Origin of the sequence: Pseudomonas koreensis (assembly GCF_025447595.1) — a bacterium.
GTDB lineage: Bacteria > Pseudomonadota > Gammaproteobacteria > Pseudomonadales > Pseudomonadaceae > Aquipseudomonas > Aquipseudomonas koreensis_H.
Genome location: NZ_JAOEJU010000020.1, coordinates 1 through 56577, shown reverse-complemented (window position 1 = coordinate 56577; position 56577 = coordinate 1). Strand labels below are relative to the sequence as shown.

53 protein-coding genes and 1 pseudogene (1 of these 54 only partly in view) are annotated in these 56577 nt (G+C 61.7%); 23 read left to right on the top strand and 31 right to left on the bottom strand.

What is annotated here, in order from left to right; all coding sequences use genetic code 11:
* The 5 genes from N8H71_RS21585 to N8H71_RS21565 form a co-directional block, all read left to right on the top strand.
* Window positions 1-136, top strand: partial view of a coniferyl aldehyde dehydrogenase gene (locus N8H71_RS21585; protein WP_262195608.1) — the end only. 1295 nt of this gene lie to the left of the window's left edge; the window shows 136 of its 1431 coding nt (coding positions 1296-1431); the start codon falls outside the window, past its left edge; the stop codon is at window positions 134-136.
* 24 nt (window positions 137-160) lie between these two features.
* Window positions 161-706, top strand: coding sequence for a twin-arginine translocation pathway signal protein (locus tag N8H71_RS21580; RefSeq protein ID WP_262195607.1), 546 nt, complete (start codon window positions 161-163; stop codon window positions 704-706).
* A 42-nt stretch (window positions 707-748) separates the two neighbouring features.
* On the top strand, window positions 749-2344 hold the full coding sequence (locus N8H71_RS21575) for a GMC family oxidoreductase (RefSeq protein ID WP_262195606.1): 1596 nt from the start codon (window positions 749-751) through the stop codon (window positions 2342-2344).
* 115 nt (window positions 2345-2459) lie between these two features.
* Complete coding sequence (gene coaD / locus N8H71_RS21570; RefSeq protein WP_262195605.1) at window positions 2460-2939, top strand: pantetheine-phosphate adenylyltransferase; 480 nt, start codon at window positions 2460-2462, stop codon at window positions 2937-2939.
* 102 nt (window positions 2940-3041) lie between these two features.
* Entirely contained in the window at window positions 3042-3293 is a 252-nt protein-coding gene (locus N8H71_RS21565; RefSeq protein ID WP_003195146.1) for a YfhL family 4Fe-4S dicluster ferredoxin, read from the top strand.
* 128 nt (window positions 3294-3421) lie between these two features.
* Here the strand turns inward: N8H71_RS21565 and N8H71_RS21560 are convergent, their stop codons facing one another.
* From N8H71_RS21560 to N8H71_RS21550, 3 genes are all read right to left on the bottom strand, one after another.
* Window positions 3422-3745, bottom strand: a complete 324-nt coding sequence (locus N8H71_RS21560) for a multidrug transporter (protein ID WP_262195604.1) — start codon at window positions 3743-3745, stop codon at window positions 3422-3424.
* Between the two features lie 69 nt (window positions 3746-3814).
* Complete coding sequence (mutM, locus tag N8H71_RS21555; RefSeq protein WP_007953423.1) at window positions 3815-4627, bottom strand: bifunctional DNA-formamidopyrimidine glycosylase/DNA-(apurinic or apyrimidinic site) lyase; 813 nt, start codon at window positions 4625-4627, stop codon at window positions 3815-3817.
* Window positions 4628-4654: 27 nt separating this feature from the next.
* Window positions 4655-5467, bottom strand: coding sequence for an HDOD domain-containing protein (locus N8H71_RS21550; RefSeq protein WP_262195640.1), 813 nt, complete (start codon window positions 5465-5467; stop codon window positions 4655-4657).
* A 266-nt stretch (window positions 5468-5733) separates the two neighbouring features.
* Here N8H71_RS21550 and N8H71_RS21545 point away from each other — a divergent pair, with 266 nt between their 5' ends.
* The 5 genes and pseudogenes from N8H71_RS21545 to ilvD all read left to right on the top strand — a co-directional run bounded on the left by N8H71_RS21545 (window position 5734) and on the right by ilvD (window position 12705).
* On the top strand, window positions 5734-6930 hold the full coding sequence (locus N8H71_RS21545) for a class I SAM-dependent rRNA methyltransferase (RefSeq protein WP_085605910.1): 1197 nt from the start codon (window positions 5734-5736) through the stop codon (window positions 6928-6930).
* 442 nt (window positions 6931-7372) lie between these two features.
* Window positions 7373-8446: a SagB family peptide dehydrogenase gene (locus N8H71_RS21540; RefSeq protein ID WP_262195603.1), complete on the top strand. Its 1074-nt coding sequence runs from the start codon at window positions 7373-7375 to the stop codon at window positions 8444-8446.
* Window positions 8443-9398, top strand: a pseudogene (locus N8H71_RS21535) (diiron oxygenase). Before N8H71_RS21540 ends, N8H71_RS21535 begins: the two are co-directional and overlap by 4 nt.
* Window positions 9391-10608, top strand: coding sequence for a multidrug effflux MFS transporter (locus N8H71_RS21530; protein ID WP_262195602.1), 1218 nt, complete (start codon window positions 9391-9393; stop codon window positions 10606-10608). The pseudogene N8H71_RS21535 and the gene N8H71_RS21530 overlap by 8 nt, the downstream one beginning before the upstream one ends.
* Window positions 10609-10863: 255 nt before the next feature.
* The gene (gene ilvD / locus N8H71_RS21525; RefSeq protein WP_011336405.1) at window positions 10864-12705 is read left to right on the top strand and encodes a dihydroxy-acid dehydratase; all 1842 of its coding nucleotides are present in this window, start codon (window positions 10864-10866) and stop codon (window positions 12703-12705) included.
* A 127-nt stretch (window positions 12706-12832) separates the two neighbouring features.
* On the opposite strand, the gene N8H71_RS21520 is transcribed toward ilvD, so the two are convergent.
* The gene (locus N8H71_RS21520; protein WP_115079532.1) at window positions 12833-13894 is read right to left on the bottom strand and encodes a haloacid dehalogenase-like hydrolase; all 1062 of its coding nucleotides are present in this window, start codon (window positions 13892-13894) and stop codon (window positions 12833-12835) included.
* 240 nt (window positions 13895-14134) lie between these two features.
* On the opposite strand from N8H71_RS21520, the gene N8H71_RS21515 reads away from it, so the two are divergent.
* Entirely contained in the window at window positions 14135-15526 is a 1392-nt protein-coding gene (locus tag N8H71_RS21515; RefSeq protein WP_262195601.1) for an L-cystine transporter, read from the top strand.
* An 88-nt stretch (window positions 15527-15614) separates the two neighbouring features.
* On the opposite strand, the gene N8H71_RS21510 is transcribed toward N8H71_RS21515, so the two are convergent.
* Entirely contained in the window at window positions 15615-16127 is a 513-nt protein-coding gene (locus tag N8H71_RS21510; RefSeq protein WP_262195600.1) for a dihydrofolate reductase, read from the bottom strand.
* Between the two features lie 85 nt (window positions 16128-16212).
* Here N8H71_RS21510 and N8H71_RS21505 point away from each other — a divergent pair, with 85 nt between their 5' ends.
* Together N8H71_RS21505 and N8H71_RS21500 are read left to right on the top strand one after the other, a co-directional pair.
* Window positions 16213-17586 (top strand): DUF2868 domain-containing protein, encoded by a 1374-nt coding sequence (locus tag N8H71_RS21505; protein ID WP_262195599.1) that lies wholly within the window; start codon window positions 16213-16215, stop codon window positions 17584-17586.
* A complete protein-coding gene (locus N8H71_RS21500) occupies window positions 17579-18964 on the top strand; it encodes a GTPase/DUF3482 domain-containing protein (protein WP_074690123.1) in 1386 nt (461 codons plus the stop codon). The genes N8H71_RS21505 and N8H71_RS21500 overlap by 8 nt, the downstream gene beginning before the upstream one ends.
* Here N8H71_RS21500 and N8H71_RS21495 read toward each other — a convergent pair.
* From N8H71_RS21495 to N8H71_RS21460, 8 genes are all read right to left on the bottom strand, one after another.
* The gene (locus N8H71_RS21495) at window positions 18961-19386 is read right to left on the bottom strand and encodes a hypothetical protein (protein WP_262195598.1); all 426 of its coding nucleotides are present in this window, start codon (window positions 19384-19386) and stop codon (window positions 18961-18963) included. The two genes, N8H71_RS21500 and N8H71_RS21495, sit on opposite strands and share 4 nt — an antisense overlap.
* 86 nt (window positions 19387-19472) lie before the next feature.
* Entirely contained in the window at window positions 19473-20039 is a 567-nt protein-coding gene (locus tag N8H71_RS21490; RefSeq protein WP_262195597.1) for a phosphonate degradation HD-domain oxygenase, read from the bottom strand.
* The gene (locus N8H71_RS21485; RefSeq protein ID WP_262195596.1) at window positions 20039-21172 is read right to left on the bottom strand and encodes a TIGR03364 family FAD-dependent oxidoreductase; all 1134 of its coding nucleotides are present in this window, start codon (window positions 21170-21172) and stop codon (window positions 20039-20041) included. Before N8H71_RS21485 ends, N8H71_RS21490 begins: the two co-directional genes overlap by 1 nt.
* A gap of 128 nt (window positions 21173-21300) precedes the next feature.
* On the bottom strand, window positions 21301-22326 hold the full coding sequence (locus N8H71_RS21480) for a putative 2-aminoethylphosphonate ABC transporter substrate-binding protein (protein WP_064600170.1): 1026 nt from the start codon (window positions 22324-22326) through the stop codon (window positions 21301-21303).
* A 47-nt stretch (window positions 22327-22373) separates the two neighbouring features.
* Window positions 22374-24098 carry a putative 2-aminoethylphosphonate ABC transporter permease subunit gene (locus tag N8H71_RS21475; protein ID WP_262195595.1) on the bottom strand — a complete coding sequence of 575 codons (1725 nt, stop codon included), beginning with the start codon at window positions 24096-24098 and terminating at the stop codon, window positions 22374-22376.
* Window positions 24098-25174 (bottom strand): putative 2-aminoethylphosphonate ABC transporter ATP-binding protein, encoded by a 1077-nt coding sequence (locus N8H71_RS21470; protein WP_007953451.1) that lies wholly within the window; start codon window positions 25172-25174, stop codon window positions 24098-24100. Before N8H71_RS21470 ends, N8H71_RS21475 begins: the two co-directional genes overlap by 1 nt.
* A 241-nt stretch (window positions 25175-25415) precedes the next feature.
* Window positions 25416-26279 carry a LysR family transcriptional regulator gene (locus tag N8H71_RS21465; protein WP_262195594.1) on the bottom strand — a complete coding sequence of 288 codons (864 nt, stop codon included), beginning with the start codon at window positions 26277-26279 and terminating at the stop codon, window positions 25416-25418.
* 16 nt (window positions 26280-26295) lie between these two features.
* Entirely contained in the window at window positions 26296-28605 is a 2310-nt protein-coding gene (locus N8H71_RS21460) for a heavy metal translocating P-type ATPase (RefSeq protein WP_262195593.1), read from the bottom strand.
* Window positions 28606-28689: 84 nt separating this feature from the next.
* On the opposite strand from N8H71_RS21460, the gene cadR reads away from it, so the two are divergent.
* Entirely contained in the window at window positions 28690-29139 is a 450-nt protein-coding gene (gene cadR, locus N8H71_RS21455; protein ID WP_262195592.1) for a Cd(II)/Pb(II)-responsive transcriptional regulator, read from the top strand.
* Window positions 29140-29262: 123 nt separating this feature from the next.
* Here cadR and N8H71_RS21450 read toward each other — a convergent pair whose 3' ends face one another.
* The 3 genes from N8H71_RS21450 to N8H71_RS21440 form a co-directional block, all read right to left on the bottom strand.
* The gene (locus tag N8H71_RS21450) at window positions 29263-30234 is read right to left on the bottom strand and encodes a thymidylate synthase (protein WP_262195591.1); all 972 of its coding nucleotides are present in this window, start codon (window positions 30232-30234) and stop codon (window positions 29263-29265) included.
* A gap of 50 nt (window positions 30235-30284) precedes the next feature.
* On the bottom strand, window positions 30285-31100 hold the full coding sequence (lgt, locus tag N8H71_RS21445) for a prolipoprotein diacylglyceryl transferase (RefSeq protein ID WP_007953463.1): 816 nt from the start codon (window positions 31098-31100) through the stop codon (window positions 30285-30287).
* A 96-nt stretch (window positions 31101-31196) separates the two neighbouring features.
* On the bottom strand, window positions 31197-31979 hold the full coding sequence (locus tag N8H71_RS21440; protein ID WP_127800477.1) for a sulfite exporter TauE/SafE family protein: 783 nt from the start codon (window positions 31977-31979) through the stop codon (window positions 31197-31199).
* Window positions 31980-32110: 131 nt separating this feature from the next.
* On the opposite strand from N8H71_RS21440, the gene N8H71_RS21435 reads away from it, so the two are divergent.
* Window positions 32111-32857, top strand: coding sequence for an NRDE family protein (locus N8H71_RS21435; protein WP_262195590.1), 747 nt, complete (start codon window positions 32111-32113; stop codon window positions 32855-32857).
* A gap of 97 nt (window positions 32858-32954) precedes the next feature.
* Here N8H71_RS21435 and ptsP read toward each other — a convergent pair whose 3' ends face one another.
* Together ptsP and N8H71_RS21425 are read right to left on the bottom strand one after the other, a co-directional pair.
* A complete protein-coding gene (gene ptsP / locus N8H71_RS21430) occupies window positions 32955-35234 on the bottom strand; it encodes a phosphoenolpyruvate--protein phosphotransferase (protein ID WP_262195589.1) in 2280 nt (759 codons plus the stop codon).
* Between the two features lie 22 nt (window positions 35235-35256).
* Window positions 35257-35736, bottom strand: a complete 480-nt coding sequence (locus N8H71_RS21425; protein WP_003229203.1) for an RNA pyrophosphohydrolase — start codon at window positions 35734-35736, stop codon at window positions 35257-35259.
* A 143-nt stretch (window positions 35737-35879) separates the two neighbouring features.
* On the opposite strand from N8H71_RS21425, the gene N8H71_RS21420 reads away from it, so the two are divergent.
* The gene (locus tag N8H71_RS21420) at window positions 35880-36536 is read left to right on the top strand and encodes an HAD family hydrolase (protein WP_262195588.1); all 657 of its coding nucleotides are present in this window, start codon (window positions 35880-35882) and stop codon (window positions 36534-36536) included.
* A 105-nt stretch (window positions 36537-36641) separates the two neighbouring features.
* Here N8H71_RS21420 and N8H71_RS21415 read toward each other — a convergent pair whose 3' ends face one another.
* Both N8H71_RS21415 and ilvA read right to left on the bottom strand, forming a co-directional pair.
* Entirely contained in the window at window positions 36642-37055 is a 414-nt protein-coding gene (locus N8H71_RS21415; protein WP_262195587.1) for a DUF2269 domain-containing protein, read from the bottom strand.
* Between the two features lie 41 nt (window positions 37056-37096).
* The gene (ilvA, locus tag N8H71_RS21410; protein ID WP_085605949.1) at window positions 37097-38611 is read right to left on the bottom strand and encodes a threonine ammonia-lyase, biosynthetic; all 1515 of its coding nucleotides are present in this window, start codon (window positions 38609-38611) and stop codon (window positions 37097-37099) included.
* A gap of 148 nt (window positions 38612-38759) precedes the next feature.
* Between ilvA and rpiA the strand changes: the two genes are divergently transcribed.
* Complete coding sequence (rpiA, locus tag N8H71_RS21405) at window positions 38760-39434, top strand: ribose-5-phosphate isomerase RpiA (RefSeq protein ID WP_007953476.1); 675 nt, start codon at window positions 38760-38762, stop codon at window positions 39432-39434.
* A 145-nt stretch (window positions 39435-39579) separates the two neighbouring features.
* Here the strand turns inward: rpiA and N8H71_RS21400 are convergent, their stop codons facing one another.
* The 4 genes from N8H71_RS21400 to N8H71_RS21385 all read right to left on the bottom strand — a co-directional run bounded on the left by N8H71_RS21400 (window position 39580) and on the right by N8H71_RS21385 (window position 43902).
* Window positions 39580-40497, bottom strand: a complete 918-nt coding sequence (locus N8H71_RS21400; RefSeq protein ID WP_262195586.1) for an SdiA-regulated domain-containing protein — start codon at window positions 40495-40497, stop codon at window positions 39580-39582.
* Window positions 40498-40614: 117 nt separating this feature from the next.
* The gene (locus N8H71_RS21395; protein WP_262195585.1) at window positions 40615-41538 is read right to left on the bottom strand and encodes an SdiA-regulated domain-containing protein; all 924 of its coding nucleotides are present in this window, start codon (window positions 41536-41538) and stop codon (window positions 40615-40617) included.
* Window positions 41539-41801: 263 nt separating this feature from the next.
* Window positions 41802-42467, bottom strand: a complete 666-nt coding sequence (locus N8H71_RS21390; protein ID WP_007953483.1) for a fumarylacetoacetate hydrolase family protein — start codon at window positions 42465-42467, stop codon at window positions 41802-41804.
* A gap of 40 nt (window positions 42468-42507) precedes the next feature.
* Window positions 42508-43902, bottom strand: a complete 1395-nt coding sequence (locus N8H71_RS21385) for an FAD-binding oxidoreductase (RefSeq protein WP_262195584.1) — start codon at window positions 43900-43902, stop codon at window positions 42508-42510.
* Between the two features lie 204 nt (window positions 43903-44106).
* Here N8H71_RS21385 and serA point away from each other — a divergent pair, with 204 nt between their 5' ends.
* Window positions 44107-45336 (top strand): phosphoglycerate dehydrogenase, encoded by a 1230-nt coding sequence (gene serA, locus N8H71_RS21380; protein WP_007953487.1) that lies wholly within the window; start codon window positions 44107-44109, stop codon window positions 45334-45336.
* A gap of 61 nt (window positions 45337-45397) precedes the next feature.
* Here serA and N8H71_RS21375 read toward each other — a convergent pair whose 3' ends face one another.
* Window positions 45398-45823, bottom strand: coding sequence for a DUF4399 domain-containing protein (locus N8H71_RS21375; RefSeq protein WP_007953489.1), 426 nt, complete (start codon window positions 45821-45823; stop codon window positions 45398-45400).
* Window positions 45824-45955: 132 nt separating this feature from the next.
* Between N8H71_RS21375 and N8H71_RS21370 the strand changes: the two genes are divergently transcribed.
* Window positions 45956-46540, top strand: a complete 585-nt coding sequence (locus N8H71_RS21370; RefSeq protein ID WP_262195583.1) for a transporter substrate-binding domain-containing protein — start codon at window positions 45956-45958, stop codon at window positions 46538-46540.
* Window positions 46541-46658: 118 nt separating this feature from the next.
* On the opposite strand, the gene N8H71_RS21365 is transcribed toward N8H71_RS21370, so the two are convergent.
* Both N8H71_RS21365 and N8H71_RS21360 read right to left on the bottom strand, forming a co-directional pair.
* On the bottom strand, window positions 46659-47144 hold the full coding sequence (locus N8H71_RS21365) for a DUF523 domain-containing protein (protein ID WP_262195582.1): 486 nt from the start codon (window positions 47142-47144) through the stop codon (window positions 46659-46661).
* A 1-nt stretch (window position 47145) separates the two neighbouring features.
* On the bottom strand, window positions 47146-47778 hold the full coding sequence (locus tag N8H71_RS21360) for a 2OG-Fe(II) oxygenase (RefSeq protein ID WP_262195581.1): 633 nt from the start codon (window positions 47776-47778) through the stop codon (window positions 47146-47148).
* A gap of 108 nt (window positions 47779-47886) precedes the next feature.
* On the opposite strand from N8H71_RS21360, the gene N8H71_RS21355 reads away from it, so the two are divergent.
* Window positions 47887-48639 (top strand): DUF2059 domain-containing protein, encoded by a 753-nt coding sequence (locus N8H71_RS21355; protein ID WP_007953496.1) that lies wholly within the window; start codon window positions 47887-47889, stop codon window positions 48637-48639.
* A gap of 101 nt (window positions 48640-48740) precedes the next feature.
* Here N8H71_RS21355 and N8H71_RS21350 read toward each other — a convergent pair whose 3' ends face one another.
* Window positions 48741-49694 carry an alpha/beta hydrolase gene (locus N8H71_RS21350; RefSeq protein ID WP_262195580.1) on the bottom strand — a complete coding sequence of 318 codons (954 nt, stop codon included), beginning with the start codon at window positions 49692-49694 and terminating at the stop codon, window positions 48741-48743.
* 97 nt (window positions 49695-49791) lie between these two features.
* Here N8H71_RS21350 and N8H71_RS21345 point away from each other — a divergent pair, with 97 nt between their 5' ends.
* Window positions 49792-50370, top strand: a complete 579-nt coding sequence (locus N8H71_RS21345) for a DUF6436 domain-containing protein (RefSeq protein ID WP_262158920.1) — start codon at window positions 49792-49794, stop codon at window positions 50368-50370.
* Window positions 50371-50473: 103 nt separating this feature from the next.
* Entirely contained in the window at window positions 50474-52885 is a 2412-nt protein-coding gene (locus N8H71_RS21340; protein WP_262195579.1) for a penicillin acylase family protein, read from the top strand.
* Window positions 52886-52998: 113 nt separating this feature from the next.
* Here the strand turns inward: N8H71_RS21340 and N8H71_RS21335 are convergent, their stop codons facing one another.
* Window positions 52999-53964 (bottom strand): GlxA family transcriptional regulator, encoded by a 966-nt coding sequence (locus N8H71_RS21335; protein WP_262195578.1) that lies wholly within the window; start codon window positions 53962-53964, stop codon window positions 52999-53001.
* A gap of 190 nt (window positions 53965-54154) precedes the next feature.
* Here N8H71_RS21335 and N8H71_RS21330 point away from each other — a divergent pair, with 190 nt between their 5' ends.
* The gene (locus tag N8H71_RS21330; RefSeq protein ID WP_262195577.1) at window positions 54155-54796 is read left to right on the top strand and encodes an HD domain-containing protein; all 642 of its coding nucleotides are present in this window, start codon (window positions 54155-54157) and stop codon (window positions 54794-54796) included.
* A 143-nt stretch (window positions 54797-54939) separates the two neighbouring features.
* Here N8H71_RS21330 and N8H71_RS21320 read toward each other — a convergent pair whose 3' ends face one another.
* A complete protein-coding gene (locus N8H71_RS21320) occupies window positions 54940-55830 on the bottom strand; it encodes an ABC transporter permease subunit (RefSeq protein ID WP_262195576.1) in 891 nt (296 codons plus the stop codon).
* Window positions 55827-56577: ABC transporter permease subunit (locus tag N8H71_RS21315; protein ID WP_262195575.1), on the bottom strand; the 751-nt coding region annotated here is incomplete at its 5' end. The genes N8H71_RS21320 and N8H71_RS21315, both read right to left, overlap by 4 nt.

Here is a 56577-nt window from a genome sequence, read left to right as displayed (position 1 = left end):
CGGACACGAAGGCTTCCTGACGTTCAGCAAGGCCAAAGGCGTGCTGGTCAAACAGCGCTTCAACGCGGCGAAGCTGATCTACCCGCCCTACGGCAAATCCATTCAGAAACTGATCCAGAAACTGTTCATTCGCTAACGTCGCCGCCGGGTAATAACAACAATGCACCCAAGCCTGACCGAAACACCTGCCCTGTCGCGCCGTGGCCTGCTGAAATTCAGCCTGGGCGCCACGGCTTTCCTCGCTACCGCCGGGCTCGGCGCCAGTCTCAGCGGCTGTTCGTCGAGCGTATCGGCCAACGGATTCGCCACGTTGCGCAGCGGCGATCTGCTGTTTCTGCGCGCGCTGATTCCAGTGATGCTGGAGGGCGCCGTTGCTGCGGAAAAGATGCCCGCCGCTGTCGATGGAACCCTGAAGTCGCTGGATTACAGCCTCGATCACCTGTCGCCGGAAATGCTCAAGCTCACCCGGCAACTGTTCGATGTGCTGGGCATGGCCGTGACGCGCGGGCCATTGACCGGAATCTGGGGCAGTTGGGAAAACGCCAGCCCCGAGGCGATCCGCCACTTCCTCGAACGCTGGGAAAACAGCTCGCTGAGCCTGCTGCGCATGGGCCACAGCTCATTGCTGCAAATGGTGATGATGGCCTGGTACACCCGCGCCGAATCCTGGGCCCATTGCGGTTACCCCGGCCCGCCCGCCGTTTGAGCCTGGCGACCCACGCAAAACAATAATAAGAGAACCTGATCGATGCCCGTACCCGACCCGTTTCGCGAAGGCCTTGCCCGTGGCTGGAAAACCTACAACGGCGCACAACTGACCGATGACCTGACCCTGGAAGCCGACGTCGCCATCATCGGCAGCGGCGCCGGTGGCGGCACCACGGCGGAAATCCTCAGCGCCGCCGGCTATAAAGTGCTGCTGATCGAAGAAGGCCCGCTCAAGACCAGCAGCGATTTCAAACTGCTGGAAGATCAGGCATACAGCAGCCTCTACCAGGAAGGCATCGGTCGCATGAGCAAGGACGGCGCGATCACCATCCTTCAGGGCCGCGCAGTCGGCGGCACCACCCTGATCAACTGGACATCGAGCTTTCGCACGCCCGAGCCGACCCTCGAACACTGGGCCAAAGAACACAACGTCAAAGGCCACAGCCCCGCCGACATGGCCCCGTGGTTCGAAAAAATGGAGCAACGCCTCGGCGTCGCCCCATGGATGGTGCCGCCCAACGCCAACAACGACGTGATCCGCAAAGGCTGCGAACAACTTGGTTACAGCTGGCACGTGATCCCGCGCAACGTGCGCGGCTGCTGGAACCTGGGCTACTGCGGCATGGGCTGCCCGACCAATGCCAAGCAATCGATGATGGTCACGACCATTCCGGCGACCCTGGAAAAGGGTGGCGAGCTGCTCTATCTGGCCCGGGCTGAAAAACTGTTGATCAGCGGCGACAAGGTCACCGGGCTGCAGTGTGTGGCGATGGACGAACGCTGCGTCGAACCGACTGGCCGCACGATCACCGTCAAGGCGCGGCATTACGTGCTGGCCGGCGGCGGAATCAACACCCCGGCGCTGCTGATGCGTTCGGACTCACCGGATCCGCACAAACGGCTGGGCAAGCGCACCTTCCTGCATCTGGTGAACATGTCCGCCGGGCGTTTCGACGAGGTCATCAACCCGTTTTACGGCGCGCCGCAGTCGATCTATTCGGATCATTTCCAGTGGAAGGACGGCACCACCGGCCCGATGGCCTACAAACTCGAAGTGCCGCCGCTACATCCGGCGCTGGCCGCCACGTTGCTCGGCGGGTTCGGTCAGGAAAGCGCGCAACACATGGCGGACTTGCCGCACACCCACGCGATGCTGGCCCTGCTGCGCGACGGTTTTCACCCGGACAGTCAGGGCGGCAGTGTCGAATTGCGCGGTGACGGCTCGCCGGTGCTCGACTATCAGGTGTCGCCTTACACCTGGGAGGGCTTGCGCCGCTCATTCCACAGCATGGCCGAAATCCAGTTCGCCGGCGGCGCCAAAGCAGTGATGCCGATGCACGCGGATGCACGCTACGTGAACAGCCTGGCCGAGGCCCGCAAATTGATCGACAGCTTGAGTCTGGAGCTGTATCGCACACGCCTGGGCAGCGCCCACGTCATGGGCGGCTGCGCGATGGGCGAAGACCCGAAAACCGCCGTCACCGACAGCCTCGGCCGCCATCATCAGCTGCGCAATCTGTCGATCCACGACGGCTCTTTGTTCCCCACCAGCATCGGCGCCAACCCGCAGTTGTCGGTGTATGGTCTGACGGCGCAACTGGCGACATCCCTCGGCGAACGGTTGAGAAACCCGTGAAAAAGACGAAAATTCCGATCGTCTATAGTGCTTTCTTACCCAACAGGCGACTTTCCCGACCGGGACGGCTGCGATACCATCCGACTCCCCAACGGATTCCCGCCAGGACGACGCGATGAACCGAGTGTTGTACCCAGGTACCTTCGACCCTATTACCAAGGGCCATGGCGATCTGGTCGAACGCGCCTCGCGCCTGTTCGACCACGTGATCATCGCCGTCGCCGCCAGCCCCAAGAAGAATCCGCTGTTCCCGCTGGAACAACGGGTCGAGCTGGCCCGCGAGGTCACCAAACACCTGCCGAACGTGGAAGTGGTCGGCTTCTCGACGCTGCTGGCGCACTTTGCCAAAGAGCAGAACGCCAACGTGTTCCTGCGTGGTTTGCGCGCGGTGTCGGATTTCGAGTACGAATTCCAGCTGGCCAACATGAACCGCCAGTTGGCACCGGATGTAGAGAGCCTGTTTCTCACCCCGTCCGAGCGCTACTCGTTCATTTCCTCGACCCTGGTGCGGGAAATCGCGGCACTGGGAGGTGATATCAGCAAGTTCGTCCACCCCGTGGTGGCCGAGGCCCTGACCCTGCGATTCAAGAAGTAACGACCGTTCAAACGGCGCCCGCGTGCACTGCGGGCGCCAATGCGGCACAATTGCGCGCATTGATTCATAGCGCCCGGGCTCCCCGCCCCGGCTGGAGTTAGCATGTCCCTGATCATCACCGACGATTGCATCAACTGCGACGTCTGCGAACCCGAGTGCCCGAACGCCGCCATTTCCCAGGGCGAAGAGATCTACGTGATCGACCCGAACCTGTGCACCCAGTGCGTGGGCCACTACGACGAGCCGCAGTGCCAGCAGGTCTGCCCGGTGGATTGCATTCCACTGGACGAAGCCCATCCGGAGACTGAAGAACAGTTGATGGAGAAGTACCGCAAGATCACCGGCAAGGCTTGAGTCCTTCGGCGCCCCCTTCGCGAGCAAGCTCGCTCCCACATTTGAAATGCACTCCTCTGTGGGAGCGACGGTGCGACGACTCGACTTGCTCGCGAAGGGTATCGGCAACACCGAAAAACCGGATCAGCTCACTCGCGCTGCTCAAACCCCTCCCCGGTACAGCCCAGGCAACGCACGAACGCCGCTTTCGCCGGCGCCACCACCAGCGCCTCTCCCGCATCGCCAATCCCGCCACCCAGCGCGGTGAAGGGCAACGACACAACGAACGCCCCGGCACCGATCACCGTCGCCACCACCAGCAATGGTCGGGCAATCAGCAGATCGCCGAGCATGGCGTAGGCCGGTGGATTCTGGATGGCGTAACGCGGGTCACCGCTGCCGCCTTCCGTGGCCTGAACGGCCAGGCTGAAGCACAGCAGCAGGGCGACGATGAGGGTTTGCAAGGACTTCATGGCACGATCCTTCGGGCTGAACAGTGAGACAACTCACTATAGACCGTAGGACTTTTTCGGACGCCCTGCTCAGCTTTGACAGCGCGGACACCAGACGCTGGCGCGCTGGCCGAGCTTCATTTCTCGCAGACCCGTGCCGCAGACCTTGCAGTGCTCGCCACCGCGACCATAGACAAACAGTTCCTGCTGGAAATACCCCGGCTGCCCGTCGCCGCCGATGAAATCGCGCAAAGTGGTACCGCCGCGCTCGATGGCGGCGGCGAGGATGCGTTTGATCTCGATTGCCAGCTTCAAATACCGCGCCCGGGAAATGCCTTTGGCTTCACGGCGTGGATCGATGCCGGCGGCGAACAGCGCTTCGGTCGCGTAAATATTGCCGACCCCCACCACCACCGCGTTGTCCATGATGAACGGCTTGACCGCCATCGAACGCCCGCGTGACAGCTGATACAACCGCTCGCCATCGAACAGATCGGTCAACGGCTCCGGGCCCAGGCGGATCAGCAATTCGTGATTGAGCGGGTCGGTGCTCCAGAGCATCGCCCCGAAGCGCCGTGGATCGGTGTAGCGCAGGGCCAGGCCCGACTCCAGCTCGATATCGACATGCTCATGCTTGGCCGCCGGCATCCCGACCTCAACCAGTCGCAAATTTCCCGACATGCCCAAGTGGCTGATCAGTGTGCCGACTTCGGCGTTGATCAACAGGTACTTGGCGCGCCGCTCGACCAGCACGATGCGCTGCCCGGACAGGCGCACATCAAGGTCTTCGGGAATCGGCCAGCGCAGCCGCCGGTCACGCACGATCACCCGGCTGACGCGCTGGCCTTCCAGGTGCGGGGCGATGCCGCGGCGGGTGGTTTCGACTTCCGGCAGTTCAGGCATGGGTTCCTCGAATCATTAGCTTTTGAATCAGTGTGCGCCAAGTTCGCGGATCGTCTGCTTCAAGGTGTCGAAGTCGTAATCCGAAAGGCCGATGTATTCGAGTACCAACGGTCCGACTGCCTGCCATTCGAAGTCTTCGGTCTGATTGCCCAGCACCCGGTACGACGCGCAGATGTGCTCGGCCATTTTCAGGATCGCCAGCAGGTTTTTCATCTGAGTGTTGCGCGAAGTGTCGTCGCTGAAAATGGCCATGGCGTTGTGATGGTTGGCGATGGCCGCGCTGACGTGCTCCGGCAGGCGCCAGGACTTCGCGGTGTAGTAACCGACCACCGAGTGATTGGTGTTGTAGACATCGTTCTCGGTGTCCACCACCCGACGCTCGGCACCCGCATTGGCATAGGCTTTTTCGAGCGTCGTCATGTAATCCGGGAAACGCTGGAGCATCAGCGGCACGCCGCAGTCATGGAACAAGCCCAAAGCGTAAGCCTCGTCGCTCGCCTCGGTGCCGACGCGCTTGGCCAGGGTCAGACAGGTCATGGCCACATCCTGGGCGGTATCCCAGAAACGATTGAGGGTGACGATGGTGTCGTCATTCATCTCGCCCTTGATCGACATGGCGTTGATCAGATTGACGATCGAACGGCTGCCCAGCAGGTTCACCGCCCGCTTGATCGAGGTGATCTTGTTGCTCAGGCCGTAATACGGCGAATTGACGATTTTCAGCAGCGAGCCGGACAGGCCGGGATCCTGGGAGATCAGCTTGGCGATCGTCTCCAGGTCCGGGTCGGGCATGTATTGCTCCATTTGCAGATCCACCATGATCTGCGGCTGCGCGGGCACGCTGATGCCTTGCAGGGACTGTTGAATCTGTTCGGTGGTCAGCTCTTGGGACATAAGTACACACTCTGGGACAGGCGGCGATTCTAACCTCTAAAAACCGACGGACGACACATCGGGGGCAGATCGGCGGAAACTTTCATTCAAGACCATCTGGCAAATTCTGCCTTCATTCATCTGCAGGCCCGACCGACGCGCCGCGTGTCCAGCGTCGAACCCGCATGCAGCGCAACACGGTATACTCCCGCTCTTTTTTCCGGAGCGACGTCATGTCCCTGCCTAGCTTGCGCCTCAAAGCCAACGCCGACCGTCGCCTGCGCGCCGGTCACCTGTGGGTCTACAGTAACGAAATCGACGTGGCCGCGACCCCGTTGCACGGCTTCAAGGCCGGCGACCAGGCGATCCTCGAAGCCGCCGGCGGCAAGCCACTGGGCATCGTCGCCATGAGCCCGAACAACCTGATCTGCGCACGTCTGCTGTCGCGCGACATCAAGCTGCCGCTGGACAAGTCGCTGCTGGTGCATCGCCTGAACGTGGCCCTGTCGCTGCGCGAGCGCCTGTTCGACAAGCCGTTCTATCGTCTGGTCTACGGCGATTCCGACCTGCTGCCGGGTCTGGTGGTCGACCGTTTCGGCGACATCCTCGTGGTCCAGCTCGCCTCGGCGACCATGGAAGCCCACAAAGATGACGTGATCGCGGCGCTGACCCAAGTGCTCAAGCCAAGCGGCATCCTGTTCAAGAATGACTCCGCCGCGCGCGATGCCGAAGGCCTCGAGCGTTACACCGAAACCGTGTTCGGCGTGGTGCCGGAGTGGGTGGCGCTGGAAGAGAACGGCGTGAAATTCGAAGCACCGGTGGTTCAAGGTCAGAAAACCGGCTGGTTCTACGACCACCGCATGAACCGCGCGCGCCTGGCTCCTTACGCCAAGGGCAAACGCGTGCTGGACCTGTACAGCTACATCGGTGGCTGGGGCGTGCAAGCCGCCGCATTCGGCGCCAGCGAAGTGTTCTGCGTCGACGCATCGGGCTTCGCCCTCGACGGCGTTGAGCGTAACGCCGCACTCAACGGCTTCGCCGACAAGATGACCTGCATCGAAGGCGACGTCTTCGAAGCCCTGAAGGAACTCAAGGCCAGCGAAGAGCGCTTCGACGTGATCGTTGCCGACCCGCCTGCGTTCATCAAGCGCAAGAAAGACCTGAAGAACGGTGAAGGCGCCTACCGCCGCCTGAACGAGCAAGCCATGCGCCTGCTCACCAAGGACGGCATCCTGTTCAGCGCTTCGTGCTCGATGCACCTGCCGGAAGACGATCTGCAGAACATCCTGCTGACCAGCGCCCGTCACCTGGACCGCAACATCCAGCTGCTGGAGCGCGGCGGTCAGGGTCCGGATCACCCGGTACACCCGGCCATCCCGGAAACCCGCTACATCAAGAGCATTACCTGCCGCCTGCTGCCGAACAGCTAACGGGATCGATGCGTATAAAGAAGGGGAGCCCACGGGTTCCCCTTCTTTTTTGCCTTTAACTTTGCTTTCCTACATTTATTGTCCTGCCGACGTGCAGGATATTTCCGCGAATACTTTATTTACTGAAATTTAACTTACACACTCACTTCCAACCAAAGATCACTCCGACAAAATTACTGGATTATTCCTACTTAATATTTGCTTGCGATTAATCCATTACAAACTATTATTAAGTCGTCACCACGAAGGTGACACCAACTAACCACGAAGCAACAATGAACAAGGAGTTCAATCATGAAAGCAATTACTCTGGAATCCCGCACCCTCGCAAACCTGGCTTTTCTGGTCGCACCTAAAGCCCGTTAAGTAAGGTTGGCGCTGGGTATAGCCGGCTACCCAGCGCCTCTGATAAAGCATCTATCCAGAGCAGCGCGCCCCCAACATGCATATAAACCCTTATTTATTCATACTGCCACGAACGCCCGGCCAGATAGTCTGGAACTACAAAAACCATACTCAACATGAACTTGATCTTGAATATTCTTCCCGACTGGCGCAACTTGTCCACGACCCTGATTCATATGACAACAGCAACATCATAGACACACAGCTATTGAATGCCGGAATACTGACTTCTTCAAAAATCTCAGCGCCTGTCTGGGGCTGGGATGAACTGTCCAGGATCTACCATATAGGGACTCGGGATATTCCTTGCGAACACACTCCCCGAAACATACAGGAATGGTCCAGGCAATACCTCGAACACTGCAACACAGTGCTTGCCACTCCACCGCCTGGCGAAATCCCTGCGGATACTCGTCGGAACCCACTCATCGCCCTGCCCGAGCCGCTGGCACTGAACGAAGACAGCCTGTCGGGTTCACTGACCCGGCGAAAGACCTGCCGATCCTTCACCGGCGCCGTCGTGTCGCTGGACGATGTCGGCACCTTGCTTTATCTGTCACTCGGTTACCTGCGAGAACGCGAAGCCGATTGCGACGACAGCATCGCCGATGGACTGAGCGCACGACGCAGCAGCCCTTCCGGCGGCGGTCTCAATGCCTGTGCCGGGTTCGTGTTTGTACAGAACGTCGACGGACTGGCGCCCGGCGTGTATGACTATCACCCTGCCGAACACGCCCTGAGCTTCATCAACCCCTTGCCCGACACCGCGCTTGGCAACCTGTTGGGCGGCCAGCACTTCATCAACAACCTGCCATTGGGTCTGTTCATCACCGCCCGCTTCGACCGGCTCTGGTGGAAATACCCGCACTCGCGCGCCTATCGAATGGCGTTCGTCGAAGCCGGGCACCTTTCGCAGACGTTCCAACTGGTGGCTACAGCGCTGGGCATGAACACGTGGCTGACGGGCGCGTTTTCCGACGATCAGGTCGAAACGTTGCTGAAGCTCGAAAAAAGTGCAGAACAACCCTTGTTCTTCGTCGGTTGCGGGGAAAGCGACGGTCAGGCGATGTGTCAGGAAATGCGCGACCTGCTGCGTGAGGCAAAACCATGAGCGCCCTCGCCCCGGCACCGGTCTTTCAGTTCACCCTGAGTGACTGGAACAGCCGCGCCTCGGTTCGCACCAGTCCTCACGATTACCGTTTGCCGGACAACGTGCAGGAACAACTGGAGACCCGGCACTGGTTTCCGCCGGCGTTCCTGCCCTACCTGGCCCACCCGGCCATTGAAGCAGCGGGCCGTTCGATGCTGCATCGGCTTACGGCCCGGCATCTGGTGCATTTTCTCGACTACACCACACTGCTCGAACACCGGATCGTCAATCGCGCCGTCGAAACCATCGTCCACGGGGAACTGCCGGTCGCGGTGCCGGCACCGATGAAAACCGCTGCACTCCAGCTCTACACCGACGAGGGCTATCACGCCCTGTTTTCCAGTCAGGTGGCGGAGCAGATCGCCAGCCTCTACGCCATCAACGGGCGCCCGGTCATGCCCAGACGGATCACCCGGATGAACCTGCTGATTGCCCGCACCGGGCAGGAGCAACGGGCGCTGGCGTGCTTTCTTATGGGCTTCGTTTCGGAAACCATCATTGCCCGCGAACTGCTGGATGTCTGCCGCGACAGTCTCGTCTCCGGCGTCAACGACATGTTGCGCGATCACCTCACCGACGAAGCGCGCCACAGCCGCTATTTCACCGAAGTGTTCCACTACCTCTGGTTGCACTTGAGCCCGCGACAACGAACGTTCACCGCGACGACCTTGCTCGACATTCTGGAAATCTTCTTCGAAGTGGATGAGCACTGGCTGCAGGAAAGTCTCTGTGGCGCGGGCATTGCAAATACGACGGTGACGGACATCCTCGGCACGATGACAACAACCCAGGCCAGTCGACGGCGGGCACGCGTCGGCAGCCTCGCCACATTGAATGCACTGAAGAAAGCCGGATTTTTCAATGAGCCCCAAAACCAGACACTTTTGCCAAGGCAGGACTGATCGATGGATGACGGACAATCTGTGGTGACCCGACGACAGCGACGCGGGGCTGTCAGCCTGTTACTGGCAATGGTATTGCTCGGCGTCTTTCCGCTGGATGTCCTGCTTCCTTCATTCCCCGCACTGGCCGAGCACTTTCGCCGCACCCCGGCGGACATCGCCCTGTCGATCAGTCTGTTCGCCGTCGGGATCGCCTTCGCCCAGTTGCTGATCGGGCCGCTGTCGGATGTGATCGGGCGCAAAGGCCTGCTGCTCGCCGGCATGAGCGTTTCGATGCTCGGCGCCCTCGGGTGCGTGATGACCTCGGACTATTCGCTGTTTCTGATGTTCCGGGTGGTGCAGGCGCTGGGGTGCGGTTGTTTCGTGCTGTCACAGGCGCTGGTGCAGGACCTGTTCGAAGGCGAGGAACGTGATCGCCTGCGGATCCTGATGGTGACCGCCGGCGGGATTTTCATCTCGGTTTCGCCGCTGGCAGGCACCTTTCTTCAGGCGACATTGGGCTGGCGCGGCAGCTTCTGGGTGTTCATCGCATTATCAGCCGCAGTGCTGCTCAAGGCCTGGCTGTTTCTGGAGAACACCCGACCGACCGCCAGTGGCACGCGTACTAACGTCCTCACGGCCTATCGACGGGTTCTGGGAGATTTCGATTTCGTCAGTTACTGGTTGATTTCAGCGTTTGCATTCGCCTGCCACTTTTCATTCATCGTGATCTCGCCGCTGATCTTCATGGATCGGCTGCAACTGTCCGCTTACGAATTTTCGTTGATCCTGCTAATCTACGGTGCGGCTTACGTCACCGGGGGCATCCTCGCCAGCGTGTTGAGCAGGCGCATCAACAGCGGCCAGCAGATGGTCGTCGGCCTGAGCCTGATCCTGTTCGCCGGCGTGACCATGCTGTACCTGTCATCAAGCTTTGCACTCACTCCGGCGACAGTGCTGATCCCGATGCTGATCTGCACCGCCGGCACCACCATTGCCCGGCCGGCCGCCACCTCCCGGGCCATGAGCCTGTTTCCGGAAAACGCCGGCACCTCGGCCTCGGCCGGCAGCACGATTATCTTCATCTGCGGCGGCTTGATCAGTGCCTTGATCAGCCTGAGCCCGACCAATCTGCAATCCACGCTGGGCTACAGCTTCGTGATACTCAGCGGAGTGGCACTGGCATTGAACGCGCGGATCAGTCGTTGCAACGATCTGGTGGGGCAACCGGACAGCGATTAAACCTGCCGGTCGTCATCCCGCACGCTTCGTCAGCACTGGAACAACGCTTTGCGCCATTCCCTCCTGACGCCAGCGGTGTAGAATCGCGAGATTCATCGCCATTCATCCCCGGCGGGTTTATGAGCTCAGGCTGAGACCAGCGGCGATCCCGCAACGTCATCGGCAACATCAGGACACACGGCCATTTCTGAGTGTTCCAGACGTCAATAGAAGCTCACTCCCTTTTGATACCTGATTAGCCGCCCGGAGTGCTCCATGCCAGATTACCGCTCGAAAACATCCACCCACGGCCGCAACATGGCCGGCGCCCGCGCACTGTGGCGCGCCACCGGGATGAAAGATGACGACTTCAAGAAGCCGATCATCGCCATTGCCAACTCCTTCACCCAGTTCGTACCGGGCCACGTTCACCTGAAGGACCTGGGCCAGTTGGTTGCCCGTGAGATCGAACGCGCTGGCGGCGTTGCGAAAGAATTCAACACCATCGCCGTGGATGACGGTATCGCCATGGGCCACGACGGCATGCTCTATTCGCTGCCAAGCCGGGAGATCATCGCCGACTCCGTCGAGTACATGGTCAACGCCCACTGCGCCGATGCCATCGTCTGCATCTCGAACTGCGACAAGATCACCCCCGGCATGCTGATGGCCGCCCTGCGCCTGAACATCCCGGTGATCTTCGTTTCCGGCGGCCCGATGGAAGCCGGCAAGACCAAACTGGCCAGCCACGGTCTCGACCTCGTCGACGCCATGGTGATCGCCGCCGACTCCAGCGCTTCTGACGAGAAGGTTGCCGAGTACGAGCGCAGCGCCTGCCCGACGTGCGGTTCGTGCTCCGGCATGTTCACCGCCAACTCGATGAACTGCCTGACCGAAGCCCTGGGCCTCGCACTGCCAGGCAACGGTTCGACCCTGGCCACCCACAGCGACCGCGAACAGCTGTTCCTGCAGGCCGGCCGCACCATCGTCGAACTGTGCAAACGCTACTACGGCGAGAACGACGAGTCGGTACTGCCGCGCAATATCGCCAACTTCAAGGCGTTCGAGAACGCGATGATGCTCGACATCGCCATGGGCGGTTCGACCAACACCATCCTGCACTTGCTGGCCGCCGCCCAGGAAGCAGAGATCGACTTCGACCTGCGCGACATCGATCGTCTGTCGCGCAAGGTGCCGCAACTGTGCAAGGTCGCGCCGAACATCCAGAAGTACCACATGGAAGACGTGCACCGTGCCGGCGGCATCTTCAGCATCCTCGGTTCGCTGGCCCGTGGCGGCCTGCTGCACACCGACCTGCCGACCGTGCACAGCCGCAGCATGGAAGAAGCCATCGCCAAGTGGGACATCACCCAGACCGACGATGAAGCCGTGCATCATTTCTTCAAGGCAGGCCCGGCCGGCATTCCGACGCAAACCGCGTTCAGCCAGTCGACCCGCTGGGAAACCCTGGACGACGACCGTGAAAACGGCTGCATCCGCAGCTTCGAACACGCCTATTCGAAAGAAGGCGGCCTGGCCGTGTTGTACGGCAACATCGCCCTGGACGGCTGCGTGGTGAAAACCGCCGGTGTCGACGAGTCGATTCACGTCTTCGAAGGCAACGCCAAAATCTTCGAAAGCCAGGACAGCGCCGTACGCGGCATCCTCGCCGACGAAGTGAAGGAAGGCGATATCGTCATCATTCGCTACGAAGGCCCGAAAGGCGGCCCGGGCATGCAGGAAATGCTCTACCCGACCTCGTACCTGAAATCCAAAGGCCTGGGCAAAGCCTGCGCCCTGCTGACCGACGGCCGTTTCTCCGGCGGTACTTCCGGTCTGTCCATCGGCCACGCTTCGCCAGAGGCTGCGGCCGGCGGCGCAATCGGTCTGGTACAGGACGGCGACAAGGTGCTGATCGACATCCCGAACCGCTCGATCAACCTGTTGATCAGCGACGAAGAACTGGCGGCACGCCGGGTCGAGCAGGACAAGAAAGGCTGGAAACCGGTCGAACAGCGTCCACGCAAAGTGACCACCGCTCTCAAGGCCTACGCCCTGCTGGCGACCAGCGCCGACAAGGGTGCTGTGCGTAACAAGGCGATGCTCGACGGGCTGTGATGCTTAACCGTCGTGCATAAAAATGCCCCGCCAAGTGCGGGGCATTTTTTTGCCTGACCGAAATCCCAATGTCACTGCAGATCAAAACTGTGGGAGCAGGCTCGCTCCCACATTGGATCTTTGTGAGTTACTGGATTTCTTCAGGTTTGACGATCACCCAGTTCTTGTCCGCCGTCACCGGCAAACCTTCCTTCGCCTGGGCCGCCGCATGCTTGGCCATCATGCCGTTGAGCTGGGTCATGTACTTGTCCTTGCGGTTGACCCACAAGTGAATGCCACCCTTGGCCACGTCCACATCGTGGAACAGCATGTAGCCGTCGCTGGTTGGCGTGTCGCCACCCACCAGTACCGGTTTTTTCCACTCGTCGATGTAGGTCAGGATCGCCGCGTGCTTGCCGGCCATCCAGGTCGCCGGGGTCCACAGGTACGGGGTCAGTTCGAGGCCGAGGTTGGCCTTCTCGTCATATTTGCCGGCGGTGATCTGCTTGCGCGCGGTGGTCAGCTCGCCGGTTTCGCGGTTCTTCAGCAACGTGGTCACGCCGATGACGTTCTGCGGTTTGACGTTGTAGCCGTACTTCGGATCGGCCGCGACCATGCGCACCAGTTCCTCGGAGGCGGCAGTCATCACGTAGACCTCGATGCCGTTCTCCATCAGTTTGTTGTACAGCTCTTTCTGGCCGGTGAAGATTTTCGGCGGATTCACATCCAGATTCTTGACCACGTCACCTTCGTAATAAGTCGCCGGCACCGGTTTGCCCGAGGCCATCAGCTCATCGACGTAGCCTTTGAGTTCCTTGAGAGTGAAGCCGGAAAACACCTGCGCGACCCATGGATAGCAGACCATGTCGTCGACTTCGCAGAGGCGGTAGTAGTAGCTGAACAGGCTTTCCTTATGGTCGGCGGTGTCCTTGAACGGCATCAGTTTCAGGGAGGGGTCGAGCTTGTCGCGAGTGATCAGGCCCTTGTTTTCCATGAACGGCAGCAACGACTCTTCGAGGTCGTAGCGGTAACTGGTGTTGTCCATGTCGAACACCGCGTAGTTACCTTTGTTGGCGTTGGCGGCGATCATCGCGTCCAGCGCCTTGGCCTGATCCGCCGGCCAGTGTTTCAGGTCGGTGGCGAATGCCTGAGTGGCCAGGCCCATCCCCACAGTCAGTGCGACAGCCAGAAATTTCGGTGCAAACTTCATTGGCGCTTCTCCCTGGGTCAAAGAAATCGACGCTAACAAATAAATGTGACAGTCCCCGTCTGTCAGCGACCGTCCGCGTCCGTTTCGCGCCAGTTGCATCTCCGAGAGCGACACCCGCTTATTCCAAAAACGACGGACGACCTTTGATTTCGGTATTAAATCATTGGAAATCAAACTGTTAGGCTTGCCGGTTCGCAACAGCCCCGGAAGGTTGTTGGCACAGTCTTTTCTGGAGTCCTCATGAATCTGCCCCTGATTCTCAACTTGCTGGTGTTCCTCGCCCTGCTCTTCGGCCTGGCGCAAACCCGTCACACCACGTGGAGCCTGGCGAAAAAAGTCCTGCTCGCGCTGGTGCTGGGCGTGGCATTCGGCGTCGCGCTGCACACGATTTACGGTGCCGGCAACCCGGTGCTGAAAGCCTCGATCGGCTGGTTCGATCTGATCGGCAACGGTTACGTGCAGCTGCTGCAAATGATCGTGATCCCGCTGGTGTTCGCCTCGATCCTCAGCGCCGTGGCCCGTCTGCACAACGCTTCTTCGCTGGGCAAGATCAGCTTCCTGACCATCGGCACGCTGCTGTTCACCACCGCGATTGCCGCGCTGATCGGCATCGGCCTGACCAACCTGTTCGGCCTGACCGCCGAAGGCCTGGTCGCCGGCACTCAGGAAATGGCCCGCCTGCAAACCATTCAGACCGACTACGCCGGCAAGGTCGCCGACCTGAATGTGCCGCAGCTGCTGCTGTCGTTCATCCCGCAAAACCCGTTCGCTGACCTGGCGCGGGCCAAGCCGACCTCGATCATCAGCGTAGTGATCTTCGCCGCGTTCCTGGGGGTTGCCGCGCTGCAACTGCTCAAGGATGACGTCGAGAAAGGTCAGAAAGTGATCAACGCCATCGACACCCTGCAAGCCTGGGTGATGCGTCTTGTGCGTCTGGTGATGAAGCTGACCCCGTACGGCGTGCTGGCGCTGATGACCAAAGTGGTCGCCGGTTCCAACCTGCAAGACATCATCAAGCTCGGCAGTTTTGTGGTGGTGTCGTACCTCGGCCTGGGCCTGATGTTTGTGGTGCATGGTCTGCTGGTGTCGGCGGCCGGGATCAACCCGCTGCGTTTCTTCCGCAAGATCTGGCCGGTGCTGACCTTCGCCTTCACCAGCCGCTCCAGCGCCGCGAGCATCCCGCTGAGCATCGAAGCGCAGACCCGTCGTCTGGGCATTCCGCAATCGGTGGCAAGCTTCGCCGCATCGTTCGGTGCGACCATCGGCCAGAACGGTTGCGCCGGTCTGTACCCGGCGATGCTGGCGGTGATGGTTGCGCCAACCGTGGGCATCAACCCGCTGGATCCGTTGTGGATCGCGACGCTGGTGGCAATCGTAACCTTGAGTTCGGCCGGTGTGGCGGGCGTGGGTGGTGGTGCGACCTTCGCCGCGCTGATCGTGCTGCCGGCCATGGGCTTGCCGGTTTCGCTGGTGGCGTTGCTGATTTCGGTCGAGCCGCTGATCGACATGGGTCGTACGGCGCTGAACGTGAGCGGTTCGATCACCGCTGGTGCGATTACCAGCCAGGCGATGCAGCAGACCGACAAGGCACTGCTGGATGCCGATGAGCATGCGGAGCTTGCTCAGGCTTAAATAGCTTCTGACAGACCGCTTTCGCGAGCAGGCTCGCTCCCACAGGGAAATGCATTCCAATGTGGGAGCTGGCCTGCCAGCGATGCTTTTAGGCTTTTTCCCAGACTTCGAAGTGGTAAGCCGGTTTGTCGCCTTCAGCCGGATTCGGCACGTTCGACACCAGTTTCCACTGGTTCAGATCGAACTCCGGAAACCACGCATCCCCTTCCGGGCTCAGTGCCACGCGAGTCAGATACAAGCGATCTGCCTGGGCCAGCCCCTGCGCATACAATTGCGCCCCGCCAATCAGCATCAACTCGTCGACGCCCTGCTCTTTCGCCCATTGTTCGGCGCGAACCACGGCGGCTTCCAGCGACGGATAGACTTCCGCCCCTTCCAGCACCAGACCGGCCTGACGGCTGACCACGATATTCAAGCGACCCGGCAACGGACGGCCCAGCGAATCCCAGGTCTTTCGGCCCATGATGATCGGCTTGCCGAGCGTCGTGGCCTTGAAGTATTTGAAGTCCCCCGGCAGGTGCCAGGGCATGCTGTTGTCGACGCCGATCACACGGTTTTCACCGAGGGCTGCGATCAGGCTGAGGGGGAGTGATTTAGTCATGCCGGCGAGGATACCAGAGCCGCCCTTACCCCGATAAGCGCCACAGCGGTTATGCTCACGGCTCAATCAAGCAACGGGATGCCGCGTGACTGAACTGACTTCACTGCAAAACCTCTGGCTCACCGAAACCGTGCGCCTGCGCGAAGAACACGCAGGCCCGCTGGACGATCTGGAAGCCAATCGCCTGGCCCGCGCGGCTGGCGGCGACCTGCCGGGACGCATTCAACGCCGTGCCCTGTGGCTGGCCGAGCGCGACGGCCTGACCTCTGCGCTCAAGCACTGGCTGCAAGGCGCGCGTCTGGCGCTGGTGTTGCTGGCGATCTTCGCGGTACTGAGTGGCGCCGGCCTGGCTTTCGCCGCACTGGGCCAGACGCCGGTCAATGTGTTCTGGGCCTTGGGCAGTCTGCTCGGGCTGAACCTGATTCTGCTGTTGAGCTGGGCGCTGGGGCTGATCTTCGCTGGCGAACATGGCGCCACCCTTGGCCGCTTGTGGCTGTGGCTCAGTGAAAAACTCGCCCGCGACGCCAAGGCGGCGCAACTGGCGCCAGCCCTGTTGTTGATGCTGCAACGCCAGAAGCTCAATCGCTGGGCGCTCGGCATGCTGGTCAATGGCCTGTGGTTGCTGGCGATGGTCAGCGCGCTGGTTTTGCTGCTGACGCTGATGGCGACCCGGCGCTACGGCTTCGTCTGGGAAACCACGATTCTCAGCGCCGACACGTTCATCAACATGACCCAGGCCCTCGGCACATTGCCGGCGCTGCTGGGCTTCAATGTGCCAACCGTCGAAATGATCCGCGCCAGCGGCGACACCGCGCTGAACATCGAAAGCGCCCGTCAGGCCTGGGCGACCTGGCTGGTCGGCGTGCTGGTGGTGTACGGCGTGCTGCCGCGTCTGCTGCTGGCGCTGTTCTGCTTCTGGCGCTGGAACAGCGGCAAGGCAGCGTTGCGTCTGGACCTCAACCTGCCCGGCTACGCCCAACTGCGCGAACGCCTGATGCCGACCAGCGAACGCCTCGGCATCACCGATCCCGAGCCTGCGCAATTGCACCGCGTAGAAAGCACCATCGGCGAACACGCCAGCGATGGCGCGTTGCTCGTGGCAATCGAACTCGACGACCAACACTCATGGCCGCCGACGCTGCCGAAAAACGTCAGCAACGCCGGCATCCTCGACAGTCGCGAATCGCGCAACAAACTGCTCGAACAACTCAGCCGCTTCCCGCCGGCACGCCTCGCGATTGCCTGCGACCCACGGCGTTCACCGGATCGCGGCAGCCTGGCGCTGATCGCCGAGCTGGCGCGCAATGCCACCGCGACCCGCGTCTGGCTATTGCAGGCGCCGCAAGGTCAGGCGCTGGACGCCGAACGCCTCGGTGACTGGCACGTGGCGCTGCAACAACTGGAGCTGCCGTTCGCCGATTGCGCCCCGTTGAACTGGCTGGAGCACGGACATGACTGACGCCTGGAAAGCGCCGCTGAAACTGGCGGTGGTCGGCCACACCAACGTCGGCAAGACCTCGTTGCTGCGCACCCTGACCCGCGACGTCGGTTTCGGCGAAGTCTCCCATCGCCCGAGCACCACCCGGCATGTCGAAGGCGCGCGGCTGTCGGTGGATGGCGAGCCGTTGCTCGACCTTTACGACACGCCAGGTCTGGAAGACGCCATCGCCCTGCTGGATTTTCTCGAGCGTCTGGAACGCCCCGGCGAACGCCTCGACGGCCCGGCCCGGCTGGCGCGGTTTCTCGACGGCAGCGAAGCGCGCCAGCGTTTCGAACAGGAAGCCAAGGTGCTGCGGCAACTGCTCGATTCCGATGCGGGTCTGTATGTGATCGACGCCCGCGAACCGGTGCTGGCCAAGTACCGCGACGAACTGGAAGTGCTGGCCAGTTGCGGCAAACCGTTGCTGCCGGTGCTGAATTTCGTCAGCAGCGCCAACCACCGCGAGCCGGACTGGCGCGAAGCACTGGCGCGTCTGGGCCTGCATGCGCTGGTGCGTTTCGACAGCGTCGCCCCGCCGGAAGATGGCGAACGGCGGCTGTATGAAAGCCTCGCCCTGTTGCTGGAAAACGCCCGCCCTCAGCTCGAACGCCTGATCGCCGATCAACAGGCCCAACGCCTCGCCCGCGAGCAAAGCGCCGCGCGACTTATCGCCGAATTGCTGATCGACTGCGCCGCGTGCCGACGCAGCGTGGCGAGCAACGCCGAGCAGGAACAACAGGCCATCAGCGAACTGCGCAAAGCCGTGCGCCAGCGCGAACAACGCTGCGTCGAAGCGCTGCTCAAACTCTACGCCTTCCGCCCGCAGGACGCCGCCGCCAGTGATCTGCCGCTGCTCGACGGGCGTTGGGGCGACGACCTGTTCAACCCGGAAACCCTCAAGCAACTCGGCGTGCGAGTCGGCGGCGGAATCGCCGCCGGTGCCGCAGCCGGTGCGGGTGTGGATCTGCTGGTCGGCGGCATCACCCTCGGCGCCGCCGCTCTGGCCGGTGCAATTGCCGGCGGCGCCCTGCAAACCGCCCGCAGCTATGGCAACCGCCTGCTCGGCAAGATCAAAGGGCAGCGGGAACTGACGGTCGACGACAACGTGTTGCGCCTGTTGGCCCTGCGTCAGCGGCAACTGCTGCAAGCACTGAATGCCCGCGGCCATGCGGCGCTGGACAGCATTCAGGTGGCGACGCCGCAAGACAAGACCTGGCGCGAGGGCAAGCTGCCGGAGGCGCTGAACATCGCCCGCGCCCACCCGCAATGGTCGTCGCTCAATCCGCATCCGAAGCTGAATCAGGCCCAGCGTCAGGAACAGATCGATGAACTGGTGAGCAAGGTTCTCGAACTCTAGAACCAGCGAAGCTTGAGGAACTGTTTGACCAGCGCCGTCGCCCGGCTGCGATCAGTGCGATTGGCTCGCCCGTCGTTGTCGACGTCCGAACACAGGACGACCTCGAAACCGCCATCGTTATCTAGGTCGTGGACGGCGGCTTTGTAAGCGATGGCATCGCCCTCGTGAAAATGCAGCCTCACTGACTCCGGCGTCCCGTCGCTGCTGGGGTTCAGAGCGAAGATTCGCAGATGTCGTGCGTCTTCATCGGCCGCATTGAACCAGGCACATTTCAGATAGGTTCGGGTGAAGCTGCGCAATTGCGCCACTTCGCGAGCCGAGGCTTCGCGCCAATCCAGTTCGCTGTCATGAAAGCGCAGCCGGACACTGTCCCCTGCGCCGCTGCCCGATCGATCCCGGGCAATCACTTTCAAAAAACGCATCCGTGCGCTCCTTCGGCAAAAAAACCAGTCTGGGCCGAAGGAGCAACACGCGCCATGCACCGTTTCCCGGTTTGGCGTAAGACGGTTCAGCGCGCCTCGCGGGACAGCAACGTGAAAGCCTTGTCCTTCAACAGCGCAAGATCCATCACTGGCACGGCCATTTCCTTCGCCAGTTCATCCCACTGGCGCATCCGCAAACTCACAGCGCACAACGGATCCTGCTCGAACGCATCCGCTTCGGCCTCGGTCATCACTCCGCCCTGATATTCCAGGGTGCGGCGACTGGCTTCGCTCAAGCGCTCGTAATAACCCGATTCCCTTAGCGTCAGATAGCGCTTGGCCTGGACGTGATATTCCACCAGCCGCGCCAGGCGCTCGCTGAATCCGGCCTCACGCAAATAATCGGCACCGAGGCGCTCGTGGCTGACGACGCCGTAACCGCCCATGTTCTCCGCACCTTCGGCACACAAATGACCGATGTCGTGGAAGAACGCGGCGAGCACCACTTCGTCGTCGAAGCCTTCGGCGATGGCCAGTTGCGCCGCCTGGGACATGTGCTCGATCTGCGACACCGGCTCGCCGATGTAGTCGCTGGCGCCGAAACGCTCATAGAGGCCGAACACACGGTCGATGACTTGTTCGTGAGTCAACATCAACGCTCTCCAAAAAGCTGTGCAACATTGCGCTCGGCCATGGCCGGGCCGACGCTCATGCCGACGCCGCTGTGCATCAGGGCCACGCTCAGCCCCGGCGTCGGACGCAGGAACGAAAACGGCCCCGGCCCCCGGGAACCATAGACACCCTGCCAGCGCTCGACCACTTGCACCTTGCAGCCGAGGGTCTGTTCGGCCAGTTCGAGCATCCAGTTGTCGACCTGCTCGGCGTTGAACGGTGAAGGATCGCTGCCGTAATGGTGCGAATCGCCGATGATCAGTTCGCCATACGGCGTCGGGCTGATCAGCAGGTGAATGCCGTTTTCCTGCAAGTGTGGCTGCTCGCGCAGAATTTGCACCTGCACTGCGGTCGCTTCCGGCAGGTCAGCGAAGGCCCCGTAATGCACGCAGCTGAGGCCGGTGAGCAAGGCGTGTTGCAAGTTCAGGTCGATCTGCGGCCGGGCGCGGAGCATTTGCAGGCGGCAGATTTGCGGGTCGAGGGAGGCAATCGGCTCGGCCAGCAAGGTCTGATAATCGTGGCCGGAGCAGACGATGATCTGCTCGGCAGTGAAAGTGCCGGCAGTGCTTTGCAGCCTCCCTGGCTCGACATCGCGCACCAGCGTCGAGAAGTGAAACTCGACGTCGAGTTCGCGGCGCAGGTAATCGATCAGCGCCGGAATCGCTTCCCGGGAGTACAGCTGTTGATCGTCCATCCCGTGCAGCGCGGCGCGGTGATGGCTGAACTGGCCGCCGTACAGATCGCGCAGTTCGGCACCGCGCAGCAGTTCGACGCGGTAGTCGTGCTCCACGGCGCGTCCGGCGCAGAAGGCTTCGAGCAAGTGCTCTTCGGCCTCGGTGCGGGCGAAAAGGTACGAGCCGTTGCGCTTGAGTTGCAGGCCGGCGAGCTGCGCCCACTGGCCCCAGATGTCGCGGCTGGCCTTGGCCAGTTCGAGCATCGGACCCGGTGGCTGGCCGGTGACCAGTGCTTGGCCGAAGTTGCGTACCGAGGCGCCAATGGGCGTGGCGGCGCGCTCGAAAACAGTGACCTTTAGACCGCGTCGGGCGGCGGCATAGGCGTGGGACAGGCCCAGAATGCCGGCGCCGACGATCAGCAAGTCTTTGTGTTGTGTCATCTAGAGATGCTCTGAATGAGAGACCGCTTTCGCGAGCAAGCTCGCTCCCACATTGATTTGCGTTGTGAATGCGATCCAGTGTGGGAGCGAGCTTGCTCGCGAAGGGGCCCTGTCAGTCGATGAAGTTCTTACTTGGCAGCGACTTTCTCGGACTTGCCGTCATAGCGCTTGCGCCATTCGGTCAGGATCTCGTCGCGGTTCTTCGAGGCCCAGGCGAAGTCGTTCTTGATCAGGCGCTGCTCGTAGTCGGCCGGCAGTTCGGTCTGCGGCTTGGCGATGCCCGGCTGCGCGAGAACGGCGAAGTTTTCCTTGTACAGATCCATCGCCGGGGCGCTGGCGGAGAAGTCGGCCAGTTTCTTCGCAGCTTCTTCATGCGGCGTGCCTTTGATCACGGCAGTCGCTTCGATCTCCCAGCCCAGACCTTCCTTCGGCAGGATGATGTCCAGCGGCGCGCCCTGACGCTTCAGCTGAACCGCCGGGTATTCGAAGGAAATCCCGATCGGGAATTCGCCGGCTGCCGCCAGTTTGCAAGGCTTGGAACCGGAGTGAACGTACTGGCCGATGTTCTGGTGCAGACCGTCCATGTAAGCCCAGCCCTGCTTTTCGCCGAAGGTTTGCAGCCAGGCGCTGACGTCGAGGAAACCGGTGCCGGACGAAGCCGGGTTCGGCATCACGATCTTGCCCTTGTACTCAGGCTTGGTCAGGTCCTGCCAGCTCACCGGTTTGGTCAGGCCCTGTTTCTCGGCCTCGACGGTGTTGAAGCAAATGGTCGCAGCCCAGACGTCCATGCCGACCCAGGCTGGCGGGTTGGCGGCGTCGCGGTAGTTCGCGCCGATCTTGCCCAGATCCTTCGGCGCGTAGCTTTGCAGCATGCCTTGCTGATCGAGGATCGCCAGGCTCGATGCTGCCAGGCCCCACACCGCGTCAGCCTGCGGGCGATCCTTTTCGGCCAGCAGTTTGGCGGTGATGATCCCGGTGGAGTCGCGCACCCACTTGATCTCGACGTCCGGGTTGGCCTTTTCGAAGGCTTCTTTGTAGGACTTCAACTGTTCGGCTTCGAGGGCGGTGTACACCGTCAACTCGGTTTTTGCCGCGAAGGCATTCAGGCTGAAAGTAGCGAGCACAGCAGCGGCCAGGGCCATAGGCTTGAACATGATCGTTTTCCTGTAGGTGAGTTGAGGCTTTAGGGACAAGTCGTGGATCAGTGGCCGGGCGCCGTTTGCCGCCAGGCCTGGGAACGGCGCAGCAAGCCGCGCGAAGCCCAGGCCAGCAGCAAGGACACGCCCGCCGAGGTGAACAGAATCAGGGTCGACATCGCCGCCGCGCCGCCGACGTTGCCGGCGTCATCCATGTTCAGCACCGCCACCGCCGCGAGGATGGTGTCGGGGCTGTAGAGGAAGATCGCGGCAGACACGGTGGTCATGGCCGAGACGAAGAGGTAGCGCACGATGTCCAGCAGCGCCGGCAGGCAGATCGGCACGGTGACCCGCAGGTAATGCCGGTACAGCGGCGCCTTGAGCGACAGCGCGGCGGCCTCGAACTCGGCGTCGAGCTGGCGCAGCGCGGTGGTGGCGGTCATCTGCGCAGTGGTCAAATAGTGAGCAATGGTGCAGACGATCAGCAGGGTCATGGTCCCGTACAGCACGTGCAGCGGGTTGCCAGTCAGGTTGAAGAAGAAGACATAACCCAGACCCAGCACCAGCCCCGGCACCGCCATCGGTACGAAACTGAGCATGCGCAGTGTCAGATTCAGCCCTCGCTGGTTGCGGGTCTTTTCCATCAGGTAGGCACCGGTGAAGATCAGCACGCTACCGATCAACGCCGTGCCCAGCGCCATCTTCAGACTGTTGCCGTAGGCCAGCCAGCCACCGCCGGCGGTCTCGTTGAACTGGTAGTGGTTGAGCGACAACGACAGGTTGTACGGCCAGAACTTCACCAGCGACGAGAACACCGCCATGCCGAACACCAGCAGCAACGCGGCGCTGATCAGCAGCACAACGCTGAGATAAAAAGCATCGCGCTTCTTCGACGGCGCCGGTTTGAACACCTGGGCGCGGCCACTCATGGAGTCGCCGTGACGGCGACGCAGCCAGGCATCGACGCCGAAGCTGAACAGCGCCGGCAGCAGCAGAACCATGCCGATCAATGCGCCGCGACCGAATTGCTGCTGGCCGACCACCGCTTTGTAGGCTTCCAGCGCCAGCACCTGATAGTCGCCACCGACCACCACCGGCACACCGAAATCGGTGATGGTCAGGGTGAACACCAGACAGAACGCGGCGAACACGGCCTGACGGGTTGCCGGCCAAGTAATGCTGCGGAAGGCTTTTGCAGGGCTTGCACCCATGCTCGACGCAGCGTCGAACAATCGCGCATCTGCCAGCGACAGGGCTGACAGCAAAATCATCAAGGCGTGTGGGAAGGTGTAGATCACCTCACCCAGAACAATCCCCCAGAAACCGTAGATGTTGTCCGACAGCAGCCCGCGCAACATGCCCTGATTGCCGAACAGATAGACCAGCGCGATCCCCGGCAACATCGAAGGCGCCATCAGCGGCAGCAGCGAAATACCGCGCCAGATGCCTTTTGCCGGAATCAACGTGCGCTGCAAGGCGTAGGCAAACAGGTAGGCCAGCGGTACGACGATGGCCGCGACGCTGAGGGAAACCTTCAGGCTGTTACCGAGCAGCCAGTGAAAATTGTCGCTGGTCACCAGCTCTTTCGCGGCGAGCCAGCCACCGCCCTGCCCGGCTTCGCTGCTGAAGCCGCGCCAGAAGATCGCCAGCAATGGCAACAGCACCGCCACACCGAGCAGCACCAGCAGCAGGAGTTTGCCGCCGAGGACGAAGATCCGGTCGCCGACCTCGGCCCCGGACACCTGCCGCGCCTGCTTTTGCGGTAGCGGCAGTGCGAGGTTGCTGTTCATCAGGCAAACACCTGCAGGCTGCGTGGCGGCAAGGCGACCATGATCTGCTGGGCGCCGAGGCGTGGCATGGCTTCCGGCGCCAGTTCAGCGAGCAAGGCGTGACCGGGTAACTGATCGAGTTCGAAGCTCATGCGGCAGCGGTTGCCGAGGAAAGTGATCTCGCGAACCTTGGCCGGGAACAGGTTTTCTTCGTGCACCAACGGATTGACGTTGATCGCTTCCGGACGGCAGAACAGCCGGCCCGACGGACTGTGGACGCTGCCGTCGGCCAGGCGCAGGTTCATCCCGCCGACCTTGGCGTGGCTGTCGCTGCTGCGCTGGAACGGCAGCCAGTTGCCCTGGCCGACGAACTCGGCCACGAACGGCGTGGCCGGGCGGTTGTAGATTTCCTGCGGGGTGGCGTACTGCTCGACCTTGCCGTTGTTCATCACGGCGATGCGGTCGGCCATCAGCATGGCTTCGTCCTGATTGTGGGTGACCATCAGGGTGGTGATGCCGAGGTTGCGTTGCAGTTGGCGCAGCTCGGTGCACAGATGCTCGCGGACCCGGGCGTCGAGGGCCGACATCGGTTCGTCAAGCAACAGCAGCGACGGCGCGGGAGCCAGGGCACGGGCCAGTGCCACCCGTTGCTGCTGGCCGCCGGACAACTGGCCCGGGTACTTTTTCTCACTGCCGGTGAGGCCGACCAGTTCCAGCATCTGACCGACACGACGGCGCACTTCATCGCGACCACTGCCGGCGAGGCCGTAGGCAATGTTCGCTTCGACGGTCAGATTGGGGAACAGCGCGTAGGACTGGAACAGGATGCCGTAGTCGCGAGCCTGCGGGGCGAGGTGGGAAACGTCGCGCTCGCCGAGGTACAACTCGCCGCTGTCCTGCTTCTCCAGACCGGCGATACAACGCAGCAGCGTGGTCTTGCCACACCCCGACGGGCCGAGCAGGCACACCAGCTCACCGGCCGCGACATCGAGGGAGACGTTATCCAGCGCCGTGAAAGCGCCGAAGCGCTTCTGCACGCCGCGCACTTTCATCGGTGCGCCGGGGTTGGTCAGGGCAGTTGCGATTGCAGGGTTCATGGACAGGCCTCATCGAGCAGATGAGACGAATCCTAGAGTTGTAATGCGTCGGTCATATGGCAACAAGGCAAAAACGACCGATAGTGGTATTCAGGGATTTTGGTTCAGGTCTCAAGTCCTGTGTTGCCTAGTCCGACGCCTTCGCGAGCAAGCTCGCTCCCACATTGGATCTGCGTTGTGAACACTATCCCCTGTGGGAGCGAGCTTGCTCGCGAAGAGGCCGGCACAGGCACTGAAAATCTCAGGCCGGGGACATTTCCTGCGCCAGTCCGAGAAACGCTGCCGGCAACCGGGCGTTCTTGCGTTCCTTGAGGCAGTAGAGGTATTCGGGAATCTGCGGCGCATTTTCCAGGGTCAGCACCCGCAACTGCGGATCGTGCGGCACTTCCTGGCGGGCGATGATGCTGATGCCGATATTGCGCAGCACCGCCTCGCGGATCGACTCACGACTGCCGATTTCCAGCAACGGGCCGAAATTGACGCCCGCGCTGGCCAGCAATTCTTCGGTGAGCCGCCGGGTGGTCGAACCGGATTCACGCATCAGCAAGGTATGCCCGGTCAGCGCACTCAGCGTCACATGGTCGTGCGCCGCCAGCGGATGATTGCGATGCACCGCCAGCACCAGCGGATCGCTGCCGAGCACCCGGCGGATCAGCCGTGCATCGTCGAGCAATTGCGACGACGCCGCGACATCCACCCGGTAATCCTCCAGCGCTTCGAGCACTTGCTGCGAGTTGCCGATTTCCACCGACACTTCCACCTGCGGCAGGCGCTCGCGAAAGGTCTTCACCAGATCGAGGATGTAATACGGCGCCGTGGCGGCGATGCGCAGCGTGCCCTGCACCTGGCCGCTGTTGCGCAGGAAGAACTCGATATCGGCCTCCTGCTGCAACAGCGCCTTGACCATCGGCAACAACCGCGCGCCTTCGTCGCTGACACTCAGGCGCCGGCCGCCACGGTAGAACAGCTCCACCGAATACTGGCTTTCCAGATTGCGGATCTGGGTGGTCACGGTCGGTTGGCTGAGGCCGAGCTTTTTCGCCGCCAGCGTGATGCTGCCCAAGCGGGCCACCATGTAAAACGCTTTCAGCTCGGCACTCAGCACAACCGTCCCTCTTCCTCTATTTGCGCAACAGGCGCAAACCGTTGAACACCACCAGCAGGCTCACGCCCATGTCGGCAAACACCGCCATCCACATGGTGGCGAGCCCGGCGAAGGTTACCCCAAGAAAGATCGCTTTGATCACCAGCGCCAGTGCGATGTTCTGTTTGAGGATAGCGGCGGTATGGCGCGACAGGCTGATGAAGGCCGGAATCTTGCGTAGATCGTCGTCCATCAGGGCGACATCGGCGGTTTCAATCGCCGTATCGGTACCGGCTGCGGCCATGGCGAAACCGATCTCCGCCCGAGCCAGTGCCGGCGCGTCGTTGATGCCGTCACCGACCATGCCGACCCGGCGGCCCTGCGCGTACAGGTCTTCGATGGCTTGCAGTTTGTCGGTCGGCAGCAAGTCGCCCTTGGCCTGATCGATCCCGACCTGCGCCGCAATCGCCTGCGCGGTGTGGACGTTGTCGCCGGTGAGCATCAGGGTTTTCACGCCCAGTTCGTGCAGTTGGCGGATCGCTTCGCGGCTGGTTTCCTTGACCGTGTCGGCCACGGCGAACAGAGCCAGCGGGCCGGAACGGTCGAGGAGCAGCACCACGGATTTGCCCTGTTTCTCCAGCGCGAACAGTTTTTCTTCCAGTTGCGGCGAGCACAGGCCCAGTTCTTCAACCAGTCGGTGGTTGCCCAAGTGGTAGACCTGACCGTTGACCTCGCCTTTTACCCCACGGCCGGCCAACGCTTCGAAGTTATCCACAACCAGAGCCGCGAAACCTTTATCCACAGCCGCATTGGCGATGGCCAGCGACACCGGGTGATCGGAACGTCCGGCCAGCGCGGCGGCAATGGCCGGGGCGGTGGCGTCGGCGGTCGGGTCGAGGGACAGGTAATCAGTCTGCACCGGTTTGCCGTGGGTGATGGTGCCGGTCTTGTCGAGGGCCAGATAATCGAGCTTGAAACCGCCCTCCAGGTACACACCGCCCTTGACCAGAATGCCTTTGCGCGCCGCTGCCGCAAGGCCGCTGACGATGGTCACCGGGGTGGAAATCACCAAAGCGCACGGGCACGCGACCACCAGCAGCACCAGCGCGCGATAGATCCAGTCGAACCACGCGGCGCCCATGAACAGCGGCGGGATGATCGCCACGGCCAGCGCCAGAACGAAGACCACCGGGGTGTAGATCTTCGAGAACTGATCGACGAAGCGCTGGGTCGGCGCACGTGCGCCTTGCGCCTGTTCCACGGCGTGAATGATCCGCGCCAGGGTGGAATTGTTCGCCGCAGCGGTCACCGCGTATTCCAGCGAACCGGCCTGGTTGATGGTGCCCGCAAAGACCTTGTCGCCAACGGTTTTTTCCACCGGCAGGCTTTCGCCAGTGATCGGCGCCTGATCGATGGTCGAACTGCCGCTGACGACTTCTCCGTCCAGCGCGATGCGCTCGCCGGGTTTCACTCGCACCCGGGCGCCGAGATCGATGCTTTTGACGTCCAGTTCGACCCAGTTGCCGTCCGCCTGCAACACAGTCGCCTGCTCCGGCGTCATCTGCATCAGGCCGCTGATGGCGTTGCGCGCGCGGTCCAGCGAGCGTGCTTCGATCAACTCGGCCACGGTGAACAGGAACATCACCATCGCCGCTTCCGGCCATTGGCCGATCAACACGGCGCCGGTCACGGCGATGCTCATCAGGGCGTTGATGTTGAGGTTGCGGTTCTTCAGGGCGATCCAGCCCTTCTTGTAGGTGGTGAGGCCGCCGCTGAGGATCGAGATCAGCGCGATGATCGCCACCACCCAGGTCGGGGCGGCGCTGGTGAAGTGGATCACTTCAGCGGCCAGCGCACCGACGCCGGACAGCGCCAGCGGCCACCAGTGTTTTTTCACCGGGGCTACGACCGGCGCTTCAACGCCCGCCTCCAGCGGCTCGGCCTGCATGCCGAGGGATTTGATCGCGTCGATGATCGGCGCGGTGTCCGACAGATTGTGGGTCACGCCGAGCACGCGGTTGATCAGGTTGAATTCCAGCTGCTGGATCCCGGCCAGTTTACCGAGCTTGTTCTGGATCAGCGTCTGTTCGGTCGGGCAGTCCATCGCCTCGATGCGGAAGCTGCTCAGCCGGGCGTCGGCGCTTTTTGCCTCGCTCAGTTGCACCAGTGAAGGCGCGGCGGCTTTCGACGAGCAGCAGGCGTCGTCACTCGAATGAGCTGGCGCAGGCGTAACGGTTTTCGACCCGCAGCAGGAATCGCCGGCGTGGGCATGTTTATGCACAGGCTGCAGCTTGTGACTGTGATCGTGCCCGTCGCCGGGCTTGTGGGTGTGCAGGGAATCGCTCATTGGTCGCGTCCATGAAGGTGCCTGTTGCCAAGTAAAGACCCTGTAGCCACTATAGGGTCAAGCACCCTTTTGGAGATTGCCGTCATGAAGATCGGAGAACTGGCCAAACAGACCGATTGCGCCGTGGAAACCATCCGCTACTACGAGCGTGAAAACCTGCTGCCGGAACCGGCCCGCAGCGACGGCAACTACCGCGTCTACACCCAGGCCCACGCCGAGCGCCTGACCTTCATCCGCAACTGCCGCACCCTCGACATGACCCTCGAAGAAATCCGCAGCCTGCTCGCCTTGCGCGACAGCCCGCAGGATCAGTGCGAGAGCGTGAATGCGCTGATCGACGAGCACATCCAGCACGTCAAGACGCGGATCGACGGGTTACTGGCCTTGCAGACGCAACTGCTCGACCTGCGCCAGCGCTGTGGCGAAGGGCCGGAGGCGGATCAATGCGGGATTTTGCAGCGGCTGGAGGTGAGTGGCGGGGTTGTGGCGGCGGAGGTCGAGCATTCGCATGTGGGCCGTAGTCACGGCCACTGAGCACACCACATAACACTGTGGGAGCGAGCTTGCTCGCGAAGGCGGAGTGTCAGTTGGTAAAAATATCGACTGACCCGACGCTTTCGCGAGCAAGCTCGCTCCCACAATTTTTTACATTGCCTGTCAGACCGCCATCGGCGCAGTCATCGGCGCATGGTGCTCGTAGCCTTCCAGCGAGAAGTCGCTCGGCTCTACCAGTTCCAGCCACTCCGGCTGATACACACCGGTCTTGGCAAACTCCGGCACGCGGTCCGAAATCTTCAGCTTCGGCATGGCGAACGGCTCGCGCTTGAGCTGTTCGTTGAGCATGTCCAGGTGGTTTTCGTAGACATGGGCGTCACCGATGAAATAGGTGAACCAGCGCGGCGTGTAGCCGGTCAGGCGACCGATCAGGCTCAGCAGCGCGGCGCCTTCGGTGAGGTTGAACGGCGTGCCCAGCCCCAGGTCGTTGGAGCGGATGTAGAGGGTCAGAGAAATCTCTTTGGTCTCGACATTCGGGTGGAACTGGTACAGCAGATGGCACGGCGGCAAGGCCATTTCATCGAGCTGGGCGCAGTTCCAGCCGTGGAACAGGATGCGGCGGCTGCCCGGGTCCTTGATGATCGTGTCGACGCACTGGCGCACCTGATCGATGGCTTTGTACAGCACCACGTAGGCCTGGCCGTCTTCTTCGCCCTGGGCAATCTGCTTGTAGCCTTTGCTCAAGGTCTGTTCGATGGCGGCGGTATTGCTCAGCGGGATCTGCTTGTATGCCGGCCATTTGCGCCATTGCACGCCGTAGATTTCGCCGAGGTCGTCTTCGCCCTGGCGGAACGGGTTGGCCAGCCACTGGGCGTTTTCGTTGGCGTTCTGATCCCAGACCTTGCAGCCCAGCGCACGAAATTCGGCGGCGTTGTTCACGCCCCGCAGAAAGCCGCACATCTCGCCGATCGCCGATTTGAAGGCCATCTTGCGGGTGGTGATCGCCGGGAAACCTTCCTGCAGATCGAAGCGCAGCATGGCGCCCGGAAAGCTGATGGTGTTCACGCCGGTACGGTTGGCCTGTTTGGTGCCGTTGTTGATGACGTGCGACACCAGATCGAGATATTGCTTCATGAGTTACCTGTGTCCTTGAGCCCCGGCAGACATCGCCGGGGTTCGAATATTTAAGCTGTCGGTGCAACCGGCGCCGCCGGGGCGCGGTGGTAGGCCAGCCAGATCAGGAACAGCCCGCCGATGATCATCGGTACGCAGAGTACCTGACCCATGGTCAGCCAGTTCCAGGCCAGATAGCCCAGTTGCGCGTCCGGCACGCGGACGAATTCGACGATGAAACGGAAGATGCCATAGAACAGCGCGAACATGCCCGAGACCGCCATGGTTGGCCGCGGCTTGCGCGAGAACAGCCAGAGGATCAGGAACAGCGCTACGCCTTCGAGCGCGAACTGGTACAGCTGGGACGGGTGACGCGGCAGTTGCGCCGGGTCGCTAAACGGCGGGAACACCATGGCCCACGGCACGTCGGTGGCCTTGCCCCACAGCTCGGCGTTGATGAAGTTGCCGATACGCCCGGCACCCAGGCCGATCGGCACCATCGGCGCGACGAAGTCCATCAGCTGGAAGAACGACTTGCCGTTACGCTTGCCGAACCACAGCGCGGCCAGCATCACGCCGATGAAACCACCGTGGAACGACATGCCGCCCTTCCACACTTCGAAAATCAGCGTCGGGTTGGCGATGTAGGCGCTCAGGTCGTAGAACAGCACATAGCCCAGACGCCCGCCGACAATCACCCCCATCGACAGCCAGAACACCAGGTCGGACAGCTTTTCCTTGGTCCAGGTCGGGTCGAAACGGTTGAGCCGGCGCGATGCCAGCAGCCACGCGCCGCCGATGCCGACCAGGTACATCAGGCCGTACCAGTGGATTTTCAGCGGACCGATGGCCAGGGCCACCGGATCGATCTGCGGGTAAGGCAGCATTGCGACTCCTCGTTAGCATTCAAATCTTCAAAAATTCCCGGGCGACGCTGTCACCTCAGGATTAAGCCAGGATTGCGACCTGCCAAAACAGACGGCTCAGAACAGAAAGCTCAGGCCCACGCAAAACAGCAAAGCCGCGAACAGCCGTTTCAGCAACTTCGGCGACAACCTGTGCGCCAGCCGCGCGCCGAGACGGGCGAACACCATGCTGGTCAGGGCAATGCCGAGCAGCGCCGGCAAATACACAAAACCGAGACTATGGGCCGGCAGCAAGGGATCATGCCAGCCCAGAATCATGAAACTTATTGCACTGGCCACCGCAATCGGCAGACCACAGGCCGACGAAGTCGCCACCGCCTGCTGCATCGGCACGCTGCGCCAGGTCAGGAACGGCACGGTCAGCGAGCCGCCACCAATCCCGAAGATCGCCGATGCCCAGCCGATCACACTGCCGGCCACGGTCAGACCGAGTTTGCCCGGCACCGTTCGGCTGGCCTTGGGTTTGACGTCCAGCGCCAGCTGCGCCGCGATCACCAGGGCGAACACACCGATGATCTTTTGCAGGTTGGGCCCGGAGATCGCTTCGGCAGTCAGCGCCCCGAAACCGGCGCCGAGCAGGATGCCAACGGTCATCCACTTGAAGATCGACCAGCGCACGGCACCGCGTCGATGGTGTTCACGCACGGCGTTGACCGAGGTGAAGATGATCGTCGCCAGCGAAGTGCCGACCGCCAGATGGGTCAGGATCGACGGATCGAAGCCCTGCAAGGTGAAACTGAACACCAGCACCGGGACGATGATGATCCCGCCGCCCACCCCGAACAGCCCGGCCAGTACGCCCGCACAGGCGCCCAGCGCCAGATAGAGCAGAAATTCCATGACTGCCTCCCAAGGCGCGTCCCCAAAACCGGAGCGGCATGGTAACGGATGGATACCCTTCGGCTCCACTGGCGATGGATGCACGGACGATGTCTGCGTAGAGTGGGCAAAAAACACACAAGGACCACCTTATGTGCCTGATTGTTTTCGCCTGGCGGCCGGGGCATGCCCAGCCGCTGATCGTCGCGGCCAACCGTGACGAGTTCTACGCCCGGCCCAGCCTCCCTCTGGCGCAGTGGCCCGAGTCGCCGCATGTTCATGCGGGACGGGATCTGGAGGCTGGGGGAACCTGGCTCGGTCTTGGCGCCAACGGCCGTTTTGCCGCGCTGACCAACATCCGTGATCCGCATCAGCCACCGGCACGACGCTCGCGGGGCGAACTGGTCGCAGGATTTCTGACCGCAAACCTGTCGATCGATGACTATTTGTCCGACGTTGTCGCCCGTTCGCCAGACTATGCCGGCTTCAACCTGCTGCTGGGCAGTGCCAACGAGCTGTGGCACTTCAATGCGCGGTCTTCGGAACCGGTGATGTTGCAGCCTGGCGTTTATGGCCTGTCCAACGCCGGGCTGGATACGCCGTGGCCGAAACTGCTCAAGGCGAAGGCGGCATTGAGTGCGGTGCTGGATGATCCGCAGCCTGAGCGGTTGCTGACCTTATTGAGCGATGCGCAAACGGCGCCGTTTGCTGACCTGCCAGATACCGGTGTGGGATTGGCGACCGAGTCATTGTTGTCGAGTGTGTTTATTGCCAGCCAGAGCTATGGGACTCGGGCGAGTACGGCGTTGATTGTGCAGGCGGACGGGACGCGACGGATGGTGGAGCGCAGTTTCGGGCCGTATGGAGGGCATCTGGGGGAAGTGGCGATTTCGATTTAGCGGCGCCTGAACTGACGCCATCGCGAGCAAGCTCGCTCCCACATTGGAATGCATTACCCTGTGGGAGCGAGCCTGCTCGCGATAGGCGCGACTCGGTCTAGAGCGGTTTGACCGCCGCCGGGTTGACCATTTTCGCCAACCCGAGGCTCTTCAGCGCCAGTTGCAGCGAGCTGTGGATCACCTGCGGGTTGTCGATGGTCATCAGTTCAGCCAGCAGATCCTTGGCCTTGCTCAGGTTGATCTGGCGCAGCATCCACTTGACCTTCGGCAGGTTGGTGGCGTTCATCGACAGGCTGTCGAATCCCATCGCCATCAACAACACCGCCGCTGCCGGGTCACCGGCCATCTCGCCGCAGATGCTCACCGGCTTGCCTTCGGCATGGGCATCGCGCACCACGGTTTGCAGGGCTTGCAGCACCGCCGGGTGCAGGTAGTCGTAGAGGTCGGCCACCCGTGGGTTGTTGCGATCCACCGCCAGCAGGTACTGGGTCAGGTCGTTGGAGCCGACCGACAGGAAGTCCACCTGCCGCGCCAATTCCCTTGTCTGGTAAACCGCCGCCGGAATCTCGATCATCACGCCCACCGGCGGCATCGGCACGTCGGTACCTTCGTCGCGCACTTCGCCCCAGGCCCGGTGGATCAGGTGCAGCGCCTCTTCGAGCTCGTGGATGCCGGAGATCATCGGCAGCAGGATCCGCAGGTTGTTCAGGCCTTCGCTGGCCTTGAGCATCGCGCGGGTCTGCACCAGGAAGATTTCCGGGTGGTCGAGGGTGACGCGGATCCCGCGCCAGCCGAGGAACGGGTTGTCTTCCTTGATCGGGAAATAGGACAACGCCTTGTCGCCACCGATGTCCAGTGTGCGCATGGTCACCGGTTGCGGGTGAAACGCCGCGAGCTGTTCGCGGTAGATCGCCAGTTGTTCCTTCTCGCTCGGGAAACGCTGGTTGATCATGAACGGTACTTCGGTGCGGTACAGACCAACGCCTTCGGCGCCGCGCTTCTGCGCCCGCGCCACATCGGCCAGCAGGCCGGTGTTGACCCACAGCGGCATGCGGTGGCCATCGAGGGTCACGCACGGCAGGTCGCGCAGGGAGTCGAGACCCAGCGCCAGTTGTTTCTCTTCTTCCACCACCTCGGCGAACTGCTTGATCAGCACTTCGCTCGGGTTGGTGTAGATTTCGCCCTTGAGCCCGTCGACGATCATCGGAATGCCATCGACCTTGGCGTATGGCAAGTCGACTACACCCATCACCGTCGGAATACCCATGGCCCGGGCCAGGATCGCGACGTGGGAGTTACCCGAACCGAGCACAGACACCAGACCGACCAGCGTGCCTTCCGGCACCTCGCCGAGCATCGCCGGCGTCAGTTCTTCGCTGACCAGAATGGTCTTTTCCGGGTAGACCAGGTTCTGCTGACGCTCTTCCTGCAGGTAGGCGAGCAGGCGTCGGCCCAGGTCCTTGACGTCCGACGCCCGCTCACGCAGGTATTCGTCGTCCATCAAGTCAAAACGATTGACGTGATCGGTCACGACCTGACGCAACGCGCCCTGGGCCCACTGGCCGGTCTTGATCACGTTGGTGATTTCGCTGCCCAGCGAGGCATCGTCGAGCATCATCAGGTAGACGTCGAACAGCGCGCGCTCTTCCGGACGCAACTGGGTCGCCAGTTTGGCCGACAACGCACGCATGTCGGCGCGCACGCCTTCGATGGCGGTCTTGAACAGCGCCAGTTCCGCGTCGATGTCGGTGATGGTCTTGTCCGGCACCACGTCCAGATCAGCTGGCGGCAACATGACCACCGCGGTACCGACCGCCGCGCCCGGCGAACCCGGCACGCCGACGAACTTGGCTTCCTGGATGCCCTTGCCCTGACGGCCCAGGCCACGGATCGAGCCGGTGGCCTCGGCGTGGGCGATTACGCCCGCAAGCTGCGCACTCATGGTCACGAGGAAGGCTTCTTCACCTTCATCGAACTGGCGGCGTTCTTTCTGCTGGATGACCAACACGCCGACGACGCGGCGGTGGTGAATGATCGGCGCCCCGAGGAACGAGGCGTAGCGCTCCTCGCCGGTCTCGGCGAAGTAGCGGTAGCGCGGGTGATCCGCGGCGTTTTCGAGGTTCAGGGGTTCTTCACGCGTGCCGACCAGGCCGACCAGACCTTCGTTGGGTGCCATGCTGACCTTGCCGATCGAGCGCTTGTTCAAGCCCTCGGTGGCCATCAGCACGAAGCGGTTGGTCTCTGGATCAAGCAGGTAGACCGAGCAGACCTGGCTGCCCATGGCCTCTTTGACGCGCAACACAATAATCCCCAACGCCGCCTTGAGATCCTTGGCGGAGTTAACTTCCTGGACGATCTTGCGCAGCGTATTGAGCATGGCTCGGGGTCGAACTCCGTCGTCAGTCGCGCGCTAAAAGGCGCGGGGCAAGCTCTTTGAGAGCGCGGCGATACACTTCGCGCTTGAATGTCACCACCTGGCCCAACGGATACCAATAGCTGACCCAGCGCCAGCCATCGAACTCCGGTTTACCGGTCAGATCCATCCGCACCCGCTGCTCGTTGGAGATCAGGCGCAGGAGAAACCATTTCTGTTTCTGGCCGATGCACAGCGGTTGGCTGTGGGTTCGCACCAGACGTTGCGGCAAACGATAGCGCAACCAGCCCCGGGTGCAGGCCAGTATTTCAACATCTTCGCGTTCCAGGCCAACTTCTTCGTTCAGCTCGCGGTACAAGGCGTCTTCCGGCGTCTCCTCGGGATTGATTCCCCCCTGCGGAAACTGCCAGGCATCTTGATTGATACGGCGAGCCCATAGCACCTGGCCGGCGTCATTCGTCAGAATGATCCCGACATTAGGGCGGAAACCATCGGGGTCGATCACGGCAACAACCTCGCAAACGCATGTCGCCGCATTGTTCCACAAAGGTTGTGAAGGCGGCAACGAAGGTTCCGAGCTTATGTGCACTCTTGTGAAAAGACCGTATTCTTGTGGCCTTTTTACTGACTTTTCAGCGGGTAACTGCAATGCGCCTGGCTTTATTCGATTTGGACAACACCCTTCTGGGCGGCGACAGCGATCACGCCTGGGGCGATTATCTGTGCGAACGCGGGTTCCTCGACCCGATCGCCTACAAGGCGCGCAACGACGAGTTCTACCAGGATTACCTGGCCGGCAAACTGGATAACGCCGCGTACCTGAACTTCTGCCTGGAGATCCTCGGCCGCACCGACATGGCAGTACTTGAGCAATGGCACAGCGATTTCATGCGCGACTGCATTGAGCCACTGATGCTGCCGAAGGCTCTCGATTTGCTGAAAAAGCACCGCGATGCCGGCGACAAACTGGTGATCATCACCGCCACCAACCGCTTCGTCACCGCGCCGATTGCGGTGCGCCTGGGCGTTGAAACCCTGATCGCCACCGAGTGCGAGATGCAGGACGGCCGCTACACCGGGCGCAGCACCGACGTGCCGTGCTTCCGCGAAGGCAAGGTGACGCGTCTGAACCGCTGGCTGGAAGAAACCGGGCATTCGCTGGAAGGCAGCTACTTCTACAGCGACTCGATGAATGACCTGCCGCTGCTGGAGCAAGTGGCGAATCCGGTGGCAGTCGACCCGGATCCGAACCTGCGGGCCGAAGCCGAGAAGTGTGGCTGGCCGGTGATCAGTCTGCGCGACTGACTACGCCTTCGCGGGCAAGCCCGCTCCCACAGGGGATTTGTGAACGACTCAAATCAAATGTGGGAGCGAGCTTGCTCGCGAATGGGGTCGACGCGGTCTCAAGCCTTATACAGGCTTGGCCCCCATCAGCGCCGCAATGGCGAGAAATCCAACGCCGCTGACAATCGCCAGCGCCAGATTGAATTTCCGGCTGCCGACCCCGCTTGTCCATAACCGATTAAGCCGAACAAGCAGCCAGACCGCACTGAATGTGGCCACGGCATATATCACGCTGGACCCCAGAATCCAGAACTGTCCCAGTGGCCAGCCAATAAGGTGCACCAGCCACCAGCCGGTGAAAGGCATGCTCAGCACACCGACCAGCATCAAACACCAGACGAACAACCATGGTCGCTGCATCATGCTGGCCGGTCCTTCGCTGCGATTACGCCAGGAAACAGCGGCGAGTCCCAGCCCGCTCGCCAGAATCACCACGGTCGCCGCGACGTGAAGGACTTTCAGGGTGGTCAGGGTTTCCATGTATTTCTCTTTCCTTGGGCCATACCCATCAGCGTAGCCGTTCAGCCAAGAAACAGCTGATAGGCCGGGTTATCGCTTTCGTCCCAGTACGGGTAGCCGATTTCCTCAAGGGCTGCGGGCACCAGATGACGTTCGTCGTGGGGCACTTGCAGGCCCGCGACCACGCGGCCGTCCGCCGCACCGTGGTTGCGGTAGTGGAACATCGAGATGTTCCAGCGACCGCCGAGCTTGTTGAGGAAGTTGAACAGCGCGCCCGGACGCTCCGGGAACTCGAAGCGCAGCACCACTTCATCGACCACGTGCGCCGCACGACCGCCGACCATGTGACGGATGTGCAACTTGGCCAGTTCGTTGTCGGTCAGGTCGAGCACCGGGAAACCCTGCTCGGTCAGGCTCGCCAGCAGCGCGCTGCGCGGGTCGTTGTCCGGATGGGTCTGCACGCCGACGAAAATGTGCGCTTCGCTGCCATTGTTGTAGCGGTAGTTGAATTCGGTGATCTGGCGCTTGCCGATGGCCTCGCAGAAAGCCTTGAAGCTGCCGGCCTTCTCCGGGATGGTCACGGCGATGATCGCTTCGCGGCCTTCACCCAGCTCGGCGCGCTCGGCGACGTGGCGCAAGCGGTCGAAGTTGACGTTGGCCCCGGAGTCGATGGCCACGAAGGTCTGGCCGCTGACGCCGCGCTGCTCGACGTACTTCTTGATCCCGGCCACGCCCAGCGCGCCGGCCGGTTCGGTGATCGAACGGGTGTCGTCGTAGATGTCCTTGATCGCCGCACAGATTTCGTCGGTGCTGACGGTGATCACTTCGTCGACGTAATCCTTGCAGATGTCGAAGGTGTGCTGGCCGATCTGCGCCACCGCCACGCCGTCAGCGAAGATGCCCACGGCCGGCAGCACCACGCGCTCGCCCGCGGCCATCGCCGCTTGCAGGCAGTTGGAGTCGTCGGGCTCGACGCCGATGACCTTGATGTCCGGACGCAGGTATTTCACGTACGCCGCAATACCGGCGATCAGACCGCCGCCGCCCACCGGAACGAAGATCGCGTCCAGTGGCTGCGGGTGCTGGCGCAGAATCTCCATCGCCACGGTGCCCTGCCCGGCAATGGTGTGCGGATCGTCGTACGGGTGGATGTAGACGTAGCCTTTTTCATCGACCAGTTTCAGCGAGTAGGCCAGGGCTTCCGGGAACGAATCGCCGTGCAGCACCACTTTGCCGCCACGGGAACGCACACCTTCGACCTTGATCTCCGGGGTGGTCTTGGGCATCACGATGGTCGCTTTCACGCCCAGCACTTTCGCCGCCAGGGCCAGGCCCTGCGCATGGTTGCCCGCCGACGCGGTGACCACGCCGCGAGCGCGTTCTTCGTCGCTTAACTGGGTCAGCTTGTTGTAGGCGCCGCGAATCTTGAACGAGAACACCGGCTGCAAGTCTTCGCGCTTGAGCCAGATGTCGTTGCCCAGCCGCTCGGAGAGCTGGCGGGCGTTCTGCAGCGGGGTTTCTACGGCAACGTCATAAACGCGCGAGGTGAGGATCTTCTTGACGTACTGTTCGAGCATCGGAAAGCATCACTGAGCGGGTTGGGCAGGGCCAACGAGTCTAACCCGCCTTTTGGGCGCACGACCACACGAATCCAGAGGTTTTAGCCCGGCTTGAGGCTATAATGCCGGCCTTTCCGTTCTTACCTTGCCCGCTTCCGGAGCCCGCATGACCCAGGATCAACTCAAACAGGCCGTGGCCCAGGCCGCCGTCGACTTCATCCTTCCGAAACTCGACGACAAGAGCATCGTCGGCGTCGGCACCGGCTCCACCGCCAACTGCTTCATTGACGCCCTGGCCCAGCACAAGGGCGCGTTCGATGGCGCGGTCGCGAGCTCCGAAGCCACCGCCGCGCGCCTCAAGGGCCACGGGATTCCGGTGTACGAGCTGAACACCGTGAGCAACCTGGAGTTCTACGTCGACGGCGCCGATGAAAGCGACGAACACCTGAACCTGATCAAGGGCGGCGGCGCAGCGCTGACCCGCGAGAAGATCGTCGCGGCCGTGGCCCAGACCTTCATCTGCATCGCCGACGCCAGCAAACTGGTGCCGGTGCTGGGCGCGTTCCCGCTGCCCGTGGAAGTGATCCCGATGGCCCGCAGCCACGTGGCCCGCCAACTGGTGAAACTGGGCGGCGACCCGGTCTACCGCGAAGGCGTGCTGACCGACAACGGCAACATCATCCTCGACGTGCACAACCTGCAGATCACCAACCCGGTGGAGCTGGAAGCGCAGATCAACGCGATCGTCGGCGTGGTCACCAACGGCCTGTTCGCGGCGCGCCCGGCGGATCTGCTGTTGCTGGGTACTTCCGAAGGTGTGAAGACCCTCAAAGCTGAATAAACCAGGCTGCCCACATATTTGTGGGCAGATGAAAAACCTGTGGGAGCTAGCTTGCTAGCGATAGCGGTGTGTCAGTCGAAATGTTTGGCGACTGACACACCCTCATCGCGAGCAAGCTCGCTCCCACAGTGTTTTGTGGTGTTGGTTAATTCTGCGCAGGCTTCCTGAAGACATAAAACAGATTCGGTTCGCTCACCAGATACAACGTCCCGTCATCATCCATTGCGATACCTTCCGCCTGCGGTACGGTTTTCTTCAGGCCCTGCCGGCCACCGCTCAACGACAGGGTGCTCAACGGGCGCCCGTCCACATCCAGTTCCAGAATCAGCCGCGACTCGTCAGACAACGCCAGCAAATGGCCGCTGCGCTCGTCGTATTGCAGGCTCGACAGATCGCGCACGAACATCCCGGCATCGCGCTTAGGGTTATTGATGACGTGTACCGCGTAGGACTTTTCCGGATTGAAGTGCGGGAAACCGTGCACTTCATAGATCAGCATCGGATCCCGCTCCTTGGCCACGAACAGGCGCTTGCCCACCGAGTCGTAAGCCAGGCCTTCAAAGCCCTTGTTGCCGCTCATGTGCACACCGAGGGTCATTTGCTCGGCGTCCGCTGCATCGAGGAACGTGGTGTCGTGCTCCAGATGGATCTTGATCAGCCGCTGCTGGCGCTCGTCGGTGATCACATAGGTGTCAGCGCTGATGAACTCCACCGCTTCCGGATCGCCGAAGCCGATCAAGGCGACACGGCGCAGAATCGTGCCGTCCAGCGACAGCTCGATCAGTTCGGCATTCTTGTTGGTGACCGTGAACAGACTCTTGCGCACCGGATCGTAGGTCAGCGCGGAGACGTCGTCGTTCAGCCCGTCGATGACTTTCGCCTCGATCTCTACCCGATATTGGTCCAGCCCGATGGCCTCGCTGCTCATCGGCTGCCAGAGCGTATGCAGGTTGAACCAGGCACGCTCGAACAGTCGCATGTATTGGCCGATCGCAATCAGCGCGATCAGGGCAATCACCGACAGGATGATGAATAGAGGCTTGGGACGGGCAAGTCGACGCATTCGGGCAGGCTCGGAATCAAAACAGGCGGATGAAATATCACGCCTGTCTGAACTGAAGCTTAATGGCCACTTGCCTTTGGCCACAACTGCACGATCCTGCAATTGCGGCCGGAGGAGTTACTTCTGCTTTTCGAAGCGGTAGAACAGATTCGGCTCGCTGACCATATACAGCGTGCCCGCCTCGTCCATGGTCACGCCTTCGGCGCGGGGAATGGTTTTCTTCAAGCCGTTGAAACCGCCGAGCAGGGTCATGAAGCTGACCTGCTCGCCCTTCTCGTCCAGTTCCAGCAACAGGTGCGAATCGGCGGACAGCACCAGGGTGTGACCGGTGCGCGGGTCAATCGACAGGGCCGAGAGGTTGCGCAGGTCCAGTTCGTCGCTGTCGAGTTTCTGCTTGTCGCCCTTGAGCGTCTGGCTGCCGTCGCTTTTCCAGGTGAACAGCGCAGGCGGACGCTCTTCGCCCAGCAGCAATTGCTGGTTGCGGGCGTCCCAGGTGATGGCTTCGAAGGCCTTGTTCTGGTCTTTCGACGGGCCGAGGTCGTATTTAGGGAAATCGTCGCGCTTCAGCTCGCGGGTGTCGGCATCGACCTTGACGATGGAGAGCATGTGCTCGCGCTCATCGACAATCGCCATCAAGCCGTTTTCCATCACCGTCAGGCCTTCGGGATTGCTCCAGCCCACCAGCGGCATCTTGCGCAGCACGTCACCCTGCAGAGTCAGCTCGACCAGAAACGGGTTCTTTCCCATCACCGAAAACAGGGTTTTGGTCTGCGGGTTATAGGACAGGTCCGAAGCTTCGTCCTTTTCCATGCCCGGCAGCAGCTTGGCGTCGATGACCACCCGGTAGTCCGGGAGCCAGACGCTTTCCTGTTTCTCGGCCGGGCTTTCGAAACGTTCCAGCACCCATAGCACGCCTCGGTCATCCCAGTGCATGGCGAATGCCAGACCGTAAACGGCAGCGGCCACCAGCAATAACCAGGAATACCAGCGCATGGCAAAGCGTGAACGGCGAGCAGGTTTGAGCTGAGTTTGAGATGACATCGAAGGACGCGTTCCGAAAATTCAGGCTATGGGTAATAGCACAAAGAGGCCGGCTCAGACGCCAGAATGAACGGAATTATCCGGACAAGATGTGAAAAAAACGGCAAATGGCCGGATTGCCTTATGTGTTTGCGAGCTGCCACACAAAAACAAATGTGGGAGCCAGCCTGCTCGCGAATACGTCAGGTCAGTCGACATCGTCGTTAACTGATCTACCGCATTCGCGAGCAAGCTCGCTCCCACAGTTTTACTCAGAGTTGCAGTCAGCGAACGCTGCTGGTGAAGCGACTGGCGCCCGGCAGTTCCAGCACGATCTCATCGCCAACGTTCAGCGGGCCGACGCCCACCGGCGTGCCGGTCAGGATCACGTCACCGGCCTGCAGCGAGAAGCAGCCGGCCATGTGCTGGATCATCGGCACGATCGGGTTGAGCATCGCGCTGCTGTTGCCGTCCTGGCGCACTTCGCCGTTGATGGTCAGGCGGATGCCGATGTCGGTCAGGTCGGCGAAGGTGCTGCCGACCACGAACGGCGCAATCACCGCCGCGCCGTCGAACGATTTGGCGATTTCCCACGGCAGGCCCTTGGACTTGAGCTCGGCCTGCTTGTCGCGCAGGGTCAGGTCCAGCGCCGGAGCGAAACCGGAGATCGCGTCCAGCACTTCTTCGCGGCTCGGCTTGGTCGACAGCGGTTTGCCGATCAACACCGCGATTTCCGCTTCGTAATGCACCGAGCCACGCTCGGTCGGAATGCTGAAGCCGCCTTCCAGCGGCACCACGCAACTGCCCGGCTTGATGAACAGCAACGGCTCGGTAGGCACCGGGTTGTCCAGTTCCTTGGCGTGTTCGGCGTAGTTACGGCCGATGCACACTACTTTCCCCAGCGGAAAATGAATCCGCGTACCGTCGACATACTGGTGCTGATAGCTCATTACCGACTCCTGCCTTCATTGATTCATCAGGGATTGCCAATCAAACCGCGAAGATCTTGCCCGGGTTCATGATGCCGTTCGGGTCGAACACCGCCTTGACCGCTTTCATGTATTGGATTTCCACCGGCGAGCGGCTGTAGGTCAAGTAGTCGCGCTTGGTCATGCCCACGCCGTGTTCGGCGGAAATCGAGCCGTTGTACTTCTCGACGGTTTCGAACACCCACTTGTTGACGGTGGCGCACTTGGCGAAAAACTCGTCCTTGCTCAGGTTGTCCGGCTTGAGGATGTTCAGGTGCAGGTTGCCGTCGCCGATGTGGCCGAACCAGACGATTTCGAAATCCGGATAGTGTTCGCCGACGATCGCGTCGATTTCCCGCAGGAACGCCGGGACTTTCGAGACGGTGACCGAGATATCGTTCTTGTACGGCGTCCAGTGGGAAATGGTTTCGGAGATGTACTCGCGCAGCTTCCACAGGTTCTGCAACTGGGTTTCGCTCTGGCTCATCACGCCGTCCAGCACCCAGCCCTGCTCCACGCAATGCTCGAAGGTTTCCAGGGCGGTATTGGCCACTTCTTCGGTGGTCGCCTCGAATTCCAGCAAGGCATAGAACGGGCAGTCGGTTTCGAACGGCGCCGGGACATCGCCACGGCCCATGACCTTGGCCAGGGCCTTGTCGGAGAAAAATTCGAACGCGGTCAGGTCGAGCTTGCCCTGGAAGGCGTGCAGCACCGGCATGATCGAGTCGAAATCGGCAGTGCCGAGGACCATCGCAGTGAGGTTTTTCGGTGCACGATCCAGACGCATGGTGGCTTCGACCACAAATCCGAGGGTGCCTTCGGCGCCGATGAACAACTGGCGCAGGTCATAACCGGTGGCGTTCTTGATCAGGTCCTTGTTCAGCTCCAGCACGTCGCCCTTGCCGGTCACCACTTTCATGCCTGCGACCCAATTGCGGGTCATGCCGTAGCGAATGACCTTGATCCCGCCGGCATTGGTGCCGATATTGCCGCCAATCTGGCTGGAACCTGCCGAAGCGAAGTCCACCGGGTAGTACAAGTCATGTTCTTCAGCGGCGTTCTGCAATTGCTCGGTGACCACGCCCGGCTGACAGACGGCGGTGCGGTCGGTCAGGTTGATATCCAAAATCTGATTCATATAGTCGAACGACACGACCACTTCGCCATTGGCGGCCACGGCCGCGGCGGAAAGACCGGTGCGCCCGCCCGACGGCACCAGCGCCACTTTATGTTCGTTGGCCCAGCGGACGACGGCCTGCACCTGCTCGATGGTCTTGGGGAACACGATGGCGCTCGGCGCCGGCGCGAAATGCTTGGTCCAGTCCTTGCCGTAAGCGTTCAGGGAGTCGGCATCGGTCAGGACCTTGCCAGGCTCGACCAGGGTCTTCAGTTCATCAATCAGGGCAGGATTGGTCATCGACGGAACTCTCGAACAATTCATGGTCATCCTGAGAACGCTTCACGTCGCAGGAATGAGTGATTAGCGGGGCGGCTATGCTAGCATACCGACCCCGCAGGCCAGTGCCCAACGGCGGTTCTGCGGTGACGGCTTTCTTGTCGTCAAGGTCAATGTCTGTTGACCATTTCCTGCCATTTTTCTCCGGGATACAGGTTTACGCAGATGAGCAAGACTTCTCTCGATAAGAGCAAGATCAAGTTCCTTCTTCTCGAAGGCGTCCACCAATCGGCTGTCGACGTCCTCAAGGCGGCGGGCTACACCAGCATCGAATACCTGACAGGCTCCCTGCCGGAAGCCCAGCTCAAGGAAAAGATCGCTGACGCTCACTTCATCGGCATTCGTTCGCGCACCCAGCTGACCGAAGAGATCTTCGATCACGCGAAGAAACTGGTCGCGGTCGGCTGTTTCTGCATCGGCACCAACCAGGTTGACCTGGAAGCGGCCCGCGAGCGCGGCATCGCCGTGTTCAACGCGCCGTACTCCAACACCCGCTCCGTTGCCGAGCTGGTGCTGGCCGAAGCGATCCTGCTGCTGCGCGGCATCCCTGAGAAAAACGCTTCCTGCCACCGTGGCGGCTGGATCAAATCCGCAGCCAACTCCTTCGAGATCCGTGGCAAGAAACTGGGCATCGTCGGCTACGGCTCGATCGGTACTCAGCTGTCGGTTCTGGCCGAAGGTCTGGGCATGCAGGTGTTCTTCTACGACACCGTGACCAAGCTGCCACTGGGCAACGCGACCCAGGTCGGCAACCTGCACGAGCTGCTGGGCATGTCCGACATCGTCACCCTGCACGTTCCGGAAACCGCTGCGACCCAGTGGATGATCGGCGAGAAGGAAATCCGCGCCATCAAGAAGGGCGGCATCCTGATCAACGCTGCACGCGGCACCGTGGTCGAGCTGGATCACCTGGCCGCTGCGATCAAGGACAAGCACCTGATCGGCGCCGCCATCGACGTGTTCCCGGTCGAGCCGCGCTCCAACGACGAAGAGTTCGAAAGCCCGCTGCGTGGCCTGGACAACGTGATCCTGACCCCGCACATCGGCGGTTCCACCGCTGAAGCACAGGCCAACATCGGTCTGGAAGTGGCAGAAAAACTGGTCAAGTACAGCGACAACGGTACTTCGGTATCGTCCGTGAACTTCCCGGAAGTGGCCCTGCCGGCTCACCCTGGCAAGCACCGTCTGCTGCACATCCACGAGAACATCCCGGGTGTGATGAGCGAGATCAACAAGGTCTTCGCCGAAAACGGCATCAACATCTCCGGTCAGTTCCTGCAGACCAACGAGAAGGTCGGCTACGTGGTGATCGACGTCGACGCCGAGTACTCGGAGCTGGCGCAAGAGAAGCTGCAACACGTCAACGGCACCATCCGTAGCCGCGTGTTGTTCTGATCAAGCGTTGAGCGACAAAAAAGGGAGCCTTCGGGCTCCCTTTTTCATGCACGCAAGAACGTCATTCGACGTTGACGGTGATTTTCTTCGACACGATCGGCGGATCGAAGGCCATGTGGCCGCTGTCACCCAGCTCCAGTTGCAGGGTGTGCTTGCCCGGCGCGAGTTTGATGTCGGCCTGGGTCTGCGCCTTGCCGAAGTGCATGTGGTTGGCGTCGGTCGGCACCACGGAACCGGCCGGAACGATTTCCTTGGCATCGATCAGCAGATGGTGATGACCGGTGTTCTTGGTGACGTCACCGGCCGGTGCCAGCGCGATGTCCTTTACACCGAACTTGACCGTGAAGGTCTGCGGAACCGTGGCTCCGTCCTCGGGAGAAACGATGAACACTTCGGCGCCCTTCGGTGCCGGTGTGGCCGCACTGGCCAGTACCGAAACACCCATCAGCACACCGGCCAACGCTGCACGTGACATAAAGCTTTTCATTTTCTTCTCCAGTTTTTCCGTAAAATCCGCACGGTCATGACAACTTCATGACCATTCGTTGTCGAAGGCACTCGACAACCATAGCAAAGCGAGCCTGGAAAACAGGCCGATATCGATTTCAAAGGAGTGACCATGCGTTTTCTGCCTGGCCTGATCTGCCTGCTACCCCTTCTGAGCCCTCTGGCTCACGCCGAACTGATTGATGACGTCAACGACCGTGGCGAGTTGCGCATAGCCCTTGAGGCTAATACACCGCCCTTCAATTTCAAGGACGGCGACACGCTCACGGGGTTCGAGGTCGAGCTTGGGCAACTGCTGGCCAACGAACTGGATGTGCGGGCCGACTTCATCGTCACCGACGAAGCCGATCTGCTCCAGGGCGTTGAAAGCGGCAAGTACGACGTCGCGCTCAACCACATAGCACTGACACCCGAGCTCAAGGATCGTTTCGACGTCAGCGAACCTTACACGCAGGTCAATGCACAATTGCTGGCGAAAAAGGATGAGCAACCCCGGCCGTTGGTGCTGGTGCAGACGTTGACTGAAGAGAAACCGAAGGTCGGGCCGCCGGTGGATCTGGCGATTCCGTTTCAGAAGGGCAACCCGGCGTTTCACGCGAGCCTTGAGAATGCGTTGCAGCGGATCAGGGCGGATGGGCGGCTGGAGGCGTTGTCGAAGAAGTGGTTGAGCGTGCAGGCCACTGAAAGTCTGAAGTGAACACAACTTCCATGTGGGAGCGAGCTTGCTCGCGAAAGCGGCCTGTCAGCCACCAATATCGGTACTGACAATACGCAATCGCGAGCAAGCTCGCTCCCACAGTGTTGTTGGTGTGTGATTAGTCGAGTTGTATCAGCGCTTGTGCAGCCTGCGGCAGCTCGAGCTCGCTGAAGACCTGCACGCCATGGCGCTTGAGCAACGCGGCGGTAACGCCCTCGCCGCTGACCTTCACCCCACTGAACGTCCCGTCATAGGTCAACAGATTCCCGCACGAAGGGCTGTTGGCCTTGAGCACCGCCACCCGAATCCCGTGCTTTTGCACCAACGCCAGCGCCTGCCGCGCGCCGTCGAGAAACTGTGCGCTGACGTCTTCACCCTCGGTGGTGATTACTGAAGCGAGTCCGTCCAGCACTTCGCTGCCCTGCCCGCCCGGAATCTCTGCCGCCGCTCGCGGCGTCGGCAAACCACCGGCGACTTCCGGGCACAGCGGTACTACCCGGCCTTCGCTGATCCACTGTTCCAACAGATCGAACGGCCCGCTGGCCCCACCGTCGTAACGCACGCGGTGACCCAGCAGGCAGCGACTGACCAGAATCCTGTGCATCTCAGAACGGCTCGTTGCCACGGCGGCGGAACCAGCCTGTCAGCGACAGTCGCTCGCGGCTGGCTGGCAATACTTCATGCGGGACTTCGCCGGAGAGAAACACCACCAGACAACCGCCCGTAGGCTGTACGTCATGAACGCGGTCATTCTCCAGGTACATGCGCAGTTGCCCGCCATCCTCCGGCAGCCAGCCGTCATTGAGGTAGATCACCGCCGAGACCATGCGCCGGTCATCGTCGCGGAAACGGTCGACATGCTTGCGATAGAACGCACCCGGCGGGTAAAGGGCAAAGTGGCACTCGAAGTCTTCAAGCCCGAGGAACAGGCCCCGGTTGAGCGCTTCACGCAGGCCGTCCATCAGGTTCAGGTAGCGGTCGCTGGCCTCGGCCTGACCGGGGTCGATCCATTGGATATGGTCGCCTCGAATCCCCTCGCGGATCTCCGAAAACGGGCCACGTCCGACCCCCGCCGGCGCCAGTTCACCTTCGGCCTCACGTTTACGGCACTCGGCGGCCAGCGCGCGGGTCAGATCCGCAGGCAGGAAAATGTTCTGCTGCGACCAGCCGCGCTCGGCCAGGTCGTCGACGATACGTAACAGCAGCGGGTGATCAGAGGATATTTGCATGGCGCGCATAGTATGCCTGCGGCAAGAAATCCGACAGAGCCACGCGGCGGCTTGATACGAATTCTCGACAAGTACTGGCACCGCACGGAGAATAGTCGGCTGCCGACAGGAGTCCTTATGCGCCGTTTGCTTTTTTCACTGTTGATGTTCTGCGTTTTGCCCGCCTGGGCGGACGGCCACGACCAGTTGTACAAGGTCGCCGGCTGGCCAGAACAACGCGCGCATTTCAACGACGCCCTGAGTGCCGCGCAGCAGCGTTACCAGAACAGCCTGCCGCCGGCGGTGTTTCAGGCGCTGGTGAACAACAGCAACCAGCGCTTCGCCCCTCAGGCCGTGGATCAACGCGCCGAAGCTCAGTTGCGCAAAAACCTCGCCGATCCGAAACCGGCCCTGTCGTTCTTTCAGTCACCGCTGGGCAAGAAGATCGTCGCCGCCGAACTGCTGGCGACCCGTCGCGATCAATTGGCAAAGAACGCCAAGGGTCTGCCGAAAATGCCGGCCAGCGACAGCCGGCTGCTGATCATCGGCCACCTTGCCCAGGCCCTGCCCGCCCGCGAGGCCGGTGCCGAAGTCAGTCTGGCGATTGCCGGCGTGGCGGCGGACAGCCTGAGCTCGATGATCCCCGGCCTGCTCGGCGGCGGTCAGGCCCAGGGCATGTTGAACGGTCAACGCCAGCGCCTGATGGATCAGATCGGTGCCGACCTGAACAACACGCTGCTGTACGTCTATCGCGACTTGTCGGATGAAGAGCTGGAAGAGTTCGCGACCTTCGCCGAATCCACCGAAGGCAAGGCCTACTATCAGGCTGCGCTGGCAGCGATTCGCGCCGGGCTGGCCGTGGGCCAGAGCACCTCGAACCTGAATCAATAAATCTCTGCTGCCTGACCGACCGCCTTCGCGAGCAAGCTCGCTCCCACAAAGGATTGCGATCTATTGTGGGAGCGAGCTTGCTCGCGAAGGGGCCCTCAGGATCACGAGTGATTCCGGCCTTTGATCCGCTTGCTCAGAAACTCGAAATACTCCTCGCGCATTTCCGCCGTCTCGTTGGCCAGGTGATGCCGCGCCTCGGCCAGCAGCAGAATCTGCGGCCGGTCGAACTTCCACTTCATCACTTGCAGGTTGTGCTGCCAGTCCACGGTCATGTCCGCCTGGCCCTGAATGATCAGTGGCCGGCGCGGACTTTTCTTCGCGTATTCAACCCGGTTGATCCAGCGTGACAACGCCCCGACCCACGCGGTCGGCAAGCGTTTTGGCTGCAACGGATCGGCCTGCAGGAACGGCAGGAAATCCGGGTCGTTGGAGTTTTCGCTGAAACGCCGGGCGATACCTCGAACGAAGGGCCTGAGCAGGTAATAACTGAACTGCGACCAGCCCCAGGCACGCGGACGCACCAGTGGCGCCAGCAGAATCAGCTGCCCCTGCGCCGGGCTGTTTTCACCATGATTGAGCACGTGATCGACAATGATCGCGCCGCCAGTGCTTTGCCCGCACAGGTGCCACGGCTGCGGCAGGGCAATCGAACGCGCCTCGGCGAACAGGCCTTGCAGCGCATCCTGATATTCGGAGAAGTCGCGAATGCTCGCCCGCTCGCCGCTGGACAAACCATGCCCCGGCAGATCGCAGGCAATCACCGCGAAGCCCTGATCCAGCGCCCACTCGATCACATGCCGGTAGAGGCCGGTGTGGTCATAAAAACCGTGCACCAGAAACAGCGTGGCCTTGGCCGTTTCCGCCGGCCACCAGCAATGACTGACCAGTTGATAGCCATCGATGTCGAACCGGCCCATGCCACGCCAGACATCACGCTCGGGAAAGTCGGTCTTGTAGAACCGCTGATACGCCTTCGCCTCCTCGGACAACGGCTGCCACTCGGCCAGAGGCTTGAGGCTCGCACGCAGATGATCGGGATCAAAGGCAACAGACATGGGCAATTCCAGAACGGTAAACGGACTTTATCGGCCTGCGATATTCATCTGTCGCGGCAAGCATGGCAAGCTAGCGCGCCTCTGAGGATCGAAAACCATGCGTTCGCCCTACCGCACCGCACTGTTTGCCAGCCTGCTCGCCATTGTGTGTGCCGGCGTGCTGTGGGCCGCGTACGACTGGTTTCAGGGCCGCTATCTGCGCGCTTTCAGCGAGCATACGGCAGTGTTCTCCGGCGACCCATTGCGCCTGCCCGACGACCTCGCCGGCCCCGGCAATATCCGCCTGGTGCACTTCTGGGACCCGGCCTGCCCGTGCAACGTCGGCAATCAACAGCACCTGACCGAAATGGTCGAACAGTTCGGCCCCAAGGGCGTGGAATTCTTTGCCGTGCAGAAGGCCGGCAGCCACGGCCAGTTGCCCGCCACCCTCAGCAATCTCAAAACCATCGCGGTGCTGCCCGGCTCCGAACAGATTCCCGCGAGCCCGGCCGTGGCGATCTGGGACCGCAGTGGCAGACTGGCGTACTTCGGCCCGTACAGCGAAGGCCTGACGTGCAACTCCAGCAACAGTTTTATCGAACCGATCCTGCAAGCGTTGAGTGATGATCGCCCGGTCAATGCGACCCATACACTGGCAGTCGGTTGCTACTGCCCGTGGCCGGCGGAGACGAAGTAAGGCATTCCGGACATTTCAAGGACGGCGATGCGCAGCACACGAGGCGTGTGCTAATTGTTTGCAGCCCGCACGGGCGGCAATCCCGAATGCACAAGGAGTCACCATGAAACGCGTCTTCACCGTTCTTGCCTTGCTCATCGTTGTCCTGCTCGCCGCCGGCGGCTGGTATGTCTACAGCAAGCAACCGACGCGTCAGGGCCAGGTGGAGTTGCGCAACCTGCAAGGCTCGGTGACCGTGCGTTACGACGAGCGCGGCGTGCCGCACATCCGCGCCGAAAACGAAACCGACCTCTATCGCGCCCTCGGCTACGTGCACGCCCAGGACCGACTGTTCCAGATGGAAGCCATGCGCCGTCTGGCCCGGGGCGAACTGGCCGAAGTGCTCGGGCCGAAACTGCTCGATACCGACAAGCTGTTCCGCAGCCTGCGCATCCGCGAGCGCGCCGCCAGTTACGTAGCCAGCCTCGACAAGCAGTCACCGGCGTGGAAGGCCCTGCAAGCCTATCTGGACGGCATCAATCAATATCAGGACTCGCACGCCGCCCCCATCGAGTTCGACGTGCTGGGCATCCCCAAGCGGCCGTTCACCGCCGAGGACAGCATCAGCGTCGCCGGCTACATGGCCTACAGCTTCGCCGCCGCGTTTCGCACCGAACCGCTGCTGACCTATGTGCGCGATCAACTGGGCGCCGACTACCTCAACGTCTTTGACCTCGACTGGCAACCCAAGGGCGTGCTCGCCAAGGGCCACGCCGGCACCGCACCGGCCCTCGCCGCCGAAGACTGGAAAGACCTGAACACCCTCGCCCGCGTCAGCGAACAGGCGCTGATCGACAACGGCCTGCCGCAGTTCGAAGGCAGCAACGCCTGGGTCATCGCCGGCAGCCACAGCAAGAGCGCCAAGCCCTTGCTGGCCGGTGATCCGCACATCCGCTTTTCGGTGCCATCGGTGTGGTACGAGGCGCAGCTGTCGGCGCCGGGGTTTGAACTCTACGGCCATCATCAGGCGCTGGTGCCGTTTGCGTTTCTCGGCCACAACCTGGATTTCGGCTGGAGCCTGACCATGTTCCAGAACGATGATCTGGACCTGATCGCCGAGAAGGTCAATCCGGACAACCCGGATCAGGTCTGGTATCGCGGCCAGTGGACCGACATGGTCAAAACCGAGCAGCAGATCGCGGTGAAAGGCCAGGCCCCGGTGACCCTCACCCTGCGTCAGTCGCCCCACGGCCCGATCGTCAACGACGCCCTCGGCAGCGCCGCCGGGAAAACCCCGATTGCGATGTGGTGGGCGTTCCTCGAAACGCCGAATCCGATCCTCGAAGGTTTCTACCAGCTCAACCGCGCCGACACCCTGGCCAAGGCCCGCGCCGCAGCGGTCAAGGTGCAGGCGCCGGGGCTGAACATCGTCTACGCCAACGCCAAGGGCGATATCGCCTGGTGGGCCTCGGCGCTGTTGCCCAAGCGTCCGGCCGGGGTGAAGCCTGGGTTCATTCTCGACGGCAGCAGCAATCAGGCGGACAAGGACGGCTACTTCCCGTTCAGCGCCAACCCGCAGGAAGAGAACCCGGCGCGGGGCTATATCGTCTCGGCCAACTTCCAGCCCGTGTCGCCGACCGGCATGGAGATTCCCGGTTATTACAACCTCGCCGACCGTGGCCAGCAGCTCAACCGCCAGCTCGCCGACAAGAACGTGAAGTGGGACAACGAGGCCAACCAGAAACTGCAACTGGGCACCACCACCGGTTACGGCCCGCGTCTGCTGGCGCCGTTGCTGCCGGTGCTGCGTGAAGTGGTGAGTGATCCGGCGCAGCTGAAACTGGTCGAGCAACTGGCCCAGTGGCAAGGCGACTATCCGCTGGATTCGGTCAGTGCGACGCTGTTCAACCAGTTCCTCTACGACCTGGCTGACGCGGCGATGCGCGATGAGCTGGGCAATGATTTTTTCGAAACCCTGCTGTCGACCCGAGTGATCGATGCGGCGCTGCCCCGGCTCGCGGCGAATGCCGATTCACCGTGGTGGGACAACCGCGGCACGCCGAACAAGGAAACCCGCGCCGACACCGTGCGCACCGCATGGCAGGCAAGCATGGCGCACTTGAAACAGACTCTCGGGGACGACGCTTCCGGCTGGCAATGGGGCAAGGCGCATACGCTGACCCATGGTCATCCGCTGGGTCAGCAGAAACCGCTGGATCGCATTTTCAACGTCGGCCCGTTCGCCGCACCGGGCTCTCATGAAGTGCCGAACAACCTCTCGGCGAAGATCGGCCCCGCGCCGTGGCCGGTGACCTATGGCCCGTCGACCCGGCGGTTGGTGGACTTCGCGGATCCGGCTCATAGCCTGACCATCAACCCGGTCGGCCAGAGCGGCGTGCCGTTCGACAGCCACTATGACGATCAGGCGGAAGCGTATGTGGACGGGATGTATGTGCAGGCGCATTTCAGTGATGAAGAGGTGACGGCGAATACGCGCAGCACCTTGAAGCTGTTGCCGGCACGAGCAGCTCAATAGATTTTTGCTGACTGGAGCGGCCCCTTCGCGAGCAAGCTCGCTCCCACATTGGATCGCGGTTTCCTGTGGGAGCGAGCTTGCTCGCGAAGGGGTCAGTCAGAACAAAACAGATCTCAAACCATCGCCGCAAAGTTCAGGCGAAACTGCTGCGGCGTTACCCCCAGCCGCCGGTTGAACACGCTGCGCATGTGTTGCGCATCACGAAACCCGCATTGATACGCCACCGTCTTCAGCGGCGCCGTGGTGCTTTCGAGCATCACCCGCGCCGCGTCCACCCGCGCCCGTTCGAGGAATTCCGCCGGGGTGACTTTCGCCTCCCTCGCAAACACCCGGGAGAAATTCCGCGCACTCATGTTGGCGGCATTCGCCAGATCAGCGATGGTCAGGTCGCCGGTGAGATTGGCCAGCACATACAGCTGCACCATCGCCACCGCCGACGTCGGTTCGGCGTGGGGCGTGAGGAACGGGCTGAACTGCGACTGCCCGCCCGAGCGCTGGGTGAACACCACCAGCCGCTTGGCCACGCTCAGCGCGACCTCGGCCCCGTGATCACGCGCCAGCAGGTACAGCGACAGATCGATCCCCGCCGTCACCCCCGCCGAGGTGTAGAGCTGGCCATCCTCGACGTACAACCGATCAGCCTCGACCCGGCTCGACGGGCACAACTGTGCCAGCGCTTCGGCGTCGTTCCAGTGGGTGGTGACCGTGCGCCCATCCAGCAATCCCGCACGGGCGAGCATGAACGCGCCGTTGCAGATCGAGCCGAATCGCCGCGCCCGTCCACAGGCCTCACGCAACCAGGCATCGAATGCCTCGCCGAAATCCAGAAACGGCAACTGCGGCCCACCCGCCACCAGCAGCAAATCGTAAACCTGCGACGCTTCGCTGAAATGCCGATGCGCACTCAGGGTCAGCCCGTTGGAACACGCCATCGACCCGCGCTCGACGCCGATCACGTCGAGCCGGTAATGATCCTCCGGCACCAGGAAGCGGTTGGCCTCGGCGAACACGTCCATCGGCCCGCTGACGTCCAGCGCCTGCACGCCGGGGAACACCACGATGGCGACGATTCTGTTCATGGCTATCTCGGCTCCCGGGGAATGTCGGATCAGCGCCAACCCTAGCCAATCCTCGTCGCAGAAGCGAGCTGGCATGATTTGCAGGTGGAATGGCAAGGATCGCAGCCATGGATCGATTGTCCGGTTTTGCCCCCGGGAACAGACTTTCCCCATCAGCGCCGTGACGGCGTTTTCGACGAGGAAGCTCAACATGACCACGACCATCGCCGGTATCCAGATCCCCGACAGCGCCCTCGCCCGGGCCACCACCGAGTACATCCGCGACATCGAATCCGACCTGCTTTACCACCACTCGCGCCGGGTATTTCTGTTCGGCGCCTTGAGCGGTGAGCGTCAGCAACTGGCCTACGATCCGGAGCTGCTGTACGTCGGCGCGATGTTCCACGACCTGGGTCTGGTCGAAGGGCATCGCAGCGATGACGAGCGTTTCGAAGTGGATGGCGCCAACGCAGCGGCAGCATTTCTCAAGCCTTACGGGTTGAGCGATGACGACATCGAGCAGGTCTGGCTGTCGATCGCCCTGCACACCACGCCGGGGGTGCCGAAGCATCTGCGTCCAACCGTGGCGCTGGTAACCGCAGGCGTCGAAATGGACGTGCTGGGCATGGACTACGCGGCGTTCACCACGGTGCAGCGTGAGGCGGTGGTGCATGCGCATCCACGGGGCGAAGGTTTCAAGGAGTGCATCATCTGCGCGTTCGCCGATGGCTTGCGTCATCGTCCGCAGACTACCTTCGGCAATGTGAAGACCGATGTGCTGAAGGATCAGGCGCCGGGGTTCAAGCCGATGAATTTCGTCGAGGTCATCCGCAACTCTCCTTGGTCGGCCTAAAACCAACTGTGGGAGCGAGCTTGCTCGCGAAGGGGGCGTATCAGCCAACATTGATGTTGAATGACACACCGCTTTCGCGAGCAAGCTCGCTCCCACAGTTTGAATTGGGGGGTGATCACAGAGTTGTGATCACCCCCACTGGCTCAAGCCGCTTCCGGCGTCGGCGCCCGGCGCACGTCCGGTTGCTTCCACGAATCGGCAGCGCCTTCTTCGATGGCCTGCTGAATTGCCTTGCGGCGCGCTTCCTCGGCACGGCGGCTGAAGAACCAGACCATGAAAGTCACCAGCGACACCGCCAGCAGAATCAGGCTGGCCACGGCGTTGATCTCTGGCTTCACGCCCAGACGCACCGCCGAGAACACTTCCATCGGCAGGGTCGTCGAACCCGGGCCGGAGACGAAGCTCGCCAATACCAGGTCATCCAGCGACAGCGCGAACGACATCATGCCGCCCGCCGCCAGCGACGGCGCGATCATCGGGATGGTGATCAGGAAGAACACCTTCCACGGACGCGCACCGAGGTCCATTGCCGCTTCTTCGATCGACAGGTCCAGCTCACGCAGACGCGCCGACACCACCACCGCCACATACGCCGCACAGAACGTGGTGTGCGCGATCCAGATGGTGACGATGCCCCGCTCCTGCGGCCAGCCGATCATCTGCGCCATCGCCACGAACAGCAGCAACAGCGACAGACCGGTAATCACCTCAGGCATAACCAGCGGCGCGGTGACCAGGCCACCGAACAGCGTGCGGCCCTTGAAGCGAGTGATGCGGGTCAGCACGAAGGCTGCCAGCGTACCCAACGCCACGGCGGCAATCGCGGTGTAGCAGGCGATTTCCAGCGAGCGCACCACCGAGCCCATCAGTTGCGAATTGTCGAGCAGGCCGACGTACCACTTCACCGACCAGCCGCCCCACACCGTTACCAGTTTCGAGGCGTTGAACGAGTAGATCACCAGGATCAGCATCGGCAGGTAGATGAACAACAGGCCGAGCACCAGCATCAGGCTGGAGAAACGGAAGCGCTTCATTCTTTACCCTCCATTTCCTTGGCCTGACTGCGGTTGAACAGGATGATCGGCACGATCAGGATCGCCAGCATCACCACCGCCAGGGCGGACGCCACCGGCCAGTCACGGTTGTTGAAGAACTCTTGCCAGAGCACTTTACCGATCATCAGGGTTTCCGGACCGCCAAGCAGTTCCGGGATCACGAACTCACCCACCACCGGGATGAACACCAGCATGCAGCCAGCGATGATGCCGTTCTTGGACAGCGGCACGGTGATTTTCCAGAAGCTGTTGAAGGTGCTCGAACCGAGGTCGGACGCCGCTTCCAGCAGGCTGTGATCGTGTTTCACCAGGTTGGCGTACAGCGGCAGAATCATGAACGGCAGGTACGAGTAGACGACGCCGATGTACACCGCCAGGTTGGTGTTGAGGATCTGCAGCGGCTCGTCGATCAAACCCATGCTCATCAGGAAACCGTTGAGCAGACCGTTGTTGCTGAGGATGCCCATCCACGCATAGACACGGATCAGGATCGCGGTCCAGGTCGGCATCATGATCAGCAGCACCAGCACCGTCTGCACTTCCTTGCGGGCGCTGGCGATGGCGTAGGCCATGGGGTAGCCGATCAACAGGCACAGCAGCGTGCTGAAAAACGCCATCTTCAGCGAGCCGAGATAGGCAGCGATGTACAACTCGTCGTCGCCGAGCATCGCGTAGTTGCCCAGGTTCAGCAGCAGTTGCAGCTTCTGCTCGGCGTAGGTGTAGATC

Bases quoted from the DNA above. Each gene is read 5' to 3' on its own strand.
- N8H71_RS21580 (WP_262195607.1), top strand. From the start codon at position 161: ATGCACCCAAGCCTGACCGAAACACCTGCCCTGTCGCGCCGTGGCCTG.
- N8H71_RS21575 (WP_262195606.1), top strand. From the start codon at position 749: ATGCCCGTACCCGACCCGTTTCGCGAAGGCCTTGCCCGTGGCTGGAAA.
- coaD (WP_262195605.1), top strand. From the start codon at position 2,460: ATGAACCGAGTGTTGTACCCAGGTACCTTCGACCCTATTACCAAGGGC.
- N8H71_RS21565 (WP_003195146.1), top strand. From the start codon at position 3,042: ATGTCCCTGATCATCACCGACGATTGCATCAACTGCGACGTCTGCGAA.
- N8H71_RS21560 (WP_262195604.1), bottom strand. From the start codon at position 3,745: ATGAAGTCCTTGCAAACCCTCATCGTCGCCCTGCTGCTGTGCTTCAGC.
- mutM (WP_007953423.1), bottom strand. From the start codon at position 4,627: ATGCCTGAACTGCCGGAAGTCGAAACCACCCGCCGCGGCATCGCCCCG.
- N8H71_RS21545 (WP_085605910.1), top strand. From the start codon at position 5,734: ATGTCCCTGCCTAGCTTGCGCCTCAAAGCCAACGCCGACCGTCGCCTG.
- N8H71_RS21540 (WP_262195603.1), top strand. From the start codon at position 7,373: ATGCATATAAACCCTTATTTATTCATACTGCCACGAACGCCCGGCCAG.
- N8H71_RS21530 (WP_262195602.1), top strand. From the start codon at position 9,391: ATGGATGACGGACAATCTGTGGTGACCCGACGACAGCGACGCGGGGCT.
- ilvD (WP_011336405.1), top strand. From the start codon at position 10,864: ATGCCAGATTACCGCTCGAAAACATCCACCCACGGCCGCAACATGGCC.
- N8H71_RS21520 (WP_115079532.1), bottom strand. From the start codon at position 13,894: ATGAAGTTTGCACCGAAATTTCTGGCTGTCGCACTGACTGTGGGGATG.
- N8H71_RS21515 (WP_262195601.1), top strand. From the start codon at position 14,135: ATGAATCTGCCCCTGATTCTCAACTTGCTGGTGTTCCTCGCCCTGCTC.
- N8H71_RS21510 (WP_262195600.1), bottom strand. From the start codon at position 16,127: ATGACTAAATCACTCCCCCTCAGCCTGATCGCAGCCCTCGGTGAAAAC.
- N8H71_RS21500 (WP_074690123.1), top strand. From the start codon at position 17,579: ATGACTGACGCCTGGAAAGCGCCGCTGAAACTGGCGGTGGTCGGCCAC.
- N8H71_RS21495 (WP_262195598.1), bottom strand. From the start codon at position 19,386: ATGCGTTTTTTGAAAGTGATTGCCCGGGATCGATCGGGCAGCGGCGCA.
- N8H71_RS21490 (WP_262195597.1), bottom strand. From the start codon at position 20,039: ATGTTGACTCACGAACAAGTCATCGACCGTGTGTTCGGCCTCTATGAG.
- N8H71_RS21485 (WP_262195596.1), bottom strand. From the start codon at position 21,172: ATGACACAACACAAAGACTTGCTGATCGTCGGCGCCGGCATTCTGGGC.
- N8H71_RS21480 (WP_064600170.1), bottom strand. From the start codon at position 22,326: ATGTTCAAGCCTATGGCCCTGGCCGCTGCTGTGCTCGCTACTTTCAGC.
- N8H71_RS21475 (WP_262195595.1), bottom strand. From the start codon at position 24,098: ATGAACAGCAACCTCGCACTGCCGCTACCGCAAAAGCAGGCGCGGCAG.
- N8H71_RS21470 (WP_007953451.1), bottom strand. From the start codon at position 25,174: ATGAACCCTGCAATCGCAACTGCCCTGACCAACCCCGGCGCACCGATG.
- N8H71_RS21460 (WP_262195593.1), bottom strand. From the start codon at position 28,605: ATGAGCGATTCCCTGCACACCCACAAGCCCGGCGACGGGCACGATCAC.
- cadR (WP_262195592.1), top strand. From the start codon at position 28,690: ATGAAGATCGGAGAACTGGCCAAACAGACCGATTGCGCCGTGGAAACC.
- N8H71_RS21450 (WP_262195591.1), bottom strand. From the start codon at position 30,234: ATGAAGCAATATCTCGATCTGGTGTCGCACGTCATCAACAACGGCACC.
- lgt (WP_007953463.1), bottom strand. From the start codon at position 31,100: ATGCTGCCTTACCCGCAGATCGATCCGGTGGCCCTGGCCATCGGTCCG.
- N8H71_RS21440 (WP_127800477.1), bottom strand. From the start codon at position 31,979: ATGGAATTTCTGCTCTATCTGGCGCTGGGCGCCTGTGCGGGCGTACTG.
- N8H71_RS21435 (WP_262195590.1), top strand. From the start codon at position 32,111: ATGTGCCTGATTGTTTTCGCCTGGCGGCCGGGGCATGCCCAGCCGCTG.
- ptsP (WP_262195589.1), bottom strand. From the start codon at position 35,234: ATGCTCAATACGCTGCGCAAGATCGTCCAGGAAGTTAACTCCGCCAAG.
- N8H71_RS21420 (WP_262195588.1), top strand. From the start codon at position 35,880: ATGCGCCTGGCTTTATTCGATTTGGACAACACCCTTCTGGGCGGCGAC.
- N8H71_RS21415 (WP_262195587.1), bottom strand. From the start codon at position 37,055: ATGGAAACCCTGACCACCCTGAAAGTCCTTCACGTCGCGGCGACCGTG.
- ilvA (WP_085605949.1), bottom strand. From the start codon at position 38,611: ATGCTCGAACAGTACGTCAAGAAGATCCTCACCTCGCGCGTTTATGAC.
- rpiA (WP_007953476.1), top strand. From the start codon at position 38,760: ATGACCCAGGATCAACTCAAACAGGCCGTGGCCCAGGCCGCCGTCGAC.
- N8H71_RS21400 (WP_262195586.1), bottom strand. From the start codon at position 40,497: ATGCGTCGACTTGCCCGTCCCAAGCCTCTATTCATCATCCTGTCGGTG.
- N8H71_RS21395 (WP_262195585.1), bottom strand. From the start codon at position 41,538: ATGTCATCTCAAACTCAGCTCAAACCTGCTCGCCGTTCACGCTTTGCC.
- N8H71_RS21390 (WP_007953483.1), bottom strand. From the start codon at position 42,467: ATGAGCTATCAGCACCAGTATGTCGACGGTACGCGGATTCATTTTCCG.
- N8H71_RS21385 (WP_262195584.1), bottom strand. From the start codon at position 43,902: ATGACCAATCCTGCCCTGATTGATGAACTGAAGACCCTGGTCGAGCCT.
- serA (WP_007953487.1), top strand. From the start codon at position 44,107: ATGAGCAAGACTTCTCTCGATAAGAGCAAGATCAAGTTCCTTCTTCTC.
- N8H71_RS21375 (WP_007953489.1), bottom strand. From the start codon at position 45,823: ATGAAAAGCTTTATGTCACGTGCAGCGTTGGCCGGTGTGCTGATGGGT.
- N8H71_RS21370 (WP_262195583.1), top strand. From the start codon at position 45,956: ATGCGTTTTCTGCCTGGCCTGATCTGCCTGCTACCCCTTCTGAGCCCT.
- N8H71_RS21365 (WP_262195582.1), bottom strand. From the start codon at position 47,144: ATGCACAGGATTCTGGTCAGTCGCTGCCTGCTGGGTCACCGCGTGCGT.
- N8H71_RS21360 (WP_262195581.1), bottom strand. From the start codon at position 47,778: ATGCGCGCCATGCAAATATCCTCTGATCACCCGCTGCTGTTACGTATC.
- N8H71_RS21355 (WP_007953496.1), top strand. From the start codon at position 47,887: ATGCGCCGTTTGCTTTTTTCACTGTTGATGTTCTGCGTTTTGCCCGCC.
- N8H71_RS21350 (WP_262195580.1), bottom strand. From the start codon at position 49,694: ATGTCTGTTGCCTTTGATCCCGATCATCTGCGTGCGAGCCTCAAGCCT.
- N8H71_RS21345 (WP_262158920.1), top strand. From the start codon at position 49,792: ATGCGTTCGCCCTACCGCACCGCACTGTTTGCCAGCCTGCTCGCCATT.
- N8H71_RS21340 (WP_262195579.1), top strand. From the start codon at position 50,474: ATGAAACGCGTCTTCACCGTTCTTGCCTTGCTCATCGTTGTCCTGCTC.
- N8H71_RS21335 (WP_262195578.1), bottom strand. From the start codon at position 53,964: ATGAACAGAATCGTCGCCATCGTGGTGTTCCCCGGCGTGCAGGCGCTG.
- N8H71_RS21330 (WP_262195577.1), top strand. From the start codon at position 54,155: ATGACCACGACCATCGCCGGTATCCAGATCCCCGACAGCGCCCTCGCC.
- N8H71_RS21320 (WP_262195576.1), bottom strand. From the start codon at position 55,830: ATGAAGCGCTTCCGTTTCTCCAGCCTGATGCTGGTGCTCGGCCTGTTG.